The 55631-nt window shown below is 71.1% G+C and carries 50 protein-coding genes and 3 tRNA genes (2 of these 53 only partly in view); 35 read left to right on the forward strand and 18 right to left on the reverse strand.

All coding sequences use genetic code 11. From position 1 onward, the window contains the following. The 4 genes in view from ACH34R_RS31680 to ACH34R_RS31695 are tightly spaced (at most 53 nt apart) and all read right to left on the reverse strand, a layout consistent with a single transcriptional unit that may run on beyond the window. Positions 1-165, reverse strand: the beginning of a protein-coding gene (locus ACH34R_RS31680; protein ID WP_397565234.1) for a hypothetical protein. Its footprint begins 855 nt before the window's first position; only the first 165 of its 1020 coding nucleotides appear in the window; its start codon is at positions 163-165; its stop codon lies beyond the left edge, outside the window. Further along, positions 162-1964 (reverse strand): ABC transporter permease subunit, encoded by a 1803-nt coding sequence (locus tag ACH34R_RS31685; protein WP_397565235.1) that lies wholly within the window; start codon positions 1962-1964, stop codon positions 162-164. Before ACH34R_RS31685 ends, ACH34R_RS31680 begins: the two co-directional genes overlap by 4 nt. Before the next feature lie 44 nt (positions 1965-2008). Next, positions 2009-3118 (reverse strand): ABC transporter substrate-binding protein, encoded by a 1110-nt coding sequence (locus ACH34R_RS31690; RefSeq protein ID WP_397565236.1) that lies wholly within the window; start codon positions 3116-3118, stop codon positions 2009-2011. A 53-nt stretch (positions 3119-3171) separates the two neighbouring features. Beyond that, a complete protein-coding gene (locus ACH34R_RS31695) occupies positions 3172-4338 on the reverse strand; it encodes an ABC transporter ATP-binding protein (protein ID WP_397565237.1) in 1167 nt (388 codons plus the stop codon). Between the two features lie 277 nt (positions 4339-4615). Here ACH34R_RS31695 and ACH34R_RS31700 point away from each other — a divergent pair, with 277 nt between their 5' ends. Continuing rightward, positions 4616-5377 carry an IclR family transcriptional regulator gene (locus tag ACH34R_RS31700; RefSeq protein WP_397565238.1) on the forward strand — a complete coding sequence of 254 codons (762 nt, stop codon included), beginning with the start codon at positions 4616-4618 and terminating at the stop codon, positions 5375-5377. On the opposite strand, the gene ACH34R_RS31705 is transcribed toward ACH34R_RS31700, so the two are convergent. After that, positions 5361-6155, reverse strand: coding sequence for a cytochrome d ubiquinol oxidase subunit II (locus ACH34R_RS31705; protein WP_397565239.1), 795 nt, complete (start codon positions 6153-6155; stop codon positions 5361-5363). The genes ACH34R_RS31700 and ACH34R_RS31705 overlap by 17 nt on opposite strands. Before the next feature lie 493 nt (positions 6156-6648). Between ACH34R_RS31705 and ACH34R_RS31710 the strand changes: the two genes are divergently transcribed. From ACH34R_RS31710 to ACH34R_RS31750, 9 genes are all read left to right on the forward strand, one after another. Continuing rightward, on the forward strand, positions 6649-7056 hold the full coding sequence (locus ACH34R_RS31710) for a nuclear transport factor 2 family protein (RefSeq protein ID WP_397565240.1): 408 nt from the start codon (positions 6649-6651) through the stop codon (positions 7054-7056). Then, a complete protein-coding gene (locus ACH34R_RS31715; protein WP_397565241.1) occupies positions 7053-7946 on the forward strand; it encodes a proline iminopeptidase-family hydrolase in 894 nt (297 codons plus the stop codon). The genes ACH34R_RS31710 and ACH34R_RS31715 overlap by 4 nt, the downstream gene beginning before the upstream one ends. A gap of 403 nt (positions 7947-8349) precedes the next feature. After that, the gene (locus tag ACH34R_RS31720) at positions 8350-8619 is read left to right on the forward strand and encodes a GlsB/YeaQ/YmgE family stress response membrane protein (protein WP_397565242.1); all 270 of its coding nucleotides are present in this window, start codon (positions 8350-8352) and stop codon (positions 8617-8619) included. A 151-nt stretch (positions 8620-8770) separates the two neighbouring features. Next, the gene (locus ACH34R_RS31725) at positions 8771-8980 is read left to right on the forward strand and encodes a hypothetical protein (protein ID WP_397565243.1); all 210 of its coding nucleotides are present in this window, start codon (positions 8771-8773) and stop codon (positions 8978-8980) included. A 267-nt stretch (positions 8981-9247) separates the two neighbouring features. Continuing rightward, on the forward strand, positions 9248-10288 hold the full coding sequence (locus ACH34R_RS31730) for a glycosyltransferase (RefSeq protein ID WP_397565244.1): 1041 nt from the start codon (positions 9248-9250) through the stop codon (positions 10286-10288). Then, entirely contained in the window at positions 10285-11289 is a 1005-nt protein-coding gene (locus ACH34R_RS31735) for a glycosyltransferase (protein WP_397565245.1), read from the forward strand. The genes ACH34R_RS31730 and ACH34R_RS31735 overlap by 4 nt, the downstream gene beginning before the upstream one ends. After that, positions 11286-12779 (forward strand): glycosylase, encoded by a 1494-nt coding sequence (locus ACH34R_RS31740; protein ID WP_397565246.1) that lies wholly within the window; start codon positions 11286-11288, stop codon positions 12777-12779. The genes ACH34R_RS31735 and ACH34R_RS31740 overlap by 4 nt, the downstream gene beginning before the upstream one ends. Positions 12780-12794: 15 nt before the next feature. Then, a complete protein-coding gene (locus ACH34R_RS31745; protein ID WP_397565247.1) occupies positions 12795-14123 on the forward strand; it encodes an SWIM zinc finger family protein in 1329 nt (442 codons plus the stop codon). Further along, the gene (locus tag ACH34R_RS31750; protein ID WP_397565248.1) at positions 14120-17317 is read left to right on the forward strand and encodes a DUF6493 family protein; all 3198 of its coding nucleotides are present in this window, start codon (positions 14120-14122) and stop codon (positions 17315-17317) included. Before ACH34R_RS31745 ends, ACH34R_RS31750 begins: the two co-directional genes overlap by 4 nt. 109 nt (positions 17318-17426) lie before the next feature. Here ACH34R_RS31750 and ACH34R_RS31755 read toward each other — a convergent pair whose 3' ends face one another. Both ACH34R_RS31755 and ACH34R_RS31760 read right to left on the reverse strand, forming a co-directional pair. After that, positions 17427-17603 (reverse strand): hypothetical protein, encoded by a 177-nt coding sequence (locus ACH34R_RS31755; protein ID WP_397565249.1) that lies wholly within the window; start codon positions 17601-17603, stop codon positions 17427-17429. 156 nt (positions 17604-17759) lie between these two features. Then, positions 17760-18911: a hypothetical protein gene (locus ACH34R_RS31760; protein WP_397565250.1), complete on the reverse strand. Its 1152-nt coding sequence runs from the start codon at positions 18909-18911 to the stop codon at positions 17760-17762. A 219-nt stretch (positions 18912-19130) separates the two neighbouring features. On the opposite strand from ACH34R_RS31760, the gene ACH34R_RS31765 reads away from it, so the two are divergent. The 3 genes from ACH34R_RS31765 to ACH34R_RS31775 are packed head-to-tail and all read left to right on the forward strand — an operon-like array spanning position 19131 to position 22227. Beyond that, positions 19131-19757 (forward strand): TetR/AcrR family transcriptional regulator, encoded by a 627-nt coding sequence (locus ACH34R_RS31765; protein WP_397565251.1) that lies wholly within the window; start codon positions 19131-19133, stop codon positions 19755-19757. After that, entirely contained in the window at positions 19754-20647 is an 894-nt protein-coding gene (locus tag ACH34R_RS31770) for an ATP-binding cassette domain-containing protein (RefSeq protein ID WP_397565252.1), read from the forward strand. Before ACH34R_RS31765 ends, ACH34R_RS31770 begins: the two co-directional genes overlap by 4 nt. After that, positions 20644-22227: an ABC transporter permease gene (locus tag ACH34R_RS31775; RefSeq protein ID WP_397565253.1), complete on the forward strand. Its 1584-nt coding sequence runs from the start codon at positions 20644-20646 to the stop codon at positions 22225-22227. Before ACH34R_RS31770 ends, ACH34R_RS31775 begins: the two co-directional genes overlap by 4 nt. A gap of 19 nt (positions 22228-22246) precedes the next feature. Here the strand turns inward: ACH34R_RS31775 and ACH34R_RS31780 are convergent, their stop codons facing one another. Next, entirely contained in the window at positions 22247-22894 is a 648-nt protein-coding gene (locus ACH34R_RS31780; RefSeq protein ID WP_397565254.1) for a TetR/AcrR family transcriptional regulator, read from the reverse strand. A 96-nt stretch (positions 22895-22990) separates the two neighbouring features. Here ACH34R_RS31780 and ACH34R_RS31785 point away from each other — a divergent pair, with 96 nt between their 5' ends. The 6 genes from ACH34R_RS31785 to ACH34R_RS31810 all read left to right on the forward strand — a co-directional run bounded on the left by ACH34R_RS31785 (position 22991) and on the right by ACH34R_RS31810 (position 26227). Further along, positions 22991-24097, forward strand: coding sequence for a serine hydrolase domain-containing protein (locus ACH34R_RS31785; protein WP_397565255.1), 1107 nt, complete (start codon positions 22991-22993; stop codon positions 24095-24097). 281 nt (positions 24098-24378) lie between these two features. Next, positions 24379-24453 (forward strand) — tRNA-Arg (locus ACH34R_RS31790). 37 nt (positions 24454-24490) lie between these two features. Beyond that, positions 24491-24563: transfer RNA gene (locus ACH34R_RS31795), tRNA-Val, on the forward strand. A 5-nt stretch (positions 24564-24568) separates the two neighbouring features. Next, a tRNA-Arg gene (locus ACH34R_RS31800) sits at positions 24569-24640 on the forward strand. A gap of 105 nt (positions 24641-24745) precedes the next feature. Next, on the forward strand, positions 24746-25348 hold the full coding sequence (locus ACH34R_RS31805; protein ID WP_397565256.1) for an HAD family hydrolase: 603 nt from the start codon (positions 24746-24748) through the stop codon (positions 25346-25348). 72 nt (positions 25349-25420) lie between these two features. Next, a complete protein-coding gene (locus ACH34R_RS31810; RefSeq protein ID WP_397565257.1) occupies positions 25421-26227 on the forward strand; it encodes a class I SAM-dependent methyltransferase in 807 nt (268 codons plus the stop codon). Between the two features lie 59 nt (positions 26228-26286). On the opposite strand, the gene ACH34R_RS31815 is transcribed toward ACH34R_RS31810, so the two are convergent. After that, on the reverse strand, positions 26287-27426 hold the full coding sequence (locus ACH34R_RS31815) for an RNA polymerase sigma factor (RefSeq protein ID WP_199536974.1): 1140 nt from the start codon (positions 27424-27426) through the stop codon (positions 26287-26289). A gap of 229 nt (positions 27427-27655) precedes the next feature. On the opposite strand from ACH34R_RS31815, the gene ACH34R_RS31820 reads away from it, so the two are divergent. Together ACH34R_RS31820 and ACH34R_RS31825 are read left to right on the forward strand one after the other, a co-directional pair. Next, positions 27656-28918 (forward strand): histidine kinase, encoded by a 1263-nt coding sequence (locus ACH34R_RS31820; protein ID WP_397565258.1) that lies wholly within the window; start codon positions 27656-27658, stop codon positions 28916-28918. Positions 28919-29007: 89 nt separating this feature from the next. Next, complete coding sequence (locus tag ACH34R_RS31825; protein ID WP_397565259.1) at positions 29008-30249, forward strand: cytochrome ubiquinol oxidase subunit I; 1242 nt, start codon at positions 29008-29010, stop codon at positions 30247-30249. Positions 30250-30356: 107 nt separating this feature from the next. Here the strand turns inward: ACH34R_RS31825 and ACH34R_RS31830 are convergent, their stop codons facing one another. Further along, the gene (locus tag ACH34R_RS31830; protein ID WP_397565260.1) at positions 30357-31304 is read right to left on the reverse strand and encodes a sulfite exporter TauE/SafE family protein; all 948 of its coding nucleotides are present in this window, start codon (positions 31302-31304) and stop codon (positions 30357-30359) included. Between the two features lie 1453 nt (positions 31305-32757). Between ACH34R_RS31830 and ACH34R_RS31835 the strand changes: the two genes are divergently transcribed. Further along, positions 32758-33480: a DUF2625 family protein gene (locus ACH34R_RS31835; RefSeq protein WP_397565367.1), complete on the forward strand. Its 723-nt coding sequence runs from the start codon at positions 32758-32760 to the stop codon at positions 33478-33480. 989 nt (positions 33481-34469) lie between these two features. Here the strand turns inward: ACH34R_RS31835 and ACH34R_RS31840 are convergent. Beyond that, the gene (locus tag ACH34R_RS31840) at positions 34470-34670 is read right to left on the reverse strand and encodes a hypothetical protein (RefSeq protein WP_397565261.1); all 201 of its coding nucleotides are present in this window, start codon (positions 34668-34670) and stop codon (positions 34470-34472) included. Between the two features lie 1004 nt (positions 34671-35674). On the opposite strand from ACH34R_RS31840, the gene ACH34R_RS31845 reads away from it, so the two are divergent. After that, on the forward strand, positions 35675-36526 hold the full coding sequence (locus tag ACH34R_RS31845) for a helix-turn-helix domain-containing protein (RefSeq protein ID WP_397565262.1): 852 nt from the start codon (positions 35675-35677) through the stop codon (positions 36524-36526). A gap of 11 nt (positions 36527-36537) precedes the next feature. Here the strand turns inward: ACH34R_RS31845 and ACH34R_RS31850 are convergent, their stop codons facing one another. Further along, the gene (locus tag ACH34R_RS31850; protein ID WP_397565263.1) at positions 36538-37050 is read right to left on the reverse strand and encodes an orotate phosphoribosyltransferase; all 513 of its coding nucleotides are present in this window, start codon (positions 37048-37050) and stop codon (positions 36538-36540) included. Positions 37051-37086: 36 nt separating this feature from the next. Continuing rightward, positions 37087-37512: a PPOX class F420-dependent oxidoreductase gene (locus ACH34R_RS31855; protein ID WP_397565264.1), complete on the reverse strand. Its 426-nt coding sequence runs from the start codon at positions 37510-37512 to the stop codon at positions 37087-37089. A gap of 319 nt (positions 37513-37831) precedes the next feature. On the opposite strand from ACH34R_RS31855, the gene ACH34R_RS31860 reads away from it, so the two are divergent. The 3 genes from ACH34R_RS31860 (at position 37832) to ACH34R_RS31870 (ending at position 40772) form a co-directional block, all read left to right on the forward strand. After that, complete coding sequence (locus ACH34R_RS31860) at positions 37832-38905, forward strand: WD40 repeat domain-containing protein (protein WP_397565265.1); 1074 nt, start codon at positions 37832-37834, stop codon at positions 38903-38905. A gap of 92 nt (positions 38906-38997) precedes the next feature. Continuing rightward, complete coding sequence (locus ACH34R_RS31865; RefSeq protein ID WP_397565266.1) at positions 38998-39957, forward strand: ATP-binding cassette domain-containing protein; 960 nt, start codon at positions 38998-39000, stop codon at positions 39955-39957. Further along, the gene (locus ACH34R_RS31870) at positions 39954-40772 is read left to right on the forward strand and encodes an ABC transporter permease (protein WP_397565267.1); all 819 of its coding nucleotides are present in this window, start codon (positions 39954-39956) and stop codon (positions 40770-40772) included. The genes ACH34R_RS31865 and ACH34R_RS31870 overlap by 4 nt, the downstream gene beginning before the upstream one ends. Before the next feature lie 107 nt (positions 40773-40879). On the opposite strand, the gene ACH34R_RS31875 is transcribed toward ACH34R_RS31870, so the two are convergent. Both ACH34R_RS31875 and ACH34R_RS31880 read right to left on the reverse strand, forming a co-directional pair. Then, on the reverse strand, positions 40880-43966 hold the full coding sequence (locus ACH34R_RS31875) for a BTAD domain-containing putative transcriptional regulator (protein ID WP_397565268.1): 3087 nt from the start codon (positions 43964-43966) through the stop codon (positions 40880-40882). A gap of 355 nt (positions 43967-44321) precedes the next feature. Further along, on the reverse strand, positions 44322-44570 hold the full coding sequence (locus ACH34R_RS31880; protein WP_397565269.1) for a DUF5302 domain-containing protein: 249 nt from the start codon (positions 44568-44570) through the stop codon (positions 44322-44324). Positions 44571-45067: 497 nt separating this feature from the next. Here ACH34R_RS31880 and ACH34R_RS31885 point away from each other — a divergent pair, with 497 nt between their 5' ends. Further along, the gene (locus ACH34R_RS31885; RefSeq protein WP_397565270.1) at positions 45068-46483 is read left to right on the forward strand and encodes a trypsin-like serine peptidase; all 1416 of its coding nucleotides are present in this window, start codon (positions 45068-45070) and stop codon (positions 46481-46483) included. Positions 46484-46602: 119 nt separating this feature from the next. Here the strand turns inward: ACH34R_RS31885 and ACH34R_RS31890 are convergent, their stop codons facing one another. Then, positions 46603-47277, reverse strand: coding sequence for a hypothetical protein (locus ACH34R_RS31890; RefSeq protein ID WP_397565271.1), 675 nt, complete (start codon positions 47275-47277; stop codon positions 46603-46605). Then, the gene (locus ACH34R_RS31895; protein WP_111172143.1) at positions 47274-47828 is read right to left on the reverse strand and encodes an RNA polymerase sigma factor; all 555 of its coding nucleotides are present in this window, start codon (positions 47826-47828) and stop codon (positions 47274-47276) included. The genes ACH34R_RS31890 and ACH34R_RS31895 overlap by 4 nt, the downstream gene beginning before the upstream one ends. Positions 47829-47925: 97 nt before the next feature. Between ACH34R_RS31895 and ACH34R_RS31900 the strand changes: the two genes are divergently transcribed. Next, positions 47926-48450 carry a DinB family protein gene (locus ACH34R_RS31900; RefSeq protein ID WP_397565272.1) on the forward strand — a complete coding sequence of 175 codons (525 nt, stop codon included), beginning with the start codon at positions 47926-47928 and terminating at the stop codon, positions 48448-48450. A 33-nt stretch (positions 48451-48483) separates the two neighbouring features. Here ACH34R_RS31900 and ACH34R_RS31905 read toward each other — a convergent pair whose 3' ends face one another. After that, positions 48484-48669, reverse strand: coding sequence for a hypothetical protein (locus ACH34R_RS31905; protein ID WP_199537545.1), 186 nt, complete (start codon positions 48667-48669; stop codon positions 48484-48486). Between the two features lie 163 nt (positions 48670-48832). Between ACH34R_RS31905 and ACH34R_RS31910 the strand changes: the two genes are divergently transcribed. The 7 genes in view from ACH34R_RS31910 to ACH34R_RS31940 are tightly spaced (at most 46 nt apart) and all read left to right on the forward strand, a layout consistent with a single transcriptional unit that may run on beyond the window. Further along, positions 48833-49003, forward strand: a complete 171-nt coding sequence (locus tag ACH34R_RS31910) for a hypothetical protein (RefSeq protein WP_397565273.1) — start codon at positions 48833-48835, stop codon at positions 49001-49003. Next, positions 49000-50457 carry a purine-cytosine permease family protein gene (locus ACH34R_RS31915; protein ID WP_397565274.1) on the forward strand — a complete coding sequence of 486 codons (1458 nt, stop codon included), beginning with the start codon at positions 49000-49002 and terminating at the stop codon, positions 50455-50457. The genes ACH34R_RS31910 and ACH34R_RS31915 overlap by 4 nt, the downstream gene beginning before the upstream one ends. Next, complete coding sequence (locus tag ACH34R_RS31920; protein WP_397565275.1) at positions 50457-51560, forward strand: alcohol dehydrogenase catalytic domain-containing protein; 1104 nt, start codon at positions 50457-50459, stop codon at positions 51558-51560. Before ACH34R_RS31915 ends, ACH34R_RS31920 begins: the two co-directional genes overlap by 1 nt. A gap of 16 nt (positions 51561-51576) precedes the next feature. Next, entirely contained in the window at positions 51577-53208 is a 1632-nt protein-coding gene (locus ACH34R_RS31925; RefSeq protein WP_397565276.1) for a nitrilase-related carbon-nitrogen hydrolase, read from the forward strand. A gap of 33 nt (positions 53209-53241) precedes the next feature. After that, a complete protein-coding gene (locus ACH34R_RS31930) occupies positions 53242-54702 on the forward strand; it encodes a PucR family transcriptional regulator ligand-binding domain-containing protein (RefSeq protein WP_397565277.1) in 1461 nt (486 codons plus the stop codon). Positions 54703-54748: 46 nt separating this feature from the next. Further along, positions 54749-55507, forward strand: coding sequence for an alpha/beta fold hydrolase (locus tag ACH34R_RS31935; RefSeq protein ID WP_397565278.1), 759 nt, complete (start codon positions 54749-54751; stop codon positions 55505-55507). Continuing rightward, a protein-coding gene (locus ACH34R_RS31940; RefSeq protein WP_397565279.1) for a hypothetical protein crosses the window boundary here: on the forward strand, positions 55500-55631 show its start. 1242 nt of this gene lie beyond the right edge of the window; 132 of the gene's 1374 nt are visible here — the first part of the coding sequence; it begins with the start codon at positions 55500-55502; the stop codon falls past the right edge of the window. Before ACH34R_RS31935 ends, ACH34R_RS31940 begins: the two co-directional genes overlap by 8 nt.

Consider the following 55631-nt stretch of genomic DNA (forward strand, 5'->3'; position numbering starts at 1 on the left):
GCCGTCGTCCGGCTCGGGGACGAGCCGCGCCGCGTCCGGGAACGCCCGCCGGAACGCCGCCAGCGTGGCCGTGACCGACGTCGGGTAGACGAGGTCGGGGAACTCCTGGTGTTCGACATAGGGTTCGGTCATCTCGGCGAAGACCGGGGCCGAGCTACTGGTCATGAGTCCCCCAATCGGCTCAGTGCCACGCGGATGGTGCGCACGAGCCAAGCCATGACGAACCGGAGGAGTACCGCAGCCGCTCCCGCGCCGAGCAGGACGACGGCGACGACGGCTGTCCTCGGGCTCACTTCGAGTTTGATGTCCTGGAACATCCGCAGCGGCAGCGTCACCGCGGTCGGCCCGGACATGAAGGTGGCCACCACGACGTCGTCGAACGCGGCGAGGAAGGCGAACACGAAGCCGCTGACCAGCGCCGGGCGCAGCGCGGGCAGCAGGACGTGCCGCAGCACCGACATCGGCCCCGCGCCCAGGCTGCGCGCGGCGTTCTCCAGCCGGACGTCGAGGTTGCGCAGCGCCGCCGCGGTGATGGACACCGCGAAGGGCAGGCCCAGGACCACGTACGGCAGGATCAGGCCCAGCGGCGTGCCGACCAGGCCCTGCGGCGCCACCAGCAGGAAGAAGCCCAGGCTGTAGATCATCGGCGGCACGATCATCGGCATCGCGACCAGGATCGCGATCGGCGGCCGGGCCCGCCGCGGGCCACGTACCAGGCCGAAGGCCCCAAGGCCGCCGATGACGACGCCGATCGCGGCGGACGCGGAGGCGACGGCCAGGCTGAGGAACGTGGAGTCGAGCCACGCCGTGTCGGCGAAGTAGTCGGCGAACCACCGGGTGGAGTACTCCTCCGGCGGGAACGTCAGGTACGTCGCGTCGCTGAAGGACCAGATCGCCACGACCACCAGCGGCGTGACGAGCAGCGCCGCCCCGGCGACCCAGCTTCCCACGAGGATCGGCAGGCGCAGCCGTCCGGCGAGGCCGAGGCCGGTGTCGAGGACCCGGGCCCGCAGGGCGCGCAGCGCGTCGAACCTTTCGCCACGGCCGGCCCGGCGGGCGGGACGCGCGTCGCCTGACGGCTCGACGGCTCCCATGGACAGCGAGGGCGCGAGGTAGCGGAACAGCACGGTGAACAGCGCCAGCACGATCAGCAGCAGCAACGCGGCCTGCGCCGCGGCCCCGGCGGGATCGACGAGGTTGGAGAACCGCACCAGGATGGACTGCGCGATGAGCGTGTCACCGGGCCCGCCGAGCAGCGCGGGCGTCACGTAGAAGCCCAGGGTGCTGATGAAGACCAGGGCGGCGGCGGCCAGCACGGCCGACGACGTGGCGGGCCGGTACACATGCCAGTGCGCGACGGCGGGCGCGGCCCCCAGGCTCTGCGCGGCGCGCACCGGGGCGCGGTCGATGCCGCTCATCACGCTGTAGATCGGCAGCAGCGCCAGCGGCAGCAGGATCTGCACCGTGCCGATCAGCATGCCGGTCTGGTTGAACACCAGCTCGGGGGGCGAATCGACGCCGAGCAGCTTGAGCGTGCCGGCGACCAGCCCGTTCGGCGCGAGGATCGCGATCCACGCGTAGGAGCGGATCAGGATGCTGGTGAAGTACGGCACGAGCACCACGACCATCAGCACGCCGCGCAGCCGTTTCGGCATGCGGGTGAGCGCGTAGGCCATGCAGTACCCGAGCACCACGCAGATCACGGTGGACAGCGCGGCGATGACCAGGGTGCGGCGGATCGCGCGCCAGAAGACCGGCGAGGTCACCTGCTCGCGGTAGTTGTCCAGGGTGAACCCCTGGCCGCCGCCGAAACTGTCGGCCAGCAGCGTGCCCAGCGGGACGACGAACAGCAGGATCAAGACCGCCAGGAGCGGCACGAGGGTGAGCCACCGGCGGTCCGGCCGGCCCCGCGAGCGGGTGGCCAGACCACCGGTGACCTGCACCGGGGAGCTGTCGACCGACATGGATCTCCTAGATCGAGGTCGTCTTGTCGCAGGAGGTCATGGGGCTACTTGGAGACCCACGCCTGCCAGCGCTCGATGGCGACTTCCTCGTTGCTCTTGTCCGACCCGGGGGCGGTGGCGGTCCACCACTCGTAGTCCTGGGTCACGGCGGACGCGATGTTCTTCGGCGACGTCGGCAGCAGGGCCGCGCGGTCGGCGGAGAGCGTGTCGAAGGCCGCCGAGTTGGCCGGGGAGTAGGTGATCGCGTTGGCGAACTCGGCCTGCGGGCCGGGCTCCATCATGAAGGCCAGCAGCTTCTGCGCGTTCGCGGCGTTCTTGGCGCCCTTGAGCACGGCCCAGTTGTCGTACTGGAGGATCGCCTCGTTCCAGGTGCCGGCCACCGGCGCGCCCTTGTCCTCGGCCCCGGCGACCCGGCCGTTCCAGGCGCTGGCGACCGTCGCCTGACCGCCGGTGAGCAGTTGGATGGGCTCGGCCCCGGTCTCCCAGAACTTCACCAGGTTCGGCTTGAGCCGGTCCAGGCTCTTGAACACCCGGTCGTAGTCGATCGGGTAGAGGTCGTCCGGCGCCACACCGTCGGCCAGCGCGGCGATCTCGAACGTCGCGCTGCCCGCCCCCCACGAGCCGGGGGCGAGGGTCCGCTTGCCGGGGAACTTTTGAACGTTCCAGAAGTCCGCCCAGGAGGTCAGCTTCTGGCCGCCCAGCTTGTCGGTGCTCCAGGCCGGGACGACGGAGATGAAGTACGCGGGCACCGCGTCGTCGGCGGCCTTGACCGGGGCGATCTTGTCGCGGACGCCGTCCTTCCAGACCTTGTAGTCGATCGGCTCCAGCGCCTGGCCGTCGCGGAACCGCTGGAGCACCGCGCCGTTGATGTTCACCAGGTCGAAGGCCGGGGCGCCTGCCTTGACGCCGGTCAGCACCACGGCGGCGTCGAACTCGCCGGAGGCCGGCACGACGTCGATCCCGGTCGCCTTCTCGAACGGGTCGAAGAACGCCTTTTTCATCGCCTTGCCCAGGTCACCGCCGGGGTCGGGGACGATGACCTTACCGGCGGAAGAGGTCTTCCCGGAGTCGGCGCCGCCTCCACAGGCGACCGTCGTGAGCAGCGTGCTGACCGCCACCACCGCCCCCAGCGCGGTCTTGCGAGACAACTTCATCAGCCGAACCTTTCTGTCGTGCGGGTCTCTGTAGGGGATTGGCCGGCGGCCTGTCACGAGGCCCGGTCCGCCGCGGGGTAGCCCCGCGCGGCCCGCGCGTCCCAGTGGACGGCGACCCGGTCGCCCACGGCCCACCGGGTCTCCCGGAGGTTCTTGAGCGAAAGGCGTGCGCTCAGGTTGCCGATCGGCGTCTCGACGACGTGCAGGGCGGTCGCGCCCTCGTACAGGACGTCGCTCACGGTGCCGAGTACGGCCGGGGCTTCGGCGTGCTCCGCGTGTTCCGGGGGCAGCAGCGAGACCTCCTCCGGGCGCACCCCGACCTCGACACCGGAACCGGGCCGCAGCGACGCGGCGTTCTCCACTTCCCTGTGGTGCTCCGGGCGGTCGCCATCGAGGACGACGCGGACGCGGCCGTCGGCGTCGAGCACGGCGCGGCCGGTGAAGAAGTTGGTCTCACCGACGAAGTCGGCGACGAAGGCGCTGGCCGGCCGCTCGTACAGGTCGCCGGGGGTGCCGAGTTGTTCGACGACGCCGTCGTTCATCACCGCGACCCGGTCGGCCATGGTCAGCGCCTCGTTCTGGTCGTGGGTCACGTAGATGACGGTCGCGCCGAGGTTGCGCTGGAGGCGTTTGATCTCCACCCGCATGTGCTCGCGCAGCCGCTTGTCGAGCGCGCCGAGCGGTTCGTCCATGAGGAGCAGGGCGGGCCGGAACACGATGGCCCGGGCCAGCGCCACCCGCTGCTGCTGGCCACCGGAGAGCCGGTCGGGGAACCGGGCGGCGAAACCCTCCAGCTTGACCAGTTCCAGGGCGTGCTGGATGTGGCTCCGCTGCTCCCGCATGGACATACCACGCATACGCAGCGGAAACCCCACGTTCTGGGCAACAGTCATGTGTTTGAATAGCGCGTAGTGCTGGAACACGACGCCGATGCCGCGCTTGTGCGGTGCCAGGCGCGCGACGTCCCGGCCGTTGATCCGGATCGCACCGCTCGTGGGCTTCTCGAAGCCGGTGAGCATGTTGAGCAACGTCGTCTTTCCCGCGCCGGAGGGCCCAAGGATCGCCAAGAACTCGCCGCGGCGGATGCTCAGCGAGATGCCCCGCACCGCCTCGACCGTTCCGTACTTCTTCGTCAGGCCGTCCAGCTCAACCTCACCGCCCGTCGCGGCCCGGTCCACCGCCCCGTCTATGGCTTGGACGCCCTCCGACACCTCGGACATCCTCAACTCCTCGGCTAAGTTGCAACCATTGCAACGCGTTTGGCTGAACATAGGCAGCCCAGGTAGGCGTGTCAAGAGGGTGCTTGGCGATGCAGTGCCACAAGCTATGTGGCTGTGGGTGATCCGGGCAAAGGTCCGACCGCTTCCCGCTCAGTCTGTGGCGTGCTATGTTGCGGAGAGCGCAACGCCGCTCAGTTGCTGAAGTGTGCTGTGGCGCGTTGAGAAGATTCCGCGAAGACGGTCAGTCCAGGATCTTGGTAAGGGGAGAATCATCTCTATGCCAGACAAGCGATCAACGGACGACGACCTCGGCAACATGTCGCACATCAGGCGTGGCCTCATGGTTCTTGAACAACTGGCCACGAGGTCGGCGACGGCGGCCGAGGTGGGTCGGTTGGTCAACGTGAACCGCAGCAGCGCGCTGCGGATTCTCGGCGATCTCGTGGACGCCGGCTACGTCGCCCGCGACGACGCCACCAAGGAGTTCACCATCCGCCCGGAACGGTTCTACGGGCTGATCGTCAACCACCCCGCGCACGAGCAACTGATGGAGAAGATCGGGCCCCTGCTCAAGCGGCTGACCGGCGAGACCGGCGAGGCGTCGCTCTTCGCCGCCCCGGCCAACGGCAGCATGGTCTACGTCCACTACCAGCCCTCGTCCGAGGTCCTGACGCTGCGCGAACGGATCGGCACCGTGCGGCCCATCCACTGCTCGGCGGTGGGCCGGGCCTACCTGTTGACGATGGACGGCAAGACCCTGGACGAAGTACTCGGCACGCTCGACTACTCCGGCGGCACCGATCGGGCCGCCAAAGGGCCGCTGGAGCTGCGGCGGCGGGTCGAGGAGGCGCGTAGCGCCGGTTTCGCCCTCGACATCGACGAGACGCTGGTCGGCGCGTCCTGCGTCGCGGCCCCCCTGAACCACCACGGCAGGTGCATCGGTTCGATCGCCCTGTCCGGCCCGACCTCCCGGATGCCCCCCGACCGTCTTGTCGAGCTGGGCGCCCTCGTGGCCAGGGAACTCACGCAGACGTTCTGATTCGTTCTGCCTTGGTGTACTGAACGCCGAGCGGGTCGGGATCGTCGTCCGACACGCGGCGGCGGAACGTCCACCACGCCCACACCTGCGTGGCCAGCAGCAACGGCGTCACCACCGCCATGACCGGCACCAGGAACGTCGGTTCGGCGAGCGAGTCGCGCAGCGGGAGCCGGCCGCCCGCCAGTACGCCGAGCGCGGCCAGTGCCACCGCCGTCACCCCGAACGCGACCCGCTCGCCGAACGCCCCCGAAAGCCGCACCGCGCCGCGCCATGGTCGTCGGGCGCGCCGGCGCGGCGCTCCTGGCAGTCGCAGCGCCGCGAACGTCAGCCCGTGCGCGCCGAACAGCGCCGCCACCAGCGGCACCCCGGCCAGCGGGGACAGCCCCGTGATGCCGGAGATCAGCAACCCCCAGGACACGGCGACGGTCCAGCTCCCCGCCGTGATCGCCGCGACCGCCGTCCGGCCGCCCCCGCCGTACAGCCAAAGGCCCAGGTCCCGCACGACCCAGCCGAAGAGCAACAGCACCACCGCCGCGTAGTGCCCGCCGATCAGCGTCTCCTCCAGCGCGGGGAACACCCCGGCGATCACCCCGACCGCCGCGACCAGCCAGACCTCGGTGGTGAGGAAGAACGGCGTGACGGCCAGCCGGACCAGCCTGCGTTCGGCCCGCGTCCGGCCCAGGTAGGGCAGCAGCATCCCGGCGCCGAGGTCGGCCCCGGCGAGCACGAGATAGCCGACCGCGTAGAACGCGAGCACACCGATGGCGAGCAACTCCATGCCCCAAAGGCTCGGCCACCGGCCCGCCCGCGCGCATCCCCCACACGGACCGGATCGGTGTACGCCGCTGGTTTCATCGGCCGCCGGCGGATACATCCCGGGTTGACGGGCAGGCCCGCTGACCTGGGCGGAAAATCTCCATGTGCGGCGACCCCGGCCGCGGTCTACTCTCCCCGGGACGAGCGGAACCGCCGCGAACGCGGGCAACGGGCGCGGCGGTTCCCCGGCACATCCAGTACCTCGCAGGGAGTCTAGGTGGCAACACTGGTGACAGGGGCGAGCGGCCACATCGGCAGACGGGTGGTCCACGGGCTGGTCGGGGCGGGCGCGCGGGTCCGCGCGATGTCCCGGGCTTCGCCCGGCCTGTCGCTTCGGTCTGAGCGCGCCTGCGAGGTCTGCGCGGCTGGGTATTTGAGGGAGCCCAGGTAGGCGTTGGGTGCTGCCTGAGGGCCGGGAGTAAGTCAAGGCTTACCTTTTGGCCTTTTATCCCTTTATGCTCGCTGGCGAGGAAACGACCATTGGAGGGGTGATCGGCATGGCGGAGAATATCGGCGAGAAGGCCGTTCGGTGCCTGCGGAAGTTGGAGTCCTATGATTTCTCCGGCATGCGGGAGATGTGTACTGAAACGGCCATTGTCTGGCACAATGACGGCGGCGGGGAGCGGTCGATAGACGAAAAGCTGGAACAGCTCAGGCCGCTTGTGGGCAGTGTCGAATCGCTGCGCTATGAGGTTGTTCGGCAATTCTGTGGTTCGGATGAGGTGCTTCAGCAGCAGGTGCTCCAGGTGACCACTGCGGACGGAGCGCGAGATGAAATCCACGCCACGATGTACTTCCGATTCGATGGCGGCCTCATCGACCGGATCGAGGAGTACTCCTACGCGGTGCCGGCGGAGCGATGATGGGGCGCTCGGGCAAGGTGGAGGGCAGGATCGCGGTGCCGGGCGGGAAGGTCTGGTACCGCAGGATGGGCGGTGGTGGCGTGCCGCTGCTGCTGGTCCACGGCGGGCCCGGCTATCCGAGCGACCTGTTGTTCGAGGCGTTCGAGCCGCTGGCCGGTGAGCGTGAGGTCATCTGGTACGACCAGCTCGGGGTGGGACGCTCCGACCCTGTCGATGATGTGTCGCTGCTGACGGTGGACCGCTTCCTGGACGAACTCGGCGCGGTCATCGCGGGTCTCGGCCTGCGCCGGCCGCACGTTTACGGGCATTCGTGGGGGGCCATGCTCGGGCTTCAGTACGCGGCGCGGCGGGCTCCCGACTGGACCAGCCTGGTCTGCGCCAACGGGGTGGCGAGCGTGCCGAGGTTCCAGGAGGAGCTGCGGGGGTTGCTGGCGGGGCTGCCGGGGGATGTGCTGGATCGGACGTACGGGCGGGAAGTACGTGGTGAGACGGACGATCCCGATTACCGGGCGGCCCAGGAGGAGTACCTGCGCGCGTGCGTGGTACGGACCTCCACGATCAGCCTTGACCCGGGCCGGATGAGCCTGCTGACATTCCGCACGCTGATCGGCCATGCCGATTACCACATCACCGGCACCTTGAAGGACTGGGACATCTTCCCCGAGCTGAGTCGAATTCGCGTCCCTACGCTGGTCTTCGGCGGGGAGTTCGACGAATGCGTCCCGGCCCATCTGGCCGACATCGCCGCCCGAATCCCCGACTCGGAACACATCACCCAGCCCGGCGCGGCCCACATGGGCTACCTGGAAGGGGAGCCCCTGCGCAGCGATTACATCTCCACCATCGCGGACTACCTCACCCGCACAGAATCCCGCCGCCGGGCCACCTGATCGCCTTCGTCTCGCCCGGCCGTGCCGACGCCCCCTGATCGTTACCCCTCCGCTCTGACGGACACCCAGTGGGCGGCGCCCGGCGGTAACCGCCCGGTGGCCTGGCCCAGGGCGGAATCGAGCCGAGGAAAACCGCCGATGAGGTGGCGCCGAGCGATATATGTCGATGAACTGCGCCGGCGCGGGCGCCGCACCCGTTTTTTCACGATCGTCTGCCGTCGCAGTACATGCGCGTGGCGCAAAATTCTACAAAAGATTTCCTGATAAGCGGATTTTTCCTGGACTTCGCACATCCGTCGGGTGTACGTTGGCAATATCGCCTGGAGGCGAGTGAGGCAACGCGACTCTCCTATCACGATCCGGCACGAAAACCAAAAACATCCATACCACCGAGGAGTCGGTTATGGGGATTATCGCCTGGATCATTCTCGGTCTCGTCGCAGGATATGTCGCAAAGCTGATCATCGGCGGAAAAGACCTGCGGGGCCTGACGGTGGCCTGTCTGCTGGGCGTCGCCGGAGCGCTGTTCGGCGGCACCTTCGCCGTCCAGTCCTTCGACAGCGACATCGGCGCCTTTTTCGATCTCACCGCCTGGATCACCGCGGTCGCCGGGGCGGCCATCCTGTTGGTCACCTACAACGTGGTCGACCTGCGCCGGCGCATACCCAGGTGACCACCGGACTTCGGCGCCGTCGCCCGGGAATGACGAGCTGCCGGAGCGGACTGCCCCCCCGTCGGACAGACGTGGGGGCAGCCCGTGCGTCACGCAGGCGTGCGGGCCGAACACAGGGTCAAAGCAGCGCGAGCACACCAGGAGGTGCGCGATGAGCCGTACGGACAACACCCGCCCACTCCGGTTGCAGATCCGAGAAGGCCGCCTCTACCCCCTCGACGACAGGCGCTCCCACACCGGGATCGGCAGGGAGACCGTCCTCCAGGAGCATCGGGTCCGGCAACAGGCACGGCTGACGCTCGCGCGCGGCGAGGAACCCGAGCCGACCCGTCACCGCCATGCCGCCAGGCATGACCATTGAGATCCCGGGCGACCGCCCGTGACTCCTCCATCGCGTCCATCGCGTCTGTCGTGAGAACGGCCCCGCCCGCGCGCCCTACGGAGGCGGGCCGCCGGCCGACGGACGTCTCCATCGCATGACGCCGCATCGGCGCACCCTGGTGTGGCCGACCACCGGAAGGCAGGACACTTGGCCTGTACTTATGGCTTCCTCAGCACTCACCCACCCACCCACTGCGGGCTCGCGACCTTCAACCAGGCGCTGGCCGGCCATCTCACCGAAGGAGGCATGTACGGCGGAACCGTCCGTGTCACCGCCGACGGTGACGACCACCGCCCCGTGCCAGGAGTCGTGCACACCTGGGCTCCGGGCGGGCTCGGCGGCTGGCAGGCCGCGGCGTCCGCGCTCGATCAGTTCGACATCGCCATCGTCCAGCACGAATACGGCATCTACCCCGGTCTGGACGGCCACGAGGTGCTGCCTCTGCTGCACCGCCTCACCGTGCCCTTCATCGTGGTGCTGCACACCGTCCTGGCCCGGCCCACCCCCCGGCAGAAGGGGGTTCTGGAGGAGGTCGTGGCGGAGGCCGCCGCGGTCGTCACCATGACGGGCTCCGCCCGCGACAGGCTGATCACCGGCTATCGCGTGGACGCCGGCAAGGTGTCGGTCATCCCGCACGGAGCCGCCGACCACACCGGCGTACCGTCTCGGCACGGCCTCCGCCCGCACCTGCTCACCTGGGGGCTGATCGGCCCTGGCAAGGGCATCGAATGGGCCCTGCGGGCGCTCGCTCTCCTCAAGGAGCTCGTCCCCGCCCCCGTTTACACCGTCGCCGGGAAGACCCACCCCAAGGTGCTCGAACACCAAGGCGAGGCATACCGCGACCGCCTGCACGACATCGGCGCGCAACTCGGCGTGGACGCCGCCGTACGGTACGACCCCGTCTACCGTGACGAAGGCTCGTTGAGCCGGCTGATCCGCTCGGCCGACATCGTCGTACTGCCCTACGACTCATCCGAGCAGGTCACCTCCGGTGTCCTCATCGAGGCCACCGCCGCGGGCATCCCGGTCGTCGCCACCGTCTTCCCGCACGCCGTGGAGTTGCTCACCGGCGGGCCCGGCCTGCTGGTCCCGCACCGGGACCCCACGGCGCTCGCCGCCGCCATCCGACGCATCCTTACCGAGCCCGCACTCGCCGACGAACTCACCGGACGCACCCGCGCACTCGTTCCCCACCTGCTCTGGCCTGCCGTGGCCGCGCGGTATCGCGAACTCGTCCACGTCGTGCTCGGCTCTCGTCCGGCCGCCGTCGCCGCGCTCCCGCGATGAGCGCCCCTCTTCCCGGGTTCGCGCATCTGATCCGGCTGAGCGACGACACCGGCCTGTTCGAGCACGCCCGGTACGCCGTCCCGCGCCGAAACCACGGCTACTGCACCGACGATGTCGCCCGCGGCCTGGTCGTCGCCAGCCGCGAACCCGTCCCGGGCCCCCAGGTACGCCGGCTGGTGGAGTGCTACCTGGCCTTCCTCACCCATGCCCAGGACCGCTCCGGCGCGTTCCGCAACCGGCTCTCCTTCGACCGGCGCTGGACCGATCAGCCCGGGGTCGGTGACTGGTGGGGGCGGGCGCTGTGGGGCCTCGGCACCGCGGCCTCCCGCGGAACCGCTTCCTGGGTCCGGCAGCAGGCGATGGCCGCCTTCGCCCTGGGCGCGGTCAGGCGGTCGCCGCACCCGCGGGCCATGGCGTTCGCCGGACTCGGCGCGGTGGAGGTACTGCGTACCGATCCCGGCAATGTCGAGGCGGCCACGCTGCTCAAGGACGCTGCCGCCGCGGTCGGGGGTCCCGCCGAGGACCCCGGCTGGCCGTGGCCGCAGCCGTACCTGAGCTACGCCAACGCGGCCCTCGCCGAGGTGGTCATCGCCGCCGGGCACCACACCGGCGACCGAACCCTGCTCACCGCCGGCCTGCGCATGCTGACCTGGCTGGACGACGTCCAGACGAGCGACGGCCCGCTGTCCGTCGTCCCGGCCGCGGGATGGCGGCAGCACGGGCCCCGCCCCCGCTACGACCAGCAACCGATCGAGGTCGCCGCGCTCGCCGACGCCTGCGCCACCGCCGCCGCCGTCACCGGCGACCAGCGCTGGGTCGATCGCGTAGAACGTGCGGTGGCGTGGTTCAACGGCTCCAACGACACGGGCACGTTGATGTGGGATCTCGCGACCGGCGGCGGATATGACGGCCTGACCCGGTACGGCCCCAACCTCAACCAGGGAGCGGAATCGACCATCGCGCTGATCTCCACCATGCAGCACACCAGGGCGGAACCATGACGGGCCTGGCGGTCCGGGTCGGCCCGATCCTCACCCCCGACCCGAGCAGAGTGATCATCAAGCTGTTCGTCCCCGGCGAGGACGCCGCCCAGACACGGACCCGCGCCGCCGGGCTCATCGAACGCATCACGCTACTGGGCGACGATGAGGCGACCGACATGCTCCAGCAGACCCTCCGGCGGTACGGCGGGCGCCACCACGACCTGGAGTCGACCTTCGCGCACCACTATGACCTGGTCCGCCACCGAATCCCGCGCGACATCGACCTGCCCCTGCTCGCCCGGCTGCTGGTCGGCGCGTACTTCAGCCACGAGTACGCCGTGGAGGCCGCCGCGCTCTGCAATCCCTCCATGGCCCCCCACCCCGACCAGTCCGGACTCGGCCCCGAGCAGTTCCGCGTCGTCATCAGCATGCGGCAGATCGGCGAAGGTCACCTGTCGTCCATCGGTTTCGCCACCGCGGTGCTCGGACCCGGCACCGACCTCACCGTCTCCGACCGCCGCGGGCCCTTGACCACCGGGCGCCGGTTGGACACCCGGCACCGGCGCGACACGCTGGCCGCCGGGCTCACCGATGACGAGTACGACAACGAGGTCTCCGCCACCGTGCTGAGATCGCTGCCCGAGCATTTCGATGACCACGATCTCGAACGGGCGCTCGCCTGCCTTCCCGCCGACCTGCTGACCCGCACCACCACGCAGACGACCCTGGAGAGACTGCGCCGCGCCATCGGTTTCGAGTACGCCGTGACCTTCCCCGCGGACGTCCCGCTCGACCGCAGGGTGCTGTGGCCCTCCACCGCCGCCGAGAGCAACGGGATGGAGGACGCGCGCCTGGTTCGGGTGAGCGACGGCGACGGCGACTCCGGCTACCGGGCCACCTACACCGCCTACGACGGGCGGCATGTCCGCTCACACATGCTGACCAGCGACGACCTGTCCAACTTCCATGCCACGCCGCTGCACGGCCCCGCCGCCGTCAACAAGGGAATGGCCCTGTTCCCGCGTCCCGTGGGAGGGCGGACCCTCGCGCTGTGCCGCTCCGACGGTGAGACCATCGGCCTGACCACACTCGACCGGCACAACCGGTGGCAGCAGGCCGTCCCCCTGCACATCCCCCACCGCGCGTGGGAACTGATCCAAACCGGCAACTGCGGCTCGCCCATCGAAACCGCGTACGGCTGGCTCGTCATCACCCACGGCGTCGGGCCCATGCGTGAGTACGTCATCGGGGCCATCCTGCTGGACCTTGACCATCCACACCTGGTCATCTCCGAACTCCCCGGCCCGCTCCTCACCCCTGACGCCACCGAACGCGAGGGCTACGTGCCCAACGTCGTGTACTCCTGCGGCGGCCTCGTCCACGCCGGCGCGCTCTGGTTGCCCTATGGAGCCGGCGACACCCGCATCGGGTTCGCCCACGTCCAGCTCACGGCCCTCATCGGTGCGATGCGACGGAGGCACGGCCACGCCGCCTTGTCGGTGGGGTGATCTAGTGTCCCGGCCATGACTTCAGCGACGCAGGCGTACACGTACGCCGCGCCCTCCTCCCTCATCGACGGTCGCCTCGGGTTGGCGACCTCCGGCGGCCGGGCCCTGGCCGGTCCGGCCGTGGCCCCGCGGTTCTTCAGCGGCGTGGTGACCCAGGCGGCCCCCGCCGCCGCGGCCCTGCTCGGTGTCGCCGACGTCGCGCTGGCCCGGTACCACCAGGCGCAGGCGCGGCCCGGCTGGGTGCGTGACCCGGTGGTGACGTGCAACGGAGACCGGCTGCGGTTCGAGTCGTTCTCGGCCTGCGGCGGCGTGTACGCCCGGCTCGACCTGCTGGGCGGCGCGCTCGACGGCGAGGTCTTCGACCGGGGCACCACCAACGTCGATGTGAACGCGCCGCTTCGGGAGGCGCTGGCGCGCATCGGCGCGCGTGACCCGCTGCACCTGGGGGTCGGGCTCGACGAGCTGGTCGTGACCACGATGGACGGCGCGGTGGTGGAGAAGAAGGTGCCGCTGCCCGAGCGCTGGTTGCGCGGTTTCGCCGAGGTGCAGGTCATCGCCTCGGGCATGGACCAGCGCGGCGAGCTGGCCGGCATGGCGGCGGTGCGGTTCCTGCGCGGGCTGCCCAAGAAGGAGACGGTGTGGGTGGCCCAAACGGGGCGTGACCTGAAGGCCCACGACCGGCAGGTCCCGGGGGCGGTCCGGCTCGCCGGGCCCAACCGGCTCGGCACCCTCCTGCCGCTGCTGCGCTTCGCCAAGTCCCTCCGGGTGTACGGCCCGGCCGACGCCACCTCCAGCGCCTGGGAGCTGGAGCTGCCCGGCATGCGCTACACGCTCACCCTCTCGCCCGAGCGCTGGCGCGGTTTCTCCGGTGAGGGCGCGGTGCTCGACGACCTGGCCACCGACGAGGCCGAGAACGACGCCGACGTGGTCGGCATGCTGCTCAACTTCGAGCCCGAGGTCGAGATCGGCCTGCTGGCCGACCGCGCGGGCCTGCCCGCCGACCGGGTGCGGGCCGCGCTGACGCAGCTCGGCGTGGCCGGCCGGGTCGGCTACGACCTGTCGGAGGCCGCCCACTTCCACCGTGAGCTGCCCTATGACAAGGACAACGTGCTCTTGCTCAACCCGCGGCTGGCCAAGGCCCGCAAGCTGGTCGACGCGGGCGCCGTACACCTCGAAGGCGAGCTGGCCACCGTCCAGACCTCGGGCGGCGCGCGCCGTGTCTCGCTGACCGACGGGTCCTGCACCTGCGAGTGGTGGTGGGACCATCGCGGCTCCCGCGGGCCGTGCAAACACGTGCTGGCCGCCCGGATCGTCGCCCGCGTCGCCGTGGAGGTGTCCCGATGAAGCTCTGGACGGAGATCTGCGACCTGGTCGCCCGCAACCAGGTCGCCCGCCTGGCCGACCGGCTGGTCACGCTCACCGAGGCGGAGCGCGCCGAGCTGGGCGGGCGGTTGCCCGGCCTGGTCAAGGAGGTACGCCGGATTCGCATCGAGGAGGTGCACGGCGAGCATCCCGACGACTCCGTGGAGGTGGCCTGGGCGGCCGGCGACCTGCTCGACAGACGGGCCGACGCGCTGCTGCTGACCGGTGTCGGCGTCATCACCGGCCCGGCCGCCGCCGTGACCTGGATGACCAGCCGCGATGTCAACCGTCGCTGGGCCGGGGACCCTGACGTCGCCCAGGTGTGCCGGGTGGCGGCCTCGCGTCCTCTGGAGTGGCGTCGTGATGTCGCGGTACGGCTGTCCCGGCGGATACGCCGGCCCGCCGACCGCATCGCGCCGCTGGCCGTGGCGCTGCTGCGCGAGTCCGGCGCCGTGCCGCCCGACCACGACCCCCTGGTGGCCGCCTGGCTGGCCGAGCCGCACGTGGCCTTTGACCCGCTGACCCCCCTGCTGCTGCCCCGTGTCTTCGCCGCCGACGGCGCGGGCCGCGTCCTTCGTGACGAACGCCTGGAGCCCCGGCCGTCCTCCTGGCTGGCCGCCACCGCCCGCGAGCTGCCCAGGGAGCAGGTGCTCGACGGTTGCGTGAGCCGTTTCCTGCGCGGCGGCGATGCGCAGGACCTGCGGTTCTTCGTACGGCTGCACACGCTTCTCGACCCCACGCCCGCGGAGTCCGCGCCCCGCCTGCGCGACTACCTGCGGCTGTTGCCGGCGGCTCCGGGCACGGTCGCCGAGCTGGCCGCCGGGCAGGTGCGCGCGGCGCTGCCGCTCGACCACGCCGACCTGGTGGAGGCGATCGAGGCGCTCACCTTCCGGGAGGAGGCCAAGCTCGCGGTCATCGGCCTGCGCTGGCTCGACCGGGCGATTCGGGCCACGCCCGGGTCGGCCGCCGATTTCGTGACCGCGCTGACCACGGCGTACGCGCACAAGTCCTTCGACGTGCGCGACCGCGCGGTCAAGGTGACCCTGAAACACGCCGGCCTGTTCACCGGCCACGCCGAGGCGATTCTCGACGGCGTCCGCGATCTCCCCATCCCTTTGGGCGTGAAGCTGGCCGAGCGGTTGGGCGGGGAGATCCCGGTCGAGGAACTGCTGGAGCGCAAGGTGTTCCCGCCGCTGCCGGTTCCGCCGGAGGCGCGGCGGTTCCCCGAGCCGTCGATCGTCCCCGGCGACGACGAGCGGTGGATCGGCCAGGAGCGCTGGCTGGCGGCCTTCGTCGCCGGGGCCGCCGCCGACCGGGCGAAGCTTTGCCGCGAGCTCAAGCCGTACGCCGAGCAGGACGAGGATTACCGGCGGTCCACAGACGTGCCCTACGACGCCGGCGACTGGCGGTCCGCGCTGTCCGCCGAGCTCGTCACCCCCGGCAGCGTGCCGGAGGTGCCGCCGTTCGGGCCGGAGAAGTTCTGGGACGACGCCAACCACTCCGTGAGAGTGCGCGCCCTCACCCGTGGTGAGGAGCCCGGCCCGGAGCCGGGGCTCCGGCAAATCACGATCGGCGGCGTGTACCGGCCCGGCCGCTACCTCGACGACGACACCCCGTTGCGCGCCTTCTTCATCACCTGGAACACCGACGACGGCCCGGACGCGGCGGTGGCGCGCGAGGGCGGCCAGGAGATCCCCTTCGCCAGGGGCCGGATCCACCTGAACGGCTCCCCGGCCGACGTCGAAGAGCCTTGGCATCACGACGCCGACGACGAGGAGTTCTACGACGACGGACCGCCGGATCGTCCCCATCCGGTGCGGTCGAGGCCCGGCGTCGTGTACGACGACTCCGAGGAGGCCATGCCGTCCTTCGTCCTCGACCGCGCCTACATCCGCATGGCCGAGCTGGGCGTGGACCCCGCCCGGATCGCCGCCATGCGGGCCGGGCGGCAGGTGCCCCCGCCGGGCCCGGACGAGCCGCTGGTGGAGGTGACCGTCGCCTTCGTCCCGCCCCGGCTGCGTTCCTTCCTGCGCAAGGCGTTGCCCGAGCACGACGAGTGGCGGCGGCGCAACCATCTGCCCCATCCCAACGGCGTCTCCCCGCCGCACGACTTCCTGCTGCACCGCTACGCCGAACTCGCCGAGGCCCTTCGCAACGACACCCTGCCGCCCGTGCTGCTGGCCACGCCGACCTGGATGAGCGGCCACCTCGACCCCGACGTACTGGTCGACCGGCTGGAGACCTGCGCCGCCGCCGGAGTGGAGCCGCCCCCGGCCGACCTGGCGCAGGCGCTGCTGCGGCTACCGCGCGGCGGCCACCAGGCGGCGGCCGGCCGGGCCGCCAAGGTCGAGTCGGAGGCGGCGCGTTCGGCCGCCCGCTGGCTCGCCGGTGAAGGCATGGCCGACCCTGAGTGCGGGCATGTGTGGCGGTACATGGTGGATGCGTCCATGGTCGAGTTCGGCGAGGGCGAGCCGGAGCACTTCACCTCGGTCAGGCTGAAGCCGGTGCTGCGGGTGACGGCCCCGACCGGCCATCGGCTGATCGACGAGGTGCTGTTGCGGGAGCCGTACGACTGGGCGGCCGATTCCAGCGGCACGCCCCAGGCGTGGTCCGCCATGCTGCCCTCGCACCGCGAGGTCGTGGCCGTCAACTTCCTGCCCTATCTGCTGCACGGCCGCTGGGGCGCGGGGGTGTCGGCCGCGGAAATCACCGGCCTGGAGAGCGCCCAGGGCCCGATGGGCGAGTCCACGGCGGTGATCCTCGCCTTCCTCCTTTCCGGCGGCGATCCCGACATGATCCCGCTGGTCCTGAACCTGGCCGCCAGGGGCGGACTGCCCGCCGAGGCGATCGGCCGCGAGCTCGCGCTGGTACTCCGCCGCACCTGGCGGGAGACCCGCCCCGCCATCGCGGCCCTGTCCGAACTGGCCGACGCCGGCGGCCACCACGAGGTGTGGCGCATCCTGCGCGGCCTGCTGCCCGGGATACTGCCGGGCGAGGGGAGGCGCACCACCGTGTCCCACACCGAACTCGTCGCCTTCGCCGCCGACGTGGCCCGCTGGACCGACGCACGCGGGGAGATCCCGATCGTCGCCGAGTTCGCCCGCAGCGACCGGACCAACCGCTTCGTCCACGAGTGCAAGCGCCTGCACGCCCAGCTCACCGAAGCCACCCCATGACCCCCGGTGGCCGCCTGGCCGACCAAGCGTGACCTCGATCCCGGCCGGTCCGGCGCCCTCAGCCCCGGACCGGCCGCCCCCCGGCGGCCTTTCGGCCGAAGGGGGAGGGTCAGTACGCCTCGAACTCGCCGGAGACCACCGTGATCACGGGGAATCCGTCCAGCTCGGCCGGAACGCGGGCGCGAGCGGCCTCGTCCCTGACGTAGATGCGCACGACATCGGACCCATCGGGCGCACGCCCGTGGTCCATTCCTTCGACGCCGTCGATCGCGGTGAGCTCCCGCATATGGCGTGCGATCACTTCGTCAATGGGTGAACCGCTCACCGGGGGTGGGGGGTCGAACGGAACCGACGCTTCTTCGGGAGATCCATGGGGCTCCTCGAAGGATTGTGAATCAGAGTTTCTTCCCATGGTGGTCCCTCTTGCCGATCTCGCGCGTCGTCAGGTGTAGAGGTAGATGTCCAGCGCGGAAGCGACATAGGACATCGGATTGGCGATCGTAAAACCGTCACCGCCCGCGAAAAGCAACCCTACCGGATTTCGCGACGCGTTCCAGGTCCAGATCGAAGATCCGGAGTCTCCCGGCTGGCTGAAGTTTCCCTGGATGAGGACCTGGTTGGCGAACCATGCTTTGCCCGCGGCTCTGTAGTCGATCCAGCCCGACCAATTGAGGCCGGTGACGGTGCCTGTTCTGAGTTGCGTGGTCCGGCCGGACTTGCCGACGACCATGCCCAGGGAAGCGGAGATGATCTGATTGCTGATCCGGAACAGGGCCACCCCGCCGCCGGAGACGTAGCCGATCTCCCGCCGCACCCGGTCCGGCCAGCACCAGCCCGTGGCGCAGTCGACGTAGTTGGTCGGCCCGCCGAATCTGAGCGGGACGAACCGTTCCAGTATGGCGATCTGATGGGTCGGGCAGGTGCCTCCGTCGGCGGGTCCCGGTTGGCAGATGCAGTCGCCGTACGCTGCGTTGTTGCTGTTGGCGAGGACGTGGTTGTTGCTGAGGCAGAGCACCCGCTGGTTGCGCGGCGCGGTCCGGCCGGTGGCGAGACAGCCGATCGTTCCGGCCGTGATGCGGAAATGACCGACCGAGAAGCCGCCCGGCGCGGGGCGGATGAGAGCGCGGTTCGGCAGCGCGTCGATGATTCCGCTCTTGACCACTTTGATCGGAGTGTCGCCGGCGGCCCGGACGCCCATGGCGTCCACCACTGTCGAGCGCACTGCATCGAGCGAGGACGACTCTGCCACGTACACGGTGACTATCGGGGTACCTGGATCAACACCGTCGTCGGGGCCGGACATTCCGATGGCCACCCCTTGGAGGTTTCCGATTCCCGACAGGCTTTGTGCAGAACCCACGCCCTGCTGATCCTGCCCACTTCGCTGGATCGCCGCGGCGATCTCCTCTTTGGTGTCTATCGTCTGGCTCGGGACGCCCGCCTCGATGAGCGGGGAGAAGGAGAATGACGCCTGTTCCTCGCCGCCTTCGGTCGGCGGCTGAAAGCTCACCGATGCGTCTTCTGCCGATTGTCCGGCATTGTCGTCGCCGGACGGGGCATTGAAACCCCCATCGTTTCCACCAGGTACGCTCACGGGGGGTCTCCTTTCGCTTTGCTTGTTCTCCCGGGCAATTTTCCGGGACCTCTCCGGGTCTTCCCTGAGCGATTGATCGAAAAGAGCGCGGTCGCTTTTCTTGGCGCACACTTTCCGGTCCCCGGGCGTCGGCGCGCGGACCCCGGGTCCACCGGGCGGGCAAGCCGGAGGGGCTGGACACTTGTATTGGAACCGATGTGTCCGTATATGATGCTGAACGTGCGACCAATATCGGAAGAGGATCTGACCGCGCGGGCCCGGATTCGGGACGCCGCGATGGGGCTGTTCGCGGAGCAGGGGGTCAAGGCGACCACGATTCGGGGGATCGCCGAGGCGGCGGGGGTTTCGCCTGGGCTGGTGCAGCACCACTTCGGGAGCAAGGAGGCGCTGCGGCGGGCGTGTGACGAGTACGTGATCGGCTATATCCGGGGCCAGGTGGCCACCGGTGTCACCGGCGGCAACCTGGAGCGGCCGGAGTTCATCGAGAACGTTCACCGGACCGCGCCGCCGTTGATGAAGTACCTGTGCCGGGCGCTGGTGGACGGCTCGCCGGAGGCGCGGGCCATGTTCGACGAGCTGGTGAGCGTGACGGAGGAGCACCTGGCCCGCGAGAGCGGGCCGGAGGCCGACCACCGGGCCCGGGCGGCCGTGCTGACCGCGATGAAGCTGGGCATCACCGTGCTGCACGAGCACGTCTCGCGGGCCCTCGGCACCGACATCTACTCCCCGCCCGGCGCGATACGCGTCGGCAAGGCGCATCTCGACCTGATCAGGCCCGAGTTTCTGGGCCAGAAGCTGTTCGACCAGGCCCGTACCGGGCTGGCGAAGTACGAGGGGGAGCAATGAGCGCCGCCGCCATCCGCACCGACAAGCTGGTCAAGACCTTCGGGAAGGCCACCGCCCTCGACGGGCTGGACCTCACCGTACGGCCCGGCGAGGTACACGGCTTCCTCGGTCCGAACGGCGCCGGCAAGACCACCACCATCCGGATCCTGCTCGGCCAGATGCGGGCGACCTCCGGCAGGGCCGAATTACTGGGCGGCGACCCGTGGCGCGAGGCCACCGAGCTGCACCGGCGGCTGGCGTACGTGCCCGGAGATGTCACCCTGTGGCCGTCGCTGAGCGGCGGCGAGGTCATCGACCTGCTGGGCCGGACGCGCGGCGGCCTCGACCCCCGCAGGCGGGCCGAACTGCTCGACCGCTTCGAGCTGGACCCCCGCAAGAAGTGCCGCACCTACTCCAAGGGCAACCGGCAGAAGGTGGCGCTGGTGGCCGCCTTCGCCTCCGACGTGGAACTCCTGGTGCTGGACGAGCCGACCTCCGGCCTGGACCCGCTCATGGAGGCCGTCTTCAACGAGTGCGTCGCCGCCGAGAAGCGCACCGGGCGCACGGTGCTGCTGTCCAGCCACATCCTGTCGGAGGTGGAGGCGCTGTGCGACCGGGTGAGCATCGTGCGCGCCGGGCGTACCGTCGAGACCGGCACCCTGGCCGAGCTGCGGCACCTCACCCGCACCTCGGTGACGGCCGAGCTGGCCGGGCCCGCGCCGGGGCTGGCCGCGCTGCCCGGCGTACACGATCTCAGCCTGAACGGCGACCGGCTGAGCTGCCAGGTGGACGGCGAGGCGCTGACCGCCGTGCTCGGTGAGCTGGCCGGGGCGGGCGTGCGCGCGCTGACCACGCAGCCGCCGACGCTGGAGGCGCTGTTCCTGCGGCACTACGCGGGGGCGGCGAAATGACCGGCGCCTGGACCGGCACCTGGACTTTGGTCCGGCTCATCCTGCGCAGGGACCGAGTGCTGCTGCCGGTGTGGATCGCCATCAGCGCGGTGGTCCCGGCGTCCATCGCCTCCGCGACCACCCGCCTGTACCCGGGCCAGGCCGCCCGGGAGGCGTTCGCCGCCGTGTCGATGAGCAACCCCGCGCAACTGGCCACCCGCGGCATCGTCTACGACGCGAGCGTCGGGGGCCTGACCGCGTGGACGCTGGGCGCGTCCGGCGCGCTGATCGGCGGGCTGATCAGCATTCTGCTGGTGATCCGGCACACCAGGGCGGAGGAGGAGGCCGGGCGGCGCGAGCTGCTGTCGTCCGGCGCGATCGGCAGGCACGCGCCGCTTGCCGCCGCCCTCGTGGTCGTCCTGGCGGCCGGGCTGCTGCTCGGGCTGCTGGCGATGCCCGGCCTGACCGGGAACGGCCTGCCGGTGGGGTCCTCGCTGCTGTTCGGGCTGTCCTACGCGGCGGGCGGCTGGGCGTTCGCCGCCGTGGCCGCGGTCGCGGCGCAGGTCAGCGCCTCGTCGGGAACGGCACGCGGGATCGCCCTCGCGATCGGCGGGGTGCTGTTCGCGGTGCGGTCCGTGGCCGACATGACGGGGACCGGCTGGCTCGCCTGGCTGTCGCCGTTCGGCTGGGTACGGCTGACCGAGCCCTACGCCCGTGACCGGTGGTGGGTGCTCGGCCTGGTCGCGGCGTTCGTCGTGGCCCTGTCGGCGGTGGCGTTCGCGCTGTCCGCGCGGCGGGACGTGGCGGGTGGCCTGGTACCGGCCCGGCAGGGGCCTGCCGAGGGGGCGCTGACCGGCGTGCTCGGGCTGGCCGGGCGGCTGCACCGGGGCGCGCTCGTGGGCTTCGCGGCCGGGTTCGCGGCGATGGGCGCGCTCGTCGGCGGGGCGGCGCGCGGGCTGGACGCCCAGTTGGACACGCCGCAGTTCCGGGAACTGGCCATGACCATGGGCGGCGCGGGCGTGCGGGTTTCGGAGGTGTTCTTCACATTCGTCATGTACGTCCTCAGCCAGCTTGTCGCGGGGGCGGCGCTGGTGTCGGCGCTGCGCGTCCGCGGCGAGGAGGCCGCGGGCCGGGCCGAACTCCTGCTGTCCGGCCCGGTCGGCCGGGTCCGCTGGGCGCTGAGCCACCTGGCGTTCGCGTTCGCGGGCCCGGCGTTGCTGCTGGCCGTCCTGGGGGCGGCGGCGGGGCTCGTCTACGACGGTGACGTGCTCCGGGTCGCCGGGGCGGCGCTGGCGTACCTGCCGGCGGTGTGGTTCGTGACGGGGGTGGCGGTGCTGCTGTTCGGCGTACTGCCCCGGCTGGCCATGGCGGTGAGCTGGGTCGTGCTCGGCGCGTTCCTGGTCATCGACCTGCTGGCGGAGTTCCGGCTGGTGGAGGGGGGCGTGCTGGATCTGTCGCCGTTCATCCATGTGCCCGCGCTCCTGCTGGACGCCGGGCCGGCGCAGACCGGGCCGCTGGTCGTGCTGACGCTGCTGGCCGCGGCCATGGCGGCGGCGGGGCTGGTCCTGCTGCGGAGGCGTGATCTGATGCCCTCGGCCTGACGGTCAGCCGCTCGGCGGCTCAGGGGCCATCGGCCGGGCCGTACGCGCGCAGGAAGGCGGCGACCGCCGCGTCGGCGAGCCGGTCGCGTTCGGCGTCGGCCACGTCGCCCGCCTCGCTGCCGTAGAACATCGCCCGGTTCACCGGGATCCACAGCAGCAGGCCCACCAGGTGGTCGGCGCCCAGGCCGGCGTCGTCGAGGGAGAGCCGGCCGCGGGCGGCGAGGCGTTCGAAGCAGGTGGTCAGGGTCGTGAGTACGCGCTCGAACCCGCCCTCGTACCAGGCGCGACCCAGTTCGGGGAACCGGTCGGCCTCGGCGATGACCAGCCGGCGCAGCCGGAGCACCTCGGGGCGCAGCAGCGCGTCGAGGAACGCGCGGGCCAGCCGGCGCAGGTCCTTCGCGGGGTCGTCGCCCTCGTCGAGGGTGGCCGCGACCACCTTGACGAGGGCGTCCACCTCGGCGGTGGTGGCGAGGACGATGTGGGTGAAAAGCTGCTTCTTGTCGGTGAAGTGCTTGTAGACGGTCTGCTTGGAGACCCCCGCGAGCGCCGCCACCTCGTCCATGCTGGCGCCGACGTAGCCGTTGCGGAGGAAGACCGCCATGGCGGCCTCGGCGATCTGGCCGCGCTTGCGGGCCGTGCGGCCCGCCTCACCATCGATGTCTGTCATACGCCCTCTCTCTCCGATGAGGAGTACAGTACTAGACAGTTCCGTACTGATGCCAGTACTGTACCGTCCAGTTCCCGAGAGAAATGGACATATGACGTGAGTACTCTCCAGGACCAGGTGCAGCAGGCCGCCGACGAGCTGGTCGCCTCCGGCCGCGAGCACGGCCTCCAGGTGGCCGTCTACCGGGACGGCGCGCAGGTGGTCGATGTGGTCGCCGGGGTGGCCGACACCGAGACCGGGCGGCCGGTCACCGCGGACACCCCCTTCTACAACTTCTCCATCGGCAAGGGCGCCACCGCGACCATCGCGCACCTGCTCGCCGAACGCGGGCTGTTCGGCTATGACACGCCCGTGGCGGAGCTGTGGCCGGAGTTCGGGGCGCACGGCAAGGGCGGGGTGACCGTGCGCCACGTCCTCACGCACACGGCGGGGGTGCCCGGAGTACCGCTGGACACCACGCCCGAGGACGTCTGCCGCTGGGAGACCATGGTCGCCGCCCTGGAGAACGCCGAACTGTGGTGGGAGCCGGGGACCAAGGCGGGCTACCACGCCTACACGTTCGGGTTCCTCGTCGGTGAGATCGTCCGGCGGGCGACCGGCAAGCCCATCTCGCAGGTGCTGCGCGAGGAGATCGGCGAGCCGCTGGGCGTGGCCGGCGAACTCTACTTCGGCATGCCCGCCACCGAGCACCACCGGCTGGCCCGGCTGGAGGACGCGCCCATGGACATGTCGGCGTTCGCCGACATGCCGGCGGACCTGCCGATGTTCAAGGCGAGCCCGATGAGCCTGATGCCCACCGCCGCGCTGGGCAACCGGCCCGACTACCTGGCCGCCGACATCCCCGCCGGCGGCAAGACCACGGCCAGGGCCATCGCCCGCATGTACGCGGCGCTGCTCGGCGAGGTGGACGGCGTACGGCTGATCTCGCCCGAGCGGCTGCGCGAGGCGAGGGCCGTCGCCTACAGCGGGCCCGACGAGGTGTTCGGCATGCCCTCCACCTGGGGGCTCGGTTACGCGATCGGCCGGCCGGACTCCTCGCCGGAACAGACGCCCACGGTGTTCGGCATGGCCGGGGCCGGGGGCAGCGCGGCCTACGCCGACACCGCCACCGGGGTGACCGTCGCCATCACCAAGAACCTGCTGACGGCCGACTTCGGCACGGTGACCCTGATCGGTGACCTCGTCGCCAAGTCCGGTTCCTGACGAGAAGAATCGGCGTGGGCCGTGAACCGATCCGGCCCATACGCCGTCTCAACTAATGAGTGGCGATCGGCGGAGCCCCGCGGCTACGTTGAGAGCCGGTAAATCCCACGACGGATAAGGATCGGCAAGTGGACCACGAGGTGTATCGCATTGGCGGGCGCGGGCGCGCGCTGTCCCGCGTGTGCCTCGTGTCCCGGTGGCGACGCCGCTGACCTGCGAAGGTTCGGTCAAGCCGCCCGGGACACACCCAGGCGGCTTTTTCATTGGAATGACCATGGTTCGGCCTCGTAGCTCAGTGGAGAGAGCGCCGGTCTACGAAACCGGGTCTGTCGCAGGTTCGAATCCTGCCGGGGCCACGATCGACACAACCGAGCGATCGAGTAAAACGAACAACGGCCTGTAGCTCAGCCGGAAGAGCACCGGTCTTACGAACCGGGTGTCGCGGGTTCGATTCCTGCCGGGCCGACGTGGGCGACCGTGGTGTAGGCGGCAGCACGCCGGGCGTCGATTCCGGGGGTGCCAGTTCAAATCTGGTCGGTCGCCCTTCCTGCCCGAGTCCTGCCCGAGTCCTGCCCGAGACCTGCCCGGGCCCGTCCTGCGAGCCTCAGCACGTTGCCAATGTGCGAACGCACATGGTAGATGTGAGATATGAAGTGGGTGCTGTTCGACTTCGGCGGGGTCATCTGCGACCCGCCGGGGCCGCGCGAGGCCGCGGCCCTGAGCGGGCTCATCGGGGTGCGGGAGGAGCGCTTCTGGGAGGTCTACTGGCAGGGCCGGCTCGACTACGACATGGCCGCGGTCGACGCGGCCGGGTTCTGGGGCGGCGTCTACACGCGGCTGGGCCGCGCGGCGGGCGACGCGCCACTCGATGAGCTGATCGCGCTCGACCTCAAGATGTGGAGCTATCTCAACAGCGGCACTCTGGACATCCTGCGCGAGCTGGAGCGCCGTGCGGTGCCGCTGGCGCTGTTGTCGAACGCGCCGCTGGAGATGGCCCGGCTGATCGACGAGCAGCCGTGGGCGGCGGTGTTCAGCCACCGCTTCTTCAGCGCCGACATGCGCCGGGCCAAGCCCGACCCGGCGATCTACCAGGAGGTGTGCGAGCGGTTGGGCGTGTCGCCGGGCGACGTGGTGTTCGTCGATGACCGGGCGGACAACGTGGAGGCGGCCACCGCGCTCGGCATCTCCGGGGCGCTGTTCACCGACGCGGCGCGGCTGCGCGCCGACCTGGAGCACCTGATGCCCATATAATGAGACGGCATTCTCATATCATGGGATGTCCTGTTAGGGTCCCTGCCAAGCGGCGATCGCGAGGAGGGTGCCATGAGCAGGCATGCCGTCTACACGCACGGTCACGATGAGTCCGTACTGCGCTCCCACCGGTGGCGCACGGCCGAAAACTCGGCGGCCTACCTGCTGCCGCACCTCGCGCCGGGCCAGACCCTGCTCGACATCGGCTGCGGGCCGGGCACCCTCACGATGGACCTCGCGGCCCGCGTCGCGCCGGGCCGGGTCACCGCCCTGGAGGTGACGCCCGACGCGCTCGACCTGGCCAGGGCGGAGGCGGCCCGGCGCGGCCAGGGCGGCGTCGAGTTCGTGGTGGGCGACGTCCACGCCCTCGACCTGCCCGGCGACTCCTTCGACGTGGTCCACGCCCACCAGGTGCTCCAGCACGTCGGCGACCCGGTGGGCGCGCTCCGCGAGATGCGCCGGGTCTGCCGGCCGGGCGGCGTGGTCGCCGTCCGCGACAGCGACTACGCGGCCTTCGCGTGGTACCCGCGGCCACCCGAACTGGACGACTGGCTCGCCCTCTACCAGCGGGTCGCCCGCGCCAACGGCGGCGAGCCCGACGCCGGGCGGCGGCTGCTGTCCTGGGCCCGCGCCGCCGGTTTCACCGACATCACCGCCACCTCGGCCACCTGGTGCTTCGCCAACCCCGAAGACCGGGCCTGGTGGGGCGGCATGTGGGCGGACCGCATCCTGAAGTCCGACATGGCCGCCCAGGCCCTGGCCACCGGCACGGCCACCGAAGACGACCTGCGCCGCATCTCGGCGGGCTGGCTCGCCTGGGCCGAGTCGCCGGACGGCTGGCTGTCCATCCCGCACGGCGAGCTGATCTGCCGCGCCTGACCCGGGCAAGCGAAAGGCCCGCGACATGTCGCGGGCCTTTCTGCTGCTTGCTGCTTCTGTTACTCCAGGTACTCCCGGAGCGCCTGGGAGCGGGACGGGTGGCGGAGCTTGGACATCGTCTTGCTCTCGATCTGGCGGATCCGCTCGCGGGTCACGCCGTAGACCTTGCCGATCTCGTCCAGCGTCTTGGCCTGGCCGTCGGTCAGCCCGAACCGCATCGAGACCACCCCGGCCTCCCGCTCGGACAGCGTGTCCAGCACCGAGTGGAGCTGCTTCTGCAAAAGCGCGAAGCTGACCGCGTCCTCCGGCACGATGGCCTCGGAGTCCTCGATCAGGTCACCGAACTCGCTGTCGCCCTCCTCGCCCAGCGGAGTGCTCAGCGAGATCGGCTCACGGCCGTACTTCTGCACCTCCACGACCTTCTCCGGCGGCATGTCCAGCTCCCGGCCCAGCTCCTCCGGGGTCGGCTCGCGGCCGAGGTCCTGCAACATCTGGCGCTGCACCCTGGCCAGCTTGTTGATGACCTCGACCATGTGAACCGGGATGCGGATGGTGCGGGCCTGGTCGGCCATCGCCCTGGTGATCGCCTGCTTGATCCACCAGGTGGCGTAGGTGGAGAACTTGAATCCCTTGGTGTAGTCGAACTTCTCGACCGCCCGGATCAGGCCCAGATTGCCCTCCTGGATCAGGTCCAGGAAGAGCATCCCCCTCCCCGTATAGCGCTTGGCGAGCGACACCACCAGCCGCAGGTTGGCCTCCAGCAGGTGGTTCTTGGCGCGGCGGCCGTCCTCGGCGATCCATTCCAGCTCGGCACGGACATCGACGGGCAGCGACCCGAACTCCGAGGCCAGTTGCTCCTCGGCGAACAGCCCCGCCTCGATCCGCTTGGCCAGCTCGACCTCCTGCTCGGCGTTGAGCAGGGAGACCTTGCCGATCTGCTTGAGATAGTCCTTGACCGGGTCGGCGGTGGCGCCGACCGCGGCGGCTATCTGCGCGACGGGCTCGCCATCGTCTCCGATGTCGTCCTCAGCGTCGAGCAGGACGAAGGACTCGTCCTCCGGCCCGGCGGGCTCGGCCGGCGGAACCTCTTCCGGCTCGGCGATGGGTTCGGCGACCTGCGACGAGGTGGCGGCCGACGAACGACTCGAACGGGCAGGCGACACAGATACCTCCTGGCGCGACCGGACCCGATCTGCCATGTCAGATGCGCGGGTCCCACTTCAGGTATTGACGTATAACGCGATACCTGACGTTCCCGATTCCCGGTTATCGCATTTTCACTGGTCAGAGCCGTGCCACCCGGTCGGAATCGGTGAGACGGGCCCTTTCGTAGGAGGGTATCCGCTGTTCGGTGGTGCCTGGACCACCGCGCCGGAAACCCCCAGCCGGTCGGCGAAACCGCTGGCTAGAGTGCTGAACGTGCGGCACATGGGCGAAACCGGCGAAGGTTCCTGGCAGTCCGTGCTGACCGGCGTGGTGATCGTCATCATGTTCGCCGGTCTGTGGGTGGCGGCGCTGGTGAAGCCGTCCGTGCCGGTGGGGCCGCTGGACGTCGGGGCGTCCCTGGCCGGGGCCTGCGCGCTGCTGGTACGCCGCCGGTGGCCGCTGGCCGTACTGCTCGGCACGGCGCTGCTCTGCACCGTCTACTACCCGCTGTCCGTGCTGGACGGCCCCTTGGTCGCCGCCCTGTTCCTGGCCCTCTACACCGCCGCCGACCGAGGACGCGTACTGCCCGCGCTGCTGCTGACCGCCGCCGCGCTGGCGGCCATCGGGATCGAGGAACTGCGCGGCGACCCCCGGCATGTGGACGACAGCATGATCATGCTGGTCGGCGGCTGGATGCTCGCCGCCGTGGCGATCGGCGGGGTCACCCACAACCACCGCGCCTACCTGTGGGAGGCCGAGCAGCGGGTCCGCGCCGCCGAGCACGGCAAGGAGGAGGAGGCCCGCCGCCGTGCCCTGGAGGAGCGCCTGCGCATCGCCAGGGACCTGCACGACGTACTCGGCCACAACCTGTCCCTGATCAACGTCCAGGCCGGTGCGGCCCTGCACCGCCTGGCCGACCACCCCGAGCAGGCCGCGCCCGCGCTCGCCACGATCAAGGAGACCAGCCGGGACACGCTGCGCGAACTGCGGGCGACGCTCGGCGTACTCCGCCAGGGCGACCCCGAACGGCCCCCGGGCCTGGCCGGCCTCGGCGAACTGATCGGCCGCTGCGGGCTCGACGTCCGCACCGAGGTGGCGGGCGAGGTGACCGGCCTGCCGCCCGAGGTGGACACGGCCGCCGCGCGGATCGTCCAGGAGGCGCTGACCAACGTCGCCCGCCACTCGGGCGTACGGGCCGCCACGGTACGGATCCGCCGCTCCGGCGGCACGCTGCTGGTCGAGGTGGACGACGCTGGGCGCGGTACGGCGAGCGCCCCCGGCCACGGCATCACCGGACACGGCATCACCGGACACGGCATCACCGGACACGGCATCACCGGCCACGGCAGCACCGGCCACGGCAGCACCGGCCACGGCAGCACCGGCTATGGCATCACCGGACACGGCAGCACCGGCTATGGCATCACCGGGATGCGTGAACGGGCCGCCGCGGTGGGCGGCACCCTCACGGCCGGGCCGCGCCCCGGGGGCGGCTTCCGGGTGTCCGCCGCGATCCCATGCCCGAGTAACGCATCGGATGTATAAGGGACGCAGGACGACATCCGGGGGAGTACCCCGATGACCCGCCCTGGCGGGACGCGCCGGACGGTGCCGCCGGGCCATCCTCTTCTGTCATGGAAAGCACGCTCGACCTCGCCCGCTCGATGTTCGCCATCACGGCGGGAGGGCACTTCCTGTTCGTGGCGCTGACACTGGGGCTCGCCACGGTCGTCGCGGTCATGCAGACCCGGGCGACCATCAGTGGCAGCGCGATCCACCTGCGCATGACCCGCTTCTGGGGACGCCTCTACGTCATCAACTACGCCATGGGCATCGTCACCGGGCTCGTGATGGAGTTTCAGTTCGGGCTGAACTGGAGCGGCCTGATGCACTACACGGGCAGCACGTTCGGCGCGTCGCTGGCCATGGAGACGCTGCTCGCGTTCTTCCTCGAATCGACGTTCCTGGGGCTGTGGATCTTCGGCTGGGGGCGGCTGAACCGGTGGGCGCACCTGGCGACGATCTGGGTGGTCGCGCTGACCGCCTACGTCTCTGCGTACTTCATCCTGGTGGCCAACGGGCTGATGCAGAACCCGGTCGGGTACACGGTCGTGGACGGCGAGATGCGGCTGACCGACCCGGGCGCGGTGTTCGCCAATCCGGCGGCGCTGCAGGCGTTCGGGCACGTCGGTGCCGCCGCGCTGGTGGTCGCGGGGTTCCTGCTGGCCGGGGTGAGCGCCTACCACCTGCGCCGCCGTACGGCCGAGCAGGAGTTCTTCCGGCGCTCGCTGCGCGTCGGGGTCGGGCTGACGCTGCCCGGGCTGGTGGTCGTGACCGGGTTCGGCGACGCGCAGTTCGGCATCATGCAGGGCATGAAGGGGGCCGTGTTCGAGGGCGACGCGGCGCAGGTCGCGCGGTTCCAGGAGATGATGGCGGCCACCCACGGCCCTGGCGACTACGTGCCTCCGGCGGGGCCGGTGCAGGCGGGCGGCATCGTCATGCTGGCTCTGTGCGCGGTGATGCTGATGATCTCTGTGGTGAGCTTCGTGCTGATGTTCTTTCCGGCGGCGGTGCGGGGGCTGCGGGCGTGGCACGTACTGCTCATCGCGGCGGTGCCGCTGCCGTACCTGGCGATGCTGGGCGGGTGGGTGCTGCGCGAGATCGGCCGTCAGCCGTGGGTCGTGTACGGCAGGCTGACGACTGCGGAGGCGCTGTCGGATCTCACGCCCGGGCAGGTGCGGGTGTCGTTCTTCGGGTTCACCGCGCTGTTCGTGGCGATCGTGGTGATCAACGTCTGGATGCTGGCGCGGCACGCTCGGCGGGGGCCGGAGGAGCCGGTGGTGGCGCCGGTGTCGGTTCCGGTCGTGAGTTACTAGCCGTTCGCTGGGACCTTTCCAGTGTTCGCTGGGGATCTTCCGTGTTCGCCGGGAATGCGAAAGGGCCGGCCCGTCCCCCCGGGAAGCCGGCCCTTCGCGTGTTGTCCTCAGGGTGCGACGGGCTCCTCTTCGGCCGGGCGCTCGCGCGACGCGCGCTCCTCGGCCTCCAGGGCCTCGACCGACTCGCGGTCACGGTCGCGACGGTACTCCCTGACCGAGTACGCGATGGCGCCGACCCAGATGAGGGCGATGACGATGTAGGCGATCGTCTGCACGCCGCTGCTCGCGTCCACCCAGTCGCTGCGCAGGATGGTCCGCACGTTGGTGAGGATGATGACGCCGCCCACGGCCGAACCGAGGATGCGCGGCGGGATGTGCCGGACCAGCCAGGCCGCGATCGGCGCGGCGATGACGCCGCCGAGCAGCAGCACGAGGACCCAGGACACATTGATGTTCGCCGAGCCGATGCCGACCAGGAAGCCGATGCTGGCCGCGATGGCGACGATGAACTCGCTGGCGTCGATGGAGCCGATCACCTTACGCGGCGCGAGCCGGCCGCTGGCCAGGATCGCCGGGGTGCCGACCGGACCCCAGCCGCCGCCGCCCGTGGCGTCGACGAACCCGGCGACCAGGCCGAGCGGGGTCAGGAAGCGCTTGCGCAGCGGCTTGCCGAGGTTGCCCCTGGGCAGGCCGAACGCGGTGAACCGGATGATGATGTAAACACCGAGCGCGAGCAGGATGAGCGACATCACCGGGGCCGCGACCTCGGTGGAGAGGCTGGACAGGAAGGTGGCGCCCGCGAACGCGCCGACGCCTCCCGGGATACCGATCTTGGCGACGACCTTCCAGTCGATGTTCTTGAATCGCCAGTGCGAGATGCCGGACGCGAGTGTGGTGCCGATCTCGGCTAGGTGGACGGTGGCCGAGGCGGCGGCGGGGTTGGTGCCGATGGCGAGTAGGAGCGTGGTCGAAGTGACGCCGTAGGCCATGCCGAGGCTGCCATCGACGAGTTGTGCCGCCAGGCCGACGAGGCCCAGGAGGACGAGTGCGCGCACAACATCCCCTTCCTAGTATACCTACTGTGCTGATAGGAATTATGGTTTAACGTGATTGCGGATACGTCAAGTCCGTTTGGAACGTTGCGAAGATCGGGTAGGCGCTGACGTGTCGCGTTATGTCGCGAAAACCAGTCCTATAGCGGGCAGTCGGCGTGGGCCCGGCGATGAGATTGCCTGCATACACCCTGCTCAGGCTCTTGATCGCCTACACGTAGATCAGATACCCGGCACGCCGCCCCAGAAATGATCTGAGGCTGGAGCCCCCGCTCGTGACCGAACCGGTATGCAAAATGACACCGATCTACCGGTACACAGGTGTCCCATTAGTGACACTCACGTTCCTAGCCGCCCACCCGACACCCGACGGCCCGGCGCTCCGCGCCCAGGGGTCGGCTCCGCTCAATGCCGCGCTTCGCGCCCAATCGCCCTCGCTCCGCTCGGCCTGTTCTTTCCCATGTCGGGCTCCGCCCGACTCCCCGCCTTCGGCGGGAAGGCCGCGCTTCGCGCGCAGGGGGTCGGGCTTCGCCCAAGGGGCCGCGCTTCGCGCGAGAAGGCAGGGCTCCGCCCAAAGAACCGCGCTCCGCGCTCAATCGCCCTCGCTTCGCTCGGTCTGTTCCTTCTTTCTCATGTCGGGCTCCGCCCGACTCCCCGCCTTCGGCGGAGGCGACGCGCTTCGCGCGAGGAGCAGGGCTTCGCCCAAGGGGCCGCGCTCCGCGCAGAGGGGCTCCGCCCGAGAGGGCAGGGCTTCGCCCAAGGGATCGCCCTTCGCGCGCAGCCCTTCGGGCTTCGCCCGAAGGGCTGCGCTTCGCCCGAAGGGCTGCGCTTCGCGCGAGAAGGCAGGGCTTCGCCCAAAGAAGCGCGCTCCGCGCTCAATCGCCCTCGCTTCGCTCGGTCTGTTCTCTCTCGTGTCGGGCTTCGCCCGACGTGCCGCCTCCGGCGGAGGCGACGCGCTTCGCGCGAGGAGCAGGGCTTCGCCCGTGGGCCGCGCTCCGCGCGGAAGGGCGGGCTTCGCCCGACGCTTGCTCCACCGGCCCGACACCTAGGATCGGCACCACCGAAACAACGATCCACCCGGAAAGCGCTGGCCACACACCCCACTGGAGGCGTGGATCACCGATAACCCCGCCATACAACACCCAGCTCGCGTCTCCTCCGAAGTGGCGAAGTGTTCCCCGCGAGCGGGGATGGCCCACTCCTCGACGGTGCCGCGGGAGAGCGCTCCCCGGTACACGCGGGGATGGCTCGTGCCGCACCGTCCCGCCGAACTGTGTAGTGCTGTGTGCCTCGCACGGCTGCCCCTGACCTTGGGGGACAGGCTCTCGGCGGTGTTCTTGCTGCGGGCGCGAGGGATGGTCCGTGGAGCTGAGGGGGGACATGCTCATCGAGGCTGCGAGAAGATCACTCTCATCCGCCCTACAGAGGCGCGCGGTGCGACGATGTGCAGATGCGGATGCTCCATGAACTGATCGATGGGAACGACCCGGCATGGCCGCTGTTGCAGGAGGAATTCGCAACCACATCCGTCCCGCTGCAGGTGTTTGCCGGCGATCCCGAGCAAGGTCGTTCCTGCTTGTTACAGCTCCAGGTCAGTGTGGAGTCGTACCTTGGTGCGCTGGCCCTGCACTCCGGCGGACTCATCCTGGACTGCGGATGGCTGCGGGTGTTCGGCGGCTCGTCGATGACCGGTGTTGACGCGCTGCCCAGCCTGGCTCAGATCAATCGCTTTCCCGCCGTTTTCGATCCGGGATGGCGTCCCATCGATGGCCTGATCGTGGGACAGGACATTCTCGGTGGGGTCTTCGCGCTGAACGGCCACGATCCGGGTGCGGCTGAGCGCCCGGGCGCTCCCGGAGAAGTGCTCTATTTCGCTCCCGAGTCCTTGGAGTGGGAAGCGCTGGAGATGGGCTATGGCACGTGGGTGAACTGGCTGCTGTCCGGTCGTCTGGAGGAGTTCTATGACGGTCTGCGCTGGCCAGGCTGGCAGGCCGAGGCTTCGGTACTGACGCTCGCCCAGGGGATCGCCGTTCACCCTTTCCTGTGGTCGAAGGAAGCCCATACCGACCTGCCGAGCACCAGCCGGAGGGCAGTCCCGATGAGTGAACTGCTCCGCCTGAACATTGACTTCTGCCGGAAACTCGGACTGAAAAGTCCTGGATTTCTCGGGAACGTATGACCTCGGTGGTCGGGGTCCGGCCGCGAAGGTTCGAGGCGTTTCCTCGGTGGCGATCTTTTGTTGGTCAGGGCTGTCAGCATGGCGAGGTGATCGCAACAGCGGCCGACTGCGTACGGGATGCTGCAACTCTGCATAGTCGTCCACGCGGTACGACCGGCTGAGGATGTGCGCCGCCGTGCCGAGTTGCGACACCTGGCCGGTCGGTGAGTTCAGTAGGTCGGCGAACTCATCGTGGACCCGTGTGGCGACGTCGGGGACCAGGAGGCTGTGCAGGTAGAGGGTGGCCACGCCGAACCCTACGGGGGCGCGGCCCCAGTACTCCCAGTCGAGTATCCACAGCCGTGGCCTGGTCAGGTTGGACCAGTGCAGGTCTGTGTGCTCGGTGCACATCGCCGGGGCCGGAAGGTCCAGCTGACGCTCGTAGGTGTCGCCGAGTTCGCGTAGGTAGGCGTCGGCGTCGTGGTCGCCCCGTTCGGTGGGGTGACCGGCGAGGGCGTCCAGGGCTGTGCGCAGGCCCGTCCACCAGGCGTTGGGCAGCGTGATGGCCTTGCGCAGATCGGCGGTGGGGGAGCACGATGTGTCGGGGACGTACGTCATCAACTCGGCGTACATCTCAACAGGCGGCTCGCTCCATTCCACGCGTTCGATCAGGGTGGGCTTGGGGACGCCCGTGATGTCGGCAGCGTCGGCGTTGCCGTTCCAGGCTTCGCCTTGCGCCCAGTCGTGGTGTTCGGCGGTCGCCCGCAGCCAGAACCGGCCGCCCTGGCCAAGTGCGGCCGATCCGATGGTACGGTCCCGCCAGCCGAACACCACATCGCCGGACAGTGTGACGCCGAGCCGTTCGGCTCCCTCGGCCAGGATACGCCGCAGGAAAAGGCGTTGCCCGTTCTCGCGATCTTCGGTGGTCACACGCTCACTTTCCCACTGATGGGCCTGCACCTCGTGTCAGGGTCGCACAGCCGCTCGTCCGGCTCGCTCCACGGCGAGTGCTACGTATAGCGATCTTGGTTGCCGCCCCACAGGTGTACTCGTCGTTCACGTCGAGCTTTGGCCTGACGCGCACGATTCAGCGCGTGCCACTCCGCCATCCACCGGTCCGGCTCGATATCGGCATCTGGCCACCAGGAAGGAAGAGGGACCACACGATAGGTGGCCAGGATCTGCTGCCTGGCCTTGTCGTTGGTCGTCACATGACCTCATCGCTAAGGCGTTCGGTCCGGCAAGGCGTGCCGATGGACTGCGGTCTGGCGCACGAGCGGTACCGGGGCTTCGCATGCGATGGTGGCCTGCCGGCGTGGTCGACCACGGCGTGGCCTCCCATGCGTCCCCGGCCACAGCGATGGTGATCCCGTCTCGGCGGTGTGCGGTGACGAGTGTGGTGCCGTACTGGTAGTTGTAGATGGCCCCTCGGGGAGCAAGGACGAGCCGTGCGTACCGTACGCGGCCACGACCTTCGGTGAAGGCGCCGAGGGCGCCGATCATGGTCCTTTCGGCGACGACTTCGCAGTCGGTCACGCCGCTCATGCTGCGCTCGCCGGCTTCGACCTCCCACACGGCCAGCAGATCGTCACCTGCGGGCGAGGCTGGGGTGCCGGAGGCAGGGAGCAGTGCGCGGCGGAGGACATCGTTGTCAGGTGGGACGTGTGACATGATCCTCCGTCGCGAGGGTGCACCATGTGGGAGTCGGAAGCGGGGCCTGCGGGTGGTGCCACCAGGCACGAGGATGCGCGGGAGGCCGAGCCCGTTCCTCGGGGCATGGGGAAGGCGGCGTACATCGATGTGTGCCGGGGGCCGTGATCCGGTAATGCGGCGATGTCGGGTTCGCCGCGCATAAGGGAAGTCGTGTTATATGCCGCCACGCCTGCGGGATCAAGCATTTCGAGTCGGCGGCGTAGGAATATGTAGCCCCCTGGTAAGGTTGCCGCTCCGGCGGCTTTGCCCCTTTTGCTAAAAGTCGCATAGGTAACCTCTTCTCGCTGCTCACCCCCGCTGCAGATGAATGTTGACGCGCCACGTCAATCGCCGACAATGGAGTTTCGCGGAAGCGGCTTTTCCGTTTGGCGACAATGGAGATGACGTAGGGAGGCAACCTATGGGCCATAAGCCGACCAGCAGTCGTCGTCGGGAAATCGAACGACATGCCCGAGAAATCATGCTCGATGGCCTTCGGCGGGGCCTTGCCGTCGAGGAGACGGTGAACAGGATCTTGGCCGCAGTGCCGGATGTCATGCCCCTGGAGGCATGGCGCTTCGCGAGTGGATGGACGCGCCCCGAGGTGAGCGCCCGGTTGGACATGCTCTACCAGTCGGACGGGCTGGCTCCACCAGGGATCGACCAGGCCACGCTGTGCAGGTGGGAGCACGGCGAGCGACGGCCTGGGGATGAGCGGATCGAGTACCTCTGCCGCCTGTACCGCACTCGGCCCGATCGCCTCGGGTTCGGGATCGACCACAGCCCAGTAGACGTCGATCATCTACAGCGGATGGGCATCCTGGACGCGTTCCCGTACACGAGTCAAGAGTCCGAAGCCGACCTGGTCAGGCGCATCGAAGCGGCCGGGCAACGCGTCAACCTGTTCGGCCTGACCAGGAACTTCTACGGGCATGAGCGGATCTTGCCGCTGCTGGAGGCCAAGGCCGCGACGGTTCCCGTCCAGATCTTCGTCATGGACCCGTACTGCGACTCCCGTCGCGACCGGTACCGGATCGAGCCCGCCGAGGCGGCCATGGAGGACCCGGCCCGGTATGTCCGGGAGATCCTGCGCCCCCTGCACGAGACCGCCGCCCGAGCGCCCGAACTGCGGGTGTACCTCTACAACTTTCCCTGTTCGTTCGCCATAGAGGAGATCGACGACGTCTGCCGGGTGATGCTCTACGGCCACGGAAAGCGCGGCACACAGGGCCCGATCCTCACCTTCGGCGAGGGTACGGCGGCGCACGCGTATTTCGCCGATCAGATTCGCTGGTTGGAACGGCTCGCCGAAGGCCCGCATGCGCCGGAACCCTGGGCGAGCAAGGGGCTTGTCGTCCGGAAGGTGCGGTTTTGACGTGAGGATCGTCAGGCTTGGTCGAGGTCTGTGCGGGTCAGGAGGGCGTGGAGGTGGATGCCGTGGGCGGCCAGGGACTCTGGGCCGCCCTCCTGGCGGTCGATGACGCAGAGGGCGTGGTCGATTCGGGCGCCGAGTTCGCGCAGTTGGCCGGTGGAGATGGCGACCTGGCCACCGGAGGTGACCACGTCCTCGATGACCAGGACCTGGCGGTCGTTGATCTCGGCGCCCTCGGCGAGCCGGGCCGTGCCGTACGGCTTGGCGGTCTTGCGGACGAAGGCGCAGGGGAGGCCGGTGTGCCGGCCGAGGGCGGTGACCACCGCGATGCCGCCCATTTCAAGGCCGGCGAGTACCTGTGTGCCTGCGGGGACCAGGGGGGCCATGGCCTCGGCCAGTTCGTCGAGCAGGATCGGGTCGGCCTCGAACCGGTACTTGTCGAAGTATTCGTCGGCCACGCGCCCCGAACGCAAGACGAACCGGCCGTTCAGCCGGCTGCACTCGCGAACCCGACGGGCAAGATCCACCGTACTCACCGCGACAGCATGCCACACCTCTGGAGATCAGGCGGCAGCGGTGTGGACGGTGCGGTGGAGGGAGGCGGTCTTGGCGTCGGTGGCGGTGGCGACGGGGTGGCCGGCGAGGTTCCAGCTCCAGGAGATGGTGGGGGTGATCCGCAAATAGTTGCCCGGACCGAGGTGGCCGGTCCGGTCGACGAGTTCGGCGGTGCCGTAGATGCGGATGAAACGGGGGGACCAGGGGTCGGTGGCGGCGAGGTCGTCGATGACCAACGAGACCTTGGTCTGGCCGGACCGTACGTTGCGGACCCGGCGGGTCTTCGCCGGGTCGATGCCGCCGATGTAGATGTGGCCGTCGGCGTACTCGAAGCCGGTGGCGACGACGTCCGGCTGGCCGTCGGGGGAGACGGTGGCGAGGCGGGCGAGCGGCTGCGAGCGCATGTAGGCGATCTCTTCTTCGGTGAAGGACATGGTCACCACTCTTCAACCTCAACCTTGGTGGAGGTCAACCCGAGGGAAGGCAGTGGGAAGGCAGGGGGAAGGCATCGCGTTGACGGCCGGCCGCGTTCGACATGATGATCAACACATGTCGAGAAATGTCGTCACGACGACGGGCCTTGTCGCCGTCGTGTTGTTAGCCGGGGCCTGTGGCACGGAGCGGGTCGCCGTGCCGATGGTTCGTCAGGCCGCCACCACGGCCCCGTCGCCCCTTCCGTCGCCCCTGCCATTGCCTCCCGACGCCTCGGGGACGCCGGTTCCGGGGATACCGCACAGAGAGACGCCCGGCCCGGTGCCCCGGCCCGATGTCGGGGTCATCACCGGGACTCCGGAGCCCGCGCCTCCCGCGCCGCCCGCGCCGAGCCCCGTGCCGCCGTCCCTGTTGCCGGACACGATGAGCCCCGACGCCACGCGCATCCCCGCCACCGGCATGTCCGCCCTGCCGCCGCCACCGCCCGTCCTGGCGTCCTCGCTCGCGGAGCCGTACGCCACCGGCACACCCCTGCCGCCCACGGGCCCGCCACGCTTCATCGTGGCCGGACGCTCGCCCATCGCGCACTACAAAGGCCGGGCCAAGGAGCCGTCCAGCCACACCCTCGTCCGCCCCGCCGTACACGACGCCGCGACCGGGAAGCTCATCGCCGAGATTCCGCTGCCGCCCGGGGTGACGACGTCCTGGCAGTACGTCGCCGCCGCGCGGGACAACCGCACGTTCGCGGTGTCCACCCTGACCCGTCCCGGGGGCGAGGTCCGGTACATCGTCGTACGGCTGGACGACCAGGGCCGCGCGGCGAAGACGCTGCTCGTCCCGGGCGACGTGGACGACGCGTACAAGGTCGCGCTCAGCGCGGACGGATCTCGACTGGCGTTCGCCAACTTCGACAGGGTCTCCATCGTCGATGTCGTGACCGGGCAGCGCCGGGACTGGAACAGCGGCTCGATCATGATCAGCGGCCTGGCCTGGTCTCCGGACGGGCGGCGGCTCGCGTTCGCCGCGTCGCGGCACGGGCTGGGCGTCCTCGACCCGGCCCGGCCGGAGACGGACCTGATCGCCGCGTCCACGATCGTCAAACCACATGACGGGATGCCGCTCCTCAGCTCGGTCGCCTACTCCGCCGGCGGCGGGTCGCTGATCTACTCGCAGGGCCACGAGATCGCGACGATCCCGGCCGGCGGCGGCGGGCAGTCGCGTACGCTCGTCCGGCTGAGGCTGCCAGGCGGCGGGATGCTCCAGCGGTTCGCCCTGGAGGGCACCGGCCGGTACGCGCTCGCCACCCACGGGCCATGGCTGATCTGCGTGGACCTCGAAAAGGGCACGGCCCGCACGCTCCGCGACCCGGGCGACTTCGGGCAACCCGCCTGGTGAGACCGCCGCTGTCAGCGGTATGTCAGGGCTGACAGCGGACTGTGCGCGGATTGACAGCGCGGTCGCGCACGATATGCGGCATGACGACAGGCATGAGCACATCTGCCCCCGCCTTCGAGGCGGAGGGTCTGACCAAGCGCTTCGGGGATACGGTCGCGCTCAACGGGATCGACCTGGCCGCCAGGCCGGGGACCGTACTTGGCGTGCTCGGGCCGAACGGGGCGGGCAAGACGACGGCCGTGCGCATCCTCGCGACGCTGCTGCGCGCCGACGGGGGCCGCGCCACCGTGGGCGGGCTCGACGTCGTGCGGCATGCCGAGCGGGTGCGCCGCATGATCGGGCTGACCGGGCAGTACGCGTCGGTGGACGAGGACCTGACCGGCACCGAGAACCTGGTCCTCATCGGCGAACTCCTCGACCTGCGCCGCAAGGACGCCAAGGCGCGGGCGGAGGCGCTGCTCGCGGAGTTCGGGCTGGCCGAGGCGGCCGGCCGGCGGGTCAAGACCTACTCGGGCGGCATGCGCCGCCGCTTGGACCTGGCGGCGAGCATGGTCGGCCGGCCCAGCGTGATCTACCTGGACGAACCGACCACCGGCCTGGACCCGGCCAAGCGCGACGACGTCTGGAACATGGTCCGCGCGCAGGTCGCGGACGGTGTCACGGTACTGCTGACCACGCAGTACCTGGAGGAGGCCGACGCCCTCGCCGACGAGATCTCGGTCATCGACCACGGCAAGGTCATCGCGCACGGCACCCCGGCGGAGCTGAAGAGCGTGGCGGGCGGCCAGACCATCCTGGTGCGGCCCACCGATCCGGCCAGGCTGGAGGAGACCGGGGCGATCCTGAGCGCGGTCGCCGGGCGCAGGGCCGAGTCGCCCGGCCGGGGCGTGATCACCGTCCCGGTGGACGGCGACGCGGCCTTCACCGAGGTGGTGGGACGGCTGGCGGCGGCCGGTATCGGCGTCACCGAGCTGTCGTTGCGCCTGCCCAGCCTGGACGAGGTCTTCTTCACCCTGACCGGAAGCCACACCACTGAAGAGGAGGCGGCGTGACCGTCACGGAAACCCGCGCCATGGCCAAGGCCCCGCTGCCGGCCACGGATCCGCGCCCGCTGGGGCTGATCAGGCACAGTTACACGCTGGCCAGGCGCAGCATCATCAAGACCATCCGGACCCCGGAACAGCTCATCGACGTCACCCTCCAGCCGCTGATCTTCCTGGTGATGTTCGTCTACCTGCTGGGCGGCGCGGTGTCGGGGTCCACCGAGGCGTACCTCCAGCACATCCTTCCGGCGATCATGGTCCAGACGGTGATCTTCGCGGGGATGGCCACCGGCGTCAACCTCAACACCGACATCGCCAAGGGCGTCTTCGACCGGTTCCGCAGCCTGCCCATCGCCCGGTCCGCGCCGCTGCTCGGGTCGGTGGCGGGCGACCTGATCAGGTACCTGGTGGCGATCGTCTCGCTGCTGCTGTTCGGCACGCTGATGGGCTTTCGGGTGCAGACCGATCCGCTGTCGGCGCTGCTGGCCTGCGTGGTGACCATGGTGTTCGCGTTCAGCGTGAGCTGGATCTTCGTGCTGTTCGGGATGCTGATGCGCGAGCCGGGCGGTGTGCAGGGCGTGGCGTTCCTCACCATGTTCCCGCTGACCTTCGGGACCAGCATGATCGCGCCCAAGGAGACGCTGCCGGGCTGGTTGCAGGCGTGGGTGGGCGTCAACCCGGTGTCGCATGTGATGGACGCGGCCCGCGGGCTGATGGTCGGCGGGCCGGTGGTGGCGCCGGTGCTCTGGACGCTGGGGTGGAGCGTGGTGTTCTTCGCGGTGTTCGCCCCGCTCGCCGTCCGGGCCTACCGCCGCAAGGCATGACCCGCAATGACCATATAGGGGCACATATAGAGGCCAATAGGGGCCATATAGGGACTGCGGCGGACGGTGTCCCAGCGCATCACCGACCGGCCCGCCACCGACCTCTGCTAAGCGTGCTGAGCGCGGACGCCCTGGACCAGGGCGAGGGTGTCCTTGCGGGACATGGCGCGGCCCTTGGCGTACGCGGCCTCGTAGGCGGCGCGGCCGAGGCCGGCCGACAGCCGCTCGGTGAGCCGGGCCACGTCGAGGTTGAACAGGTCGGGCGCGCCGCGGATCTGCTCGCTCGCGCCCAGCAGCTCGGCGGCGCGGCGCGGGTCGCCGCCCGCGGCCGTTGCGGTGGCCACGAGCACCGCGACCTTGGCCACGACCGGCATGTCCTTGGCCGACATCGCGTACTCGAACGCCTTCCCGGCCTCCGCGAGGGCGGTACCGGGATCGCCGCGATCGACCGCGAGCTGGCCCATCGTGGTCCGCAGCAGCGCGTGGAACTGCGGCGGCACGAACGGGGCCTCGGTGAGCAGGCGGCGGCTTTCGGCGTAGGCGCGCTCGGCCGCCGTGAGGTCGCCGCCGTGCCGGTCCAGGTCGCCCAGGTTGAGCAGGGCGAAGGCGACGTTGTGCGAGGAGGTCTCGTCGTTGCCGGGGGCCACGATGGCCTCCAGTTCGGCGCGGGCGCGCTCGACGTCGCCCTGCCTGATCCGGGTGCTGGCCAGCCAGACCCGCTGGTGCCCAGCGTCCGCGTTGGGGACCAGTTCCCGGATCAGCGCGATGGCCTCCTCCAGCGCCGCGACGGCCTCGGGGAAGGCCCCGAAGACCGAGTGCGTCTCGGCCAGCGAGGTCAGCGTCATGCTGAGCGCCCAGCGCTCGCCGACCTCGCGCAGCGCCGCCACGGACGCGACGAGGTCGTCGCGGCTCTCGGCCATCCGGCCCTCGTTCTCCAGCAGCGCGGCGCGAAGCGACAGCAGGGAGCCGCGGACCCACGGGTCGGGGTGGGAGATCCGGGCCCCGACGGCCCGCAGGCCGAGTTCGGTGTCGTCGGTGAACAGCGCGAACAGCGGGCGCAGCAGGATGAGCATCGGGTCGTCGCCGGCCTCGTTCTCCGCCTCGTCGGCGATCTGCCGGAGGAGTTCGGTGGCCTCCCGCATGTCCTCGATGCCGCCGGAGAGGATCTGGCAGGCGAGATAGATCCCGGTGATGACCAGGCGGGCCCGCTTGGGCGATTCGCCGGGGACGGCGAGCGCCTGCCGGGCGCGCGCCACGGTCGCGGAGCCGTCGCCGCGGATCGTCCAGTACATGCCGAGGGCGGCGGCCAGCCGTACCGCGGTGGCGGCGTCGCCCGCCTCGGTGGCCCAGCGCAGTGCGGCGAGCATGTTGTCGTGCTCGGCGTCCAGCCTGGCCACCCAGGGACGCTGCGCGCCGCTGCGGACGTACGGCTCGGCGGTCTCGGCCAGGCGCAGGTAGTAGGCCGCGTGCGCGGCCCGCAGCCCGGCCAGCTCGCCGCGCTCCGCGAGCCGTTCCAGCCCGTACTCCCTGATCGTCTCCAGCATCCGGTAGCGCGGGCCCTCGGTGACCTGCACCAGCGACTTGTCCACCAGGGCCGACAGCAGGTCGAGCGTGCCGCCGACATGCTCGACGGCGTCGAGCGTGGCCCCGCCCGGGAAGACGGCCAGGCGCTCGGCCAGCGCGCGTTCGTCGTCGCCGAGCAGGTCCCAGCTCCAGGCGACCACCGCGTGCAGCGTCTGGTGCCGGGGCAGCGCGGTACGGCTGCCACCGCCGAGCAGCCGGAAGCGGTCGTCCAGGCGGGCGGCCACCTGCTCGGCGGTGAGCGAACGCATCCGCGCGGCGGCCAGCTCGATCGCCAGCGGCAGGCCGTCCAGCCTGCGGCAGATCTCCACGGCCACGGCGGTGTTGCGCTCGTCGAGCGCGAAGCCCGGTCGTACCGCGGCCACCCGGTCGGCGAACAGCCGTACGGCGGGACTGTGCCCGGCGGGCTCGCCCGGCGCGGGCAGCGGCAGCGGCGGGACCGGGCACAACGCCTCCCCGAGGATGCCCAGCGGCTCGCGGCCGGTGGCCAGCACGCGCAGCTTGGGGCAGTGCCCGAGTAGTTCCTCGGCGAGGTGGGCGGCGGCGTCGATCACGTGCTCGCAGTTGTCCAGCACGAGCGTGGTCTCGGCGGACGACAGCACCTCGAACAGCTTGCCCATGGTGTCGCGCGGGCCGCCGGACCTGCCCGCCTGGCCGGCGGGAAGGGACGTGGGGTTGCCCAGCGCGGCCAGCACGGCGGCGGGTACGTCGCCGCCGTCGGTCACGGAGGCCAGCTCCACCAGCCACGCGCCGCGCGGCAGGGCGGCGGCCACGGTGGTGGCCAGCCGGGTCTTGCCCGCCCCTCCGGGGCCCACCAGGGTCACCAGGCGGCTCTCCTTGAACTGCGCGGCGATCTGCTCGATCTCGGCGGTACGGCCGACGAAGCTGGTCAGCGGGGTGCGCAGGTTGCCGCGCCGGCGCTGGGGGGCGGGCGGCTCGGCGCGCAGGAGTGCGAGGTGGATCTCGCGCAGCTCGGGGCCGGGATCGACGCCCAGCTCCTCGGCCAGCTCGCGGCTGAACTCCGCGTAGCCGGCCAGCGCCTCGGCCCGCTGGCCGGTGGCGGAAAGGGCGCGCATCAGCAGGCCGCGGACCCGCTCGCGGCGGGGATGGCGGGCGGCCAGCTCGCGCAGGCCGGCCACGGCGGTGGCGACCTCTCCTGCGGCGATCTTCGCCGCGTAGTGGTCTTCGGTGGCGGTGAGCCTGGCCTCTTCCAGGCGGGCGGCGGCGGCCGTGGCGAAGGGGGCGTCGGCGACGTCGGCCAGCGCCTGGCCGCGCCAGAGCGCCAGGGCCCGGCCCAGTACGCGCGTCGCGGTGTGCGGGTCGCCCGCGTCGAGCGCGCGTCGCCCGTCGGCGGCCAGCCGCTCGAACCGGTGCGCGTCGATCGCCTCACGCGGTACGTCGAGCCGGTAACCGCCGGGCACGGACTCCACCCCGTGCGGCTGCCCGAGCGCCCGCCGCAGCCGCGACACCAGGGTGTGCAGCGCATTGGCCGGATCGACCGGGGAGGCGGCACCCCACAGCGCCGAGGCCAGCGCATCTGTGGCGACCATCCGTCCGGGATCGAGCGCCAGCCGCACCAGCAACGTACGCAGCCGCGCCCCACCCAGCTCCACCCCCCTGCCATCCGCCCCGACCACCGCCAACGGCCCCAACACCCCGACCCACGGCCCATCGCCCGGGTCTGTGGGGTGGTCGGGCAGGTGTTTCCGAGGGGGCGGGGAGGGCGCCTGGTGGTCGGTAGGAGGTAGGCCGGTGCGTCGGCCGGGCGGGGCGGCGGTGGTGCTCGTGTCTGTGGGGCGGTCGGGCCGAGGGTCTCGGGAGGTGGTGGGGTCGCTCTGGTCGTGGGCGGGGGGTGCGGCCGTGGGGCGGCCGGGCGCGCGGCGGTCTGCGAGGGCCGCCCGGTGCTGGGTGGCGCTCGCGTCCCTGGGGCGGCCCGGCACGCCCATGCTCACCGCGTGACCGTGCCGCTCAGCCGCTCTTACGCCGGAACGAACGACGCTGGGAAGCCGGGCCGTGCGCCCCGCCGATCTTGGAGCGGCCCCGGTTGCCGTTCTTGGCGTTGGCGTCGGCCTGCGCGTTGCGCTTGCGCTCCAGCGCCTCGCGGAACTTGCGCTTCAACTCGTCGTCAGAAGTGGCGTCGGAGGCGGTGGGCTCCGCCTCCTCGGCTGCGGTGGCATCGGTCTCCTGTCCCTCGGGTTCCTGCTGCGTGGGAGCCATGAAGACCTCCTGATCTCGGGCGGTGTTTGCCTTCTCATTCTGGCACCACCGGACCGCGAGGTGACCGAACCGGTGGCTCGCAGAACATGTCATGACAAATGACACTCCGCGCTTTACCCCGGTCCCGACCGCCCGCCCACCACGAGCACGGCGGCCTCCGGGAGTCGGCGATCTCGGACGGCGCCCGGTGCCCGCCGGGCACGTTCCGCGGTCTCCGGCGCCTCGGCGCGGTCCGGCCCGCGCCAAGGGCCGTCCGTCCAGTGCGCCGGTACCTGGCCGACACTTCTGTGACCGCGTGACATAGCCGAAGAATTGCGAAATAGGCCCCCCGTACGGCTTTGTCGCGGCAAATAGTGTGCCTGGATAAAAGGTGGAACAACGGGCATATGCGGAAATGGTGGGCCAGGCAAATCCGGCGCAAAGAAATGCCTTTACAGAGAGTAATTGATCAAGCACGATTGGGGGGCTGCTAGCGAAAAGCCGATGAAAGGGTGCGCATGACAATTCGATTCAGCCGTAGCGGCGTCGCCCTGGCCGTCACCGCCCTGGCCCTGTCCGGCGCTGCGGCGTTCGGGCCGGGCCCCGCCGCGGCGCGGGCGGAGTCGCCCGCGGCGGCGGCGACCGGAGTCTCCAACGCCGAGCCGACCAGCGGGCGGATCGACGATTTCTGGACCGCCGAGCGCATCGCGGCGGCCCCGCCCGCCGACGCCCCCGGCCCCGGGGCCGCCGGCCGCGACGCCCAGGACCAGGTGGAGAACACCCTGGCCCCGGTCTCCGCGCCGGGCACCCCGCCGACCGGGCAGAAGACCGCCCCCGAAACCACCCCCAAGGCCCCCGAGACCGAGACCGAGACCGCGCCCGAGACCGAGACCGAGACCGCGCCCGAGACCGAGACCGCGACGGCCCCCGAGGCCGCACCGGAGACCGCCCCCGAGGTCCCCGAAACCGAGACGGAGGCCGCGCCCGAGACGGAGGCCGCGCCCGAGACGGAGGCCGCGCCCGAGGCCGCACCGGAGACCGCGCCCGAGGCCCCCGAGACCGAGACCGCGCCCGAGACCGCGACGGCCCCCGAAACCGCATCGGAGACCGCCCCCGAGGCCCCCGAGACCGCGACGGAGGCCGCGCCCGAGACCGAGGCCGCGCCGGAGGTCGCCTCTGACGCGGCGTCCTCGGCCGCCCTCGCCGGGCCGCGTGCCGAGCGCTGGCACCGGCAGGGCACCATGCCGGCCACCAGCATCGGCAAGCTCTACTTCGTACGCCCGGACGGCGCGACCGGCTACTGCTCGGGCAGCGTCATCGCGAGCGCCAACCGCAACACGGTCTGGACCGCCGGCCACTGCATTCACCAGGGCGGCGGCGGAACGGCGAATTACTTCCACGATGTCATTTTCATCCCCGACGCGGACAATGGACTTGAGCCGCACGGCCGGTGGGTGTGGCGTTACATGACCACCACCAACGGCTGGGCGGACAGCGCCAATTTCTCCTACGACCTCGCCGCCGTCGCATTCAGCCCGCAGCCGACCAACGGCAACCTTTCCGACTATGTCGGCTCGCAGGGCTACAAGTTCGGATTCGGGCAGGAATTCCAGAATGTCCACGCGTTCGGCTACCCGCAGGACGGCTACCAGCGCACCGACTTCACCGGTAACGACCTCTGGTACTGCGTCGGCAACACCAACCGGGTGAGCGACACCGACGACCGCATGCGGATGGAGTGCGACATGTTCCACGGCTCCAGCGGCGGGCCCTGGCTGGAAGACCTCCAGCTCTCCCGGGGCTGGGGCTACATCGTCGGCATCAACAGCCACCGCTACGTCGACGGCAACGGTAACCCGATCGACATCTACATGTACTCGCCCAACCACGGAGACGCCGCGACCAACGTCCACAACGCCGTGTCCAACGCCTGACCTCCACCCCCTGCCCACCCCACGGAGTGGGCGCAGGCCCGGCGACCGCCCTGCTCGGGAGGCGGTCGCCGGGCCTGATGGGCCGCCTGGGCGTACCACGGCGGCCCCGGGTGGGGCCCTCAGCCCTCCTTGGAGGTCGTGGCGCCGGGCGGATCCGTGGCCGTCTCGTGCTGCTCGTTCAGGCGAGGGCCGCGGTCGCCGCCGTCGCCGTCGTTCTCCTCAGGCAGGGGGAGGGGAATCGGGTGGCAGGGAGTGACCGGGCCGGTGATGATTTCGAGGGCGGTGGAGACCGGGGCCTTGTCCGGGCCGTCGGCGGAGACGGTGAGCACCAGCGTGTCGCCCTTCGCGATCCGCCCCCGTTCGATCGTGAAACCGAGTGATCCGTCGGCGCTCATGGACAGGCCGGTGGTCAGCTTTCCCGAGTGCCGGGCGGCCTGCCCCCTCGGCCCCCGGCAGGTCTGCCCGGAGGGCAGGTAGTCCACCACCGCCGTGATGCCCTCCCGCCCCAGGGCCGCCTCCAGTCCCTCCGCGTCGCGGAAGTCGTCGATCCGCACCCCGACGTTCCCGTCCGGCCCCGTGGTCACCGCGAAGGCGGCCCCGCCGATCCCCCCGCCGATGGTCACCGTCGCCGCGGCCACCGCCGCGACCCCGGCCGCCGCGGCGGCCAGGCCGTACCCGCGCCGCCACCGCGGGCCGCGGGTGACCGGTGTCCGTACGGCCATCGTGTCCTCCTCGGACCTGCTGATCATGTCCTGCTTCAGCGCACTGAGCAGGCGCTCCTCGAAGTTGCTCATACCTCTCCCTCGACTCCCTCCACGTACGCGACCGGTGGCGAAGCGACGGCCGCCAGCGCCCGGCGGGCCCGGTGCAGGCGGACCCGCGCCGTGACCCGTTTGACGCCCAGGGCCTCGGCGGCCTCCGACACCGTGAGCTGGTCGATCACCACGAGTTCCAGCACGGCCCGTTCGCCTTCCGGAAGGTCGCGCATGGCCTCCCAGGCCCGCCGGGTACCGCGTTCGGCGTCTATCCGGTCCTCCATCCGGCCGACGTCGTCGTCGTCCATCAGCCGCCGCCCGGCGACCCTGCCGGTCACCCGGCTCTCGATGGCCGTGCGCCGGTGCTCGGCGGACACCACGTTGCGCGCCACGCCGTACAGCCAGGCGATCTCACTGCCCCGCCCGGGGCGGTACCCGTGCGCGGCGTCCAGGGCCGCCAGGAAGATGTCCGCGGTGAGGTCGGCGGCGAGATGCGGGTCGCTGACCCGCCGTACGACGAACCGCATGACCGCGTCCACGTGACGGCGGTAGAAGTCCTCAAAGACCGCGGGGTCCTGATGGAGGCGCACCGGCCTCGCTCCCTTCGTCGTCCGCCCTTACATCCCTACTTGGGGCGAACGCCGAAATGCGTTTCCGGCCATGATGGTTCCCGGCAATGATGGGAGCATGATCTGGACTGCGCCTCCCATCACCCGCGACAAGATGCCCGTGACCGGTGACGAACGCACGCTGCTGGAAGGCTGGCTGGAGTTTCACCGGCAGACGCTGCTGGCCAAGTGCGCCGGGCTCACCTTCGCCCAGCTCACCGAGCGGGCGGCCCCACCGTCGGGGCTGACGCTGCTCGGCCTGGTGCGGCACATGGCCGAGGTGGAGCGCTCGTGGTTTCGCCACAGGTTCGCCGGGGAGGACGTCGAGTCGCTGTACTGCGCCGATCCGGACAACCCGGACGGCGACTTCGACGACGTGGACACCGCCGACCCCGAGGCGGACTTCGCCACCCTCCAGCGGGAGGTCGAACTCGCCCGCGCGGCGGCGGCCGGCCGCTCCCTGGACGAGACCTTCTACCACACCCACCGGCAGGTGGAGATGACCCTGCGCTGGGTGTATCTGCACATGATCGAGGAGTACGCCCGCCACAACGGGCACGCCGACCTGCTACGCGAGCGCCTGGACGGCGTCACCGGCATCTGACGGCACAAGGCCGGTTGCCCGACCGGCACGAGGTCAGTTGCCGACGGCGTCGCGCATGCGCTCGTCGGTCCAGTAGTCGGCGACCTTGGCGGGGTCGCCCTGGTTGTGGACCCCTTCGGCCGCGTCGCCCGAGCCGCGGGTCAGCGCCACCGCCGCAGCGGCGGCCCCCACGACGGCCAGCACCACGATGGCCGTCACGGTGAGTGTTCTCCTGTTCACGAAATCCATACTACGCCGCCCCCTGCCCCCGGACCAGCGCCTGCGGCAAAACCGCCACCCCCTCCGCCCCACTGCCGGAAATACAGTGCGGACTCCCCCTTCCCCCCTGCCTACTGTTGGTTTTCACGCAGGTCAGCCCCGTTGGGCCTGGCGAGGAGGATGAATGGACGCGAAGGACCCCGCGCTGCGCGCCGAGCTGGAGCGCCGGCTCGCGACGCTCGCGCGTGACGAGACCGGCGACCCGGCCCACGAACGGCTGTCCGCCACGAACCTCTGGCTGCTGCTGGCGATCGTCGCCGTGCTCACGCTGGCCGGCTGGGTGATGGCCGGATGACGACCGATCGATCCGGCAAGATCAATGAGGACGTCTCCCGGGAGGCCACCTTCGGCTCCCTGCCGGTGCTGCGCAGCGAGCGCGTCTGGAACTTCACCGACTTCACCTGGGTGAACATCGGCCTGGCCATCGCCACCTGGGCGTTCCTGGTCGGCGGGTCCACAGCGGCGCTGGTCGGGTTCCAGAAGGGCCTGGCCGCCATGATCATCGGTAACGCGATCAGTGTCGCCGTGATGCTGCTGGCCAGCGTCGTGTCCAGCCAGCGCTATGGCGTCGAGCAGTACACGATCCTGCGCAGCGTGTTCGGCGTCGGCGGGGTCGCGGTGCTCGCGTTCACCGTGGTCCTGTTCACCGAGATGGGCTGGTCGGCGCTGCTCGGGGTGATGTTCGGCCGGGCCGCCACCCAGGTGTCCAACCAGGTGCTCGGTACCGCCATCGGCCCGAACGCGCTGCTGGTCACCCTGCTCGCGCTGGTGGCCATCGCCGCCGCCTGGGCGATCCTGGCCAAGGGGCCGCTGACCATGCGGTTCCTGAACCGCGTGGTGGCTCCCGGGCTGGCCGTGCTGACCGTCGGCATGATCGTGCTGCTGGTCGCCCGGACGTCCTGGGCCGAACTCCTGGCCGCCCCGCCGCTCGACCCCTTCCCGGACGAAACGCTCAACTTCGCCCTCGCCGTGGAGTTCAACCTGGGCGTCGGCCTGTCCTGGTGGCCGGTCATGGGCAGCCTGGCCCGCCTCACCGACCGCCCGCGCAGCGCGCTGTGGCCGGGGTACATCGGCCTGTTCGGGGCCACCATCGTGGCGCAGGTGGTCGGCATGGCCGCCGCGCTGACCCTCGGCGACTCCGACCCGACCGTGTGGATGATCCCGCTCGGCGGTCCGTGGCTGGGCGTGCTGGCGCTGGTGTTCATCGCGTTCGCCAACCTGACCAGCCTCACCTCGATCGTCTACTCGACCTGCCTGGCGCTGCGCCAGGCCGGCGGCAACCTGGCCGCCCGCATCCGGTGGGAGTGGCTGACCGGCGCGTTCTTCCTGCTGCCCGCGATCGTCAGCTTCTGGCCGAGCCTGCTGTACGACGGGTTCCTGGTGTTCGTGACCTGGAGCGGGGCGTTCCTGGCCGCGATCTGCGGCACGGTCATCGCCGACTACTTTCTGCTCCGCGGCCAGCGACTCGACCTGCGCGGGCTGTACGAGCCGGGCCCGGCCAGCCCGTACCACTTCACCGGCGGCTTCAACCTCGCCGGCCTGGCCTCCACCGCGCTCGGCGCCGTCACCTACGTCACCCTCTACAACCCGCAGACGCTGGCCACCCAGCCCGCGTTCAACGTGCTGACCGCGTCCATCCCCGCGATCGTCGTGTCGGGGGCGGTCCACCTGGCCCTGTCCCACGTGCTCAACAGGAGCGGCCACGCCGTACGCCCGGCGGCCGTGCGCACGACAGCCGAGGAGTCCTGATGCCCCGTACCGCGATGGCCGCCGTCCACGACGGCGACGGCGGTGTCCTGAAAATCCGCGAGGTGACCGTGGCCGACCCCGGCCCCGGGGAGGTCCTGGTACGGCTGGGCGCGTCCGGCGTGTGCGGCTCGGACCGGCACGTGATCGACGGCGAGTGGACGCTGCCCACGCCCACCGTGCTCGGCCACGAGGGCGCGGGCGTCGTCGAGGCGGTCGGCGCCGGGGTGACCGACGTGGCCCCCGGCGACAACGTGATCCTTTCCTGGTGCTACCCGTGCCGCCGCTGCCGGGCCTGCGCGGCGGGCAAGGCGTGGGCCTGCACCGGCACCCGTTCCGGCGAGTGCCTGCTGCCGGACGGCACCACCCGGCTCAGCGACGAGAACGGCGTGGTCTACCCCTACCTGGCGGTGGGCACGATGAGCGAGTACACGGTGGTGCCGGAGTCGGCCGCGGTACGCGTGCCCGCCGAGGTCCCCTTCGACGTGGCCAGCCTGATCGGCTGCTCGATCGCCACCGGGGTGGGCGCGGTCGTCAACAACGCGCGCGTGCCCGCGGGCGCGTCGGCCGCGGTCGTCGGCTGCGGCGGCGTCGGGCTGGCCGTCGTGATGGGCCTGACCCTGGCCGGGGCCTACCCGATCATCGCCGTGGACACGGCGGAGGAGAAGCTGGCCGCGGCCCGCTCGTTCGGCGCGACCCACACCGTGCGGGCCGACAAGGAGCCGGTGGCCACCGTGGTCGAGGAGATCACCGGCGGCGGGGCCGACTACGCCTTCGAGGTGATCGGCAGGGTCGAGACGATCGAGACGCTGCCGTCGCTGCTCGCCCCGGGCGGCGTCGGCGTGCTGGTCGGGCTGCCCCCCGAGGGCGCGCGGGCCGGGATCGACGTGCTGGAGCTGGCCGAGGCGGGCAAGACCCTGATCGGGTCCAACTACGGCGGCGCGGTCCCCAGCCTGGACTTCCCCAGGCTGGCCGGTCTCTACCTGGCCGGCCGGCTGCCGCTGGACTCGCTCATCTCCCACCGCATCCGGCTGGACGAGGTCAACGACGCCTTCGACGCGATGCGGGCGGGCACCCGCACGCGCAGCGTCATCGTGTTCGAGTAGAAAGCGGAGGCTACCGGTGAGGGTCACCGTCGGCGCGGTCCAGCTCGATTCGGCGCACGGTGACGTCGCCGCCAACCTCGCGGCGATCGAGGAGCTGGCCGCCGCCGCCGCGCGGGACGGCGCGCGGGTGGTCGTGACGCCCGAGATGGCGCTGACCGGCTACCTGTGGCCGGGCGACGAGGCGGTGCGCGGGTACGCCGAGCCGGTGGACGGGCCTTCGGTACGTCGGCTCGCCACCGGGCTCTGCCGCACGACGGGCGTGTACCTGCTGCTCGGCATGCCCGAACTGGACCCCCACCACGGCACGCTGCACAACTCCTGCGTGCTGATCGGCCCGGATGGGCCGGTCGGCTCCTACCGCAAGGCCCAGCCGTTCGTGGCCGACCCGCGCTGGGCGGTGGACGGGCACCTGCCGCCGCCGCTGTGGGACACGCCCGCGGGCCGGATCGCCCCGCTGATCTGCGCCGACGTGGACCACCCCGAGTCGGTCCGGTACGCGGCGCTGCGCGGCGCGCAGTGGCTCGCGCTGCTCACCGCCTGGGTGGACGAGCCCGCGCCGAGCGCCACCTGGCGGCTGCGGGCCTGGGAGAACGGCCTGCCGGTGGTCGCGGCCGATCGCGCCGGCACCGAGTCCATCGACGGCGGCGAGGTCCGGTTCAGCGGCGGAACGTGCGTGCTGGACCACACCGGGGCGGTCCTCGCCGCGCTGGACGACGGCCCCGGTCATGTCACCGCCACCCTGGACCTGCCGGCCGCCGCCGAGGCCCGGCGGGCCCGGCTGGCCGCCCGCCGTCCCGCCGAGTACCGTCCGCTGGCGCTGTCCACCACCTGGCCGCGTGAGACGGCCGATGGCCCGGAATCGGTGACCGTGGCCGTGTTGTCCGGGGACGAACTGCCCGCCCCGCCGCCCGGCGTCGAGCTGGCGGTACTGCCCGCGTTCCATCTGACCGGCGGAAACCCCGCACCGGAGCGGTCGGACGAGGCGCTGCGGACGCTCACGGGCTGGTGCGCCGTGCACGGCTGCGACGCGGTGACCGCGCTGGCCGTACCCGGGCCGGACGGCCGGCCCCGGTACGCGGTCACCCTGCTCACCCCGGACGGCGAGGCCGCCCGCCACGAGGCCACCCACCTGGGCCCGCACGCCGCGTGGGCCGTGCCGGGGGAGGCCGCGAGCAGGCCGATCGCCCGCCCATGGGGCCGCCTCGGTCTGCTCGCGGGCGAGGAACTGGTGGCCTTCGAGCCGTCCAGGGCGCTCGCCGTGCTCGGCGCGGACGTACTCGCCGCGCCCGCCGCCGCGCTGGACTGGCCGCACCCCGCCCCCTTCGCCGGGACGCGGGTGCCGCTCGAACCGGCCGCGCTGCGCCGTCCCGACCCCTGGTTCGCGCACCCGGCGCGGCTGCGCGCGGGCGACTCGCACGTGTGGATCGCCCTTGCCGGAACCGGTCGCGTGCCCGGCGGCGTCTTCGCTCCCGACCACGTTGCCGTGCCCCGGGAAGAGGCTCTGACCAGCGAGATAGGCTGGACAGTGCGGCGGTGCCAGGTGCGGGGGGCGCGGGGCACGGGGGCCGTGTGCGCGGCCAAGCCGCAGCTCGCGCGCCGCCGTACCGACCTGTTCGGCAGGGAGATGCTGCACGGCCCGGGGGACTGAGCCCGGCAGGGCCCGGCGGGGGACGGAGAGGCCATGGCGGTGACGATCCGGCGGCTCGTCGCCGACGCACGGCTCGGGCTGCGAGTGGTGTTCGGGCACGAAGGGCTCGACCAGCCGGTGCGCTGGGTCGTGGTCTCCGAGCTGCCCGACCCCGCCCCCTGGCTGGACGGCGCGGAGCTGCTGCTGACCAGCGGCATGTGGCTGCGCGAAGAGGGCGACTCGCGCCAGGCGGCCGAGGCGTGGGCGGGCCGGCTGGTCGAGGCGGGGGCGCGGGCCGTGGGGTTCGGGCTGGACCCGTGGTTCGCGCAGATCCCCGCCGAGATCGTCAATGCCACCCGGCGGTGGCGGCTGACGCTCATCGAGGTGCCCGCCCGCACGCCGTTCGTGGCGATCGACCGGGCCGTCGCGGACCTGAACGCAGCCGAGGCCCGGCGCGAGGCCGAGCAGGGCAGGCGGGTGCAGCAGCGGCTGGCCGAGGCCGGCCGTTCTGGGCGGCAGGCGGTGGCCGAACGGCTGGCCAGGGAGCTGCACGGCTGGGCCGTACTACTGGACGCCGGCCACCAGGTCGCGCTGCGCGCCCCCGCCGACGCCGGTCCCGACGACGGCGTGCTCGCCGCCCTGGCCCGGCGCGGCGACCAGGCCGGACGGCACGCGCTGCACGAGGAGATCGACGGCGTGTCCGTCACCGCGGTCCCGCTCGGCATGGCCAGGGAACGCCGCGGCACGCTCTGCGTGGGCTCGCCCACCGTGGGGCACCGGCCGATGTGGAGCGCGGGCGTGATCGGCACCGCCGCCGCGCTGCTGACCGTCCTGGACCGCGGCGGCGAGCGCGAACTGCGCGGCGTGGTCGCCGAACTCCTCGCCGAGGGCGACCTCCGGTCCGCCGAACGGGTGGCGGGCATCGCGGACGTGCCGCTGCCCACGCGGTTCGTCGCGGTCGCGCTCACCGGGCAGGGCCACCGCCGCACGGCCACCCGGCTGGTCGCCGCCGGGGGTTGGCCCGCCGTGGAGCAGGCCGCCGAGTCGGTGGTGCTGGTCACTCCCGGATTCAGCGAGGAACGGCTGCTGGCCCTCCTGGAGGACGGCCGGGCCGGGCTGTCCACCGGCCGCGCCCCCGAGCAGGCCGTCACGGCGATCCGCGAGGCCCGCCAGGCCGCGCAGCTGACCGGCCCCGACCGGATGGTCGTCCGGTATGCCGACACCCCGGCCATGGAGCTGGACCGGCTGCTCGCCTCACCGGCGGCGGAACGGTTCGCCGAAGCCCTGCTCGCGCCGGTCACCGAGGCCCCCGACGGCGACGTGCTGATCGCCGCCGCCCGCCACTGGGTCGCCGCGAACCACCACTGGGACCCGGCCGCCACCGCCGCGGGCGTCCACCGCGAGACGCTGCGCGCCCGGCTGCGCCGGGTGGCCGCGCTCGCCGGCCTGGACCTCGACCAGCCCGCCGACCGGCTCGCGCTCGCCCTGGCCCTCACCGTCGGCCGCTTCCGCTGATGTTTCGCGGCCTTGATGGGGGAATGGGAGGCCATGGGAGGTGCGGATGCAGCGGCGGGAGGTCGTGGTCGACGGGGAACTGATGGTCGGATGGCGGGCGGGGTACGACGCCGGGATGCCGGTGGTGTGCGTACACGGGGCGGGGGTGTCCAGCAGGGAGCTTCGGCCGCTGGTCGCGGCGCTCGGCGGCGCGGTGCGCGCCTGGACGGTGGACCTGCCGGGGTTCGGGGAGAGCGGCAAGCCGTCCCGGCCGCTTGAGCTGGTCGGGCTGGCCGACGCGCTGGCGGGCTGGATGGCGGCCGAGCGGATCTCCGGCGCGTGCCTGGTGGGCTGTTCGTTCGGCTGCCAGCTCGCGGTGGACGTCGCGGTACGCCACCCCGAACTGGCCGGGGCGCTGGTGCTGGCCGGGCCGACGGTCGACGCGGCGGCGCGGTCCTGGCCGAAGCTGGTGTGGCGGTGGGCGCGCAACTCGGTGCGCGAGGACCCGCGGATGGCGCCACTGAACATCGCCGACTACCGGGACGCGGGCATGCGCCGGGTGCTTTCCAGCTTCGCCACGGCGATGCGCGACCGGATGGAGGACAAACTCCCGTACGTGGGCGTGCCCACGCTGGTGGTACGCGGGGAGTACGACCGGATGGTGCCCAGGGAATGGGCCGAGGAGGTCACCCGGCGGCTGCCACGCGGGCGGCTGGTGGTGCTGCCCGGCATGCCGCACATGATCCCGTTCAAGGACCCGGGGGCGCTGGTCCCGCTGATCGTCCAGATGGTGCGGGACGCCGCGCCGGTGGTGCGGCATGGCTAAGTACGTCGCGTCGTTCGACTCGGCCACCGGCATGCTCCGCGCCCTTTCCCGCTACCTGCGCGGGATGGACGTGCCGATGCTCGGCCAGCTTCCCGGGCCGGTGGAATCGCTGGCGTCCGGGCTG

Origin of the sequence: Spongiactinospora sp. 9N601 (assembly GCF_044326295.1) — a bacterium.
Taxonomy (GTDB): domain Bacteria; phylum Actinomycetota; class Actinomycetes; order Streptosporangiales; family Streptosporangiaceae; genus Spongiactinospora; species Spongiactinospora gelatinilytica.

What these genes read in the sequence shown, in the direction of transcription:
- ACH34R_RS31685 (WP_397565235.1), bottom strand. Translation starts at nt 1,964, where the DNA reads ATGTCGGTCGACAGCTCCCCGGTGCAGGTCACCGGTGGTCTGGCCACC.
- ACH34R_RS31690 (WP_397565236.1), bottom strand. Translation starts at nt 3,118, where the DNA reads ATGAAGTTGTCTCGCAAGACCGCGCTGGGGGCGGTGGTGGCGGTCAGC.
- ACH34R_RS31695 (WP_397565237.1), bottom strand. Translation starts at nt 4,338, where the DNA reads ATGTCCGAGGTGTCGGAGGGCGTCCAAGCCATAGACGGGGCGGTGGAC.
- ACH34R_RS31700 (WP_397565238.1), top strand. Translation starts at nt 4,616, where the DNA reads ATGCCAGACAAGCGATCAACGGACGACGACCTCGGCAACATGTCGCAC.
- ACH34R_RS31705 (WP_397565239.1), bottom strand. Translation starts at nt 6,155, where the DNA reads ATGGAGTTGCTCGCCATCGGTGTGCTCGCGTTCTACGCGGTCGGCTAT.
- ACH34R_RS31710 (WP_397565240.1), top strand. Translation starts at nt 6,649, where the DNA reads ATGCTCGCTGGCGAGGAAACGACCATTGGAGGGGTGATCGGCATGGCG.
- ACH34R_RS31715 (WP_397565241.1), top strand. Translation starts at nt 7,053, where the DNA reads ATGATGGGGCGCTCGGGCAAGGTGGAGGGCAGGATCGCGGTGCCGGGC.
- ACH34R_RS31720 (WP_397565242.1), top strand. Translation starts at nt 8,350, where the DNA reads ATGGGGATTATCGCCTGGATCATTCTCGGTCTCGTCGCAGGATATGTC.
- ACH34R_RS31725 (WP_397565243.1), top strand. Translation starts at nt 8,771, where the DNA reads ATGAGCCGTACGGACAACACCCGCCCACTCCGGTTGCAGATCCGAGAA.
- ACH34R_RS31730 (WP_397565244.1), top strand. Translation starts at nt 9,248, where the DNA reads ATGTACGGCGGAACCGTCCGTGTCACCGCCGACGGTGACGACCACCGC.
- ACH34R_RS31735 (WP_397565245.1), top strand. Translation starts at nt 10,285, where the DNA reads ATGAGCGCCCCTCTTCCCGGGTTCGCGCATCTGATCCGGCTGAGCGAC.
- ACH34R_RS31740 (WP_397565246.1), top strand. Translation starts at nt 11,286, where the DNA reads ATGACGGGCCTGGCGGTCCGGGTCGGCCCGATCCTCACCCCCGACCCG.
- ACH34R_RS31745 (WP_397565247.1), top strand. Translation starts at nt 12,795, where the DNA reads ATGACTTCAGCGACGCAGGCGTACACGTACGCCGCGCCCTCCTCCCTC.
- ACH34R_RS31750 (WP_397565248.1), top strand. Translation starts at nt 14,120, where the DNA reads ATGAAGCTCTGGACGGAGATCTGCGACCTGGTCGCCCGCAACCAGGTC.
- ACH34R_RS31755 (WP_397565249.1), bottom strand. Translation starts at nt 17,603, where the DNA reads ATGCGGGAGCTCACCGCGATCGACGGCGTCGAAGGAATGGACCACGGG.
- ACH34R_RS31770 (WP_397565252.1), top strand. Translation starts at nt 19,754, where the DNA reads ATGAGCGCCGCCGCCATCCGCACCGACAAGCTGGTCAAGACCTTCGGG.
- ACH34R_RS31775 (WP_397565253.1), top strand. Translation starts at nt 20,644, where the DNA reads ATGACCGGCGCCTGGACCGGCACCTGGACTTTGGTCCGGCTCATCCTG.
- ACH34R_RS31780 (WP_397565254.1), bottom strand. Translation starts at nt 22,894, where the DNA reads ATGACAGACATCGATGGTGAGGCGGGCCGCACGGCCCGCAAGCGCGGC.
- ACH34R_RS31805 (WP_397565256.1), top strand. Translation starts at nt 24,746, where the DNA reads ATGAAGTGGGTGCTGTTCGACTTCGGCGGGGTCATCTGCGACCCGCCG.
- ACH34R_RS31810 (WP_397565257.1), top strand. Translation starts at nt 25,421, where the DNA reads ATGAGCAGGCATGCCGTCTACACGCACGGTCACGATGAGTCCGTACTG.
- ACH34R_RS31815 (WP_199536974.1), bottom strand. Translation starts at nt 27,426, where the DNA reads ATGGCAGATCGGGTCCGGTCGCGCCAGGAGGTATCTGTGTCGCCTGCC.
- ACH34R_RS31820 (WP_397565258.1), top strand. Translation starts at nt 27,656, where the DNA reads ATGGGCGAAACCGGCGAAGGTTCCTGGCAGTCCGTGCTGACCGGCGTG.
- ACH34R_RS31825 (WP_397565259.1), top strand. Translation starts at nt 29,008, where the DNA reads ATGGAAAGCACGCTCGACCTCGCCCGCTCGATGTTCGCCATCACGGCG.
- ACH34R_RS31835 (WP_397565367.1), top strand. Translation starts at nt 32,758, where the DNA reads ATGCTCCATGAACTGATCGATGGGAACGACCCGGCATGGCCGCTGTTG.
- ACH34R_RS31855 (WP_397565264.1), bottom strand. Translation starts at nt 37,512, where the DNA reads ATGTCCTTCACCGAAGAAGAGATCGCCTACATGCGCTCGCAGCCGCTC.
- ACH34R_RS31865 (WP_397565266.1), top strand. Translation starts at nt 38,998, where the DNA reads ATGAGCACATCTGCCCCCGCCTTCGAGGCGGAGGGTCTGACCAAGCGC.
- ACH34R_RS31880 (WP_397565269.1), bottom strand. Translation starts at nt 44,570, where the DNA reads ATGGCTCCCACGCAGCAGGAACCCGAGGGACAGGAGACCGATGCCACC.
- ACH34R_RS31885 (WP_397565270.1), top strand. Translation starts at nt 45,068, where the DNA reads ATGACAATTCGATTCAGCCGTAGCGGCGTCGCCCTGGCCGTCACCGCC.
- ACH34R_RS31890 (WP_397565271.1), bottom strand. Translation starts at nt 47,277, where the DNA reads ATGAGCAACTTCGAGGAGCGCCTGCTCAGTGCGCTGAAGCAGGACATG.
- ACH34R_RS31900 (WP_397565272.1), top strand. Translation starts at nt 47,926, where the DNA reads ATGATCTGGACTGCGCCTCCCATCACCCGCGACAAGATGCCCGTGACC.
- ACH34R_RS31910 (WP_397565273.1), top strand. Translation starts at nt 48,833, where the DNA reads ATGGACGCGAAGGACCCCGCGCTGCGCGCCGAGCTGGAGCGCCGGCTC.
- ACH34R_RS31915 (WP_397565274.1), top strand. Translation starts at nt 49,000, where the DNA reads ATGACGACCGATCGATCCGGCAAGATCAATGAGGACGTCTCCCGGGAG.
- ACH34R_RS31920 (WP_397565275.1), top strand. Translation starts at nt 50,457, where the DNA reads ATGCCCCGTACCGCGATGGCCGCCGTCCACGACGGCGACGGCGGTGTC.
- ACH34R_RS31930 (WP_397565277.1), top strand. Translation starts at nt 53,242, where the DNA reads ATGGCGGTGACGATCCGGCGGCTCGTCGCCGACGCACGGCTCGGGCTG.
- ACH34R_RS31935 (WP_397565278.1), top strand. Translation starts at nt 54,749, where the DNA reads ATGCAGCGGCGGGAGGTCGTGGTCGACGGGGAACTGATGGTCGGATGG.